57 protein-coding genes (2 of these 57 running past the window's edge) are annotated in these 54,683 nt (G+C 68.0%); 28 read left to right on the plus strand and 29 right to left on the minus strand.

Annotated elements, in window-relative coordinates; genetic code table 11:
• The 3 genes from FKQ52_RS01710 to FKQ52_RS01720 all read left to right on the plus strand — a co-directional run.
• Positions 1-1,108 carry the 3' end of a 2-oxoglutarate dehydrogenase E1 component gene (locus FKQ52_RS01710; RefSeq protein WP_141625579.1) on the plus strand. It extends 1,907 nt beyond the left edge of the window, so the window shows 1,108 of its 3,015 coding nt (coding positions 1,908-3,015); its start codon lies off the left edge, out of view; its stop codon occupies positions 1,106-1,108.
• An 82-nt stretch (positions 1,109-1,190) separates the two neighbouring features.
• Complete coding sequence (gene odhB, locus FKQ52_RS01715) at positions 1,191-2,717, plus strand: 2-oxoglutarate dehydrogenase complex dihydrolipoyllysine-residue succinyltransferase (RefSeq protein WP_141625580.1); 1,527 nt, start codon at positions 1,191-1,193, stop codon at positions 2,715-2,717.
• A gap of 64 nt (positions 2,718-2,781) precedes the next feature.
• The gene (locus FKQ52_RS01720; RefSeq protein ID WP_141625581.1) at positions 2,782-3,207 is read left to right on the plus strand and encodes a hypothetical protein; all 426 of its coding nucleotides are present in this window, start codon (positions 2,782-2,784) and stop codon (positions 3,205-3,207) included.
• A 7-nt stretch (positions 3,208-3,214) separates the two neighbouring features.
• Here FKQ52_RS01720 and FKQ52_RS01725 read toward each other — a convergent pair whose 3' ends face one another.
• The 4 genes from FKQ52_RS01725 to FKQ52_RS01740 all read right to left on the minus strand — a co-directional run bounded on the left by FKQ52_RS01725 (position 3,215) and on the right by FKQ52_RS01740 (position 5,559).
• Complete coding sequence (locus FKQ52_RS01725) at positions 3,215-4,396, minus strand: CaiB/BaiF CoA-transferase family protein (protein ID WP_141625582.1); 1,182 nt, start codon at positions 4,394-4,396, stop codon at positions 3,215-3,217.
• Between the two features lie 81 nt (positions 4,397-4,477).
• Positions 4,478-4,933: a hypothetical protein gene (locus FKQ52_RS01730; protein ID WP_141625583.1), complete on the minus strand. Its 456-nt coding sequence runs from the start codon at positions 4,931-4,933 to the stop codon at positions 4,478-4,480.
• 117 nt (positions 4,934-5,050) lie between these two features.
• Positions 5,051-5,308 carry a hypothetical protein gene (locus FKQ52_RS01735; protein ID WP_141625584.1) on the minus strand — a complete coding sequence of 86 codons (258 nt, stop codon included), beginning with the start codon at positions 5,306-5,308 and terminating at the stop codon, positions 5,051-5,053.
• Positions 5,305-5,559, minus strand: coding sequence for a DUF6356 family protein (locus FKQ52_RS01740; protein ID WP_240811707.1), 255 nt, complete (start codon positions 5,557-5,559; stop codon positions 5,305-5,307). Before FKQ52_RS01740 ends, FKQ52_RS01735 begins: the two co-directional genes overlap by 4 nt.
• Before the next feature lie 149 nt (positions 5,560-5,708).
• Between FKQ52_RS01740 and FKQ52_RS01745 the strand changes: the two genes are divergently transcribed.
• The gene (locus FKQ52_RS01745; RefSeq protein ID WP_141625586.1) at positions 5,709-6,896 is read left to right on the plus strand and encodes an acyl-CoA dehydrogenase; all 1,188 of its coding nucleotides are present in this window, start codon (positions 5,709-5,711) and stop codon (positions 6,894-6,896) included.
• Positions 6,897-6,969: 73 nt separating this feature from the next.
• Here FKQ52_RS01745 and FKQ52_RS01750 read toward each other — a convergent pair whose 3' ends face one another.
• Positions 6,970-7,455 (minus strand): nuclear transport factor 2 family protein, encoded by a 486-nt coding sequence (locus FKQ52_RS01750; RefSeq protein ID WP_141625587.1) that lies wholly within the window; start codon positions 7,453-7,455, stop codon positions 6,970-6,972.
• A 177-nt stretch (positions 7,456-7,632) separates the two neighbouring features.
• Between FKQ52_RS01750 and FKQ52_RS01755 the strand changes: the two genes are divergently transcribed.
• The 4 genes from FKQ52_RS01755 to FKQ52_RS01770 all read left to right on the plus strand — a co-directional run bounded on the left by FKQ52_RS01755 (position 7,633) and on the right by FKQ52_RS01770 (position 11,985).
• Positions 7,633-8,445, plus strand: a complete 813-nt coding sequence (locus FKQ52_RS01755; RefSeq protein ID WP_141625588.1) for a response regulator transcription factor — start codon at positions 7,633-7,635, stop codon at positions 8,443-8,445.
• Between the two features lie 4 nt (positions 8,446-8,449).
• Positions 8,450-9,901 (plus strand): ATP-binding protein, encoded by a 1,452-nt coding sequence (locus tag FKQ52_RS01760; protein WP_141625589.1) that lies wholly within the window; start codon positions 8,450-8,452, stop codon positions 9,899-9,901.
• Positions 9,902-9,932: 31 nt separating this feature from the next.
• Positions 9,933-11,282 carry a trypsin-like peptidase domain-containing protein gene (locus tag FKQ52_RS01765; protein WP_141625590.1) on the plus strand — a complete coding sequence of 450 codons (1,350 nt, stop codon included), beginning with the start codon at positions 9,933-9,935 and terminating at the stop codon, positions 11,280-11,282.
• A gap of 370 nt (positions 11,283-11,652) precedes the next feature.
• Positions 11,653-11,985, plus strand: coding sequence for a DUF2794 domain-containing protein (locus FKQ52_RS01770; RefSeq protein WP_141625591.1), 333 nt, complete (start codon positions 11,653-11,655; stop codon positions 11,983-11,985).
• A 145-nt stretch (positions 11,986-12,130) separates the two neighbouring features.
• Here the strand turns inward: FKQ52_RS01770 and FKQ52_RS01775 are convergent, their stop codons facing one another.
• The gene (locus FKQ52_RS01775) at positions 12,131-12,886 is read right to left on the minus strand and encodes a Bax inhibitor-1/YccA family protein (RefSeq protein ID WP_141625592.1); all 756 of its coding nucleotides are present in this window, start codon (positions 12,884-12,886) and stop codon (positions 12,131-12,133) included.
• Between the two features lie 125 nt (positions 12,887-13,011).
• On the opposite strand from FKQ52_RS01775, the gene thpR reads away from it, so the two are divergent.
• From thpR to FKQ52_RS01795, 4 genes are all read left to right on the plus strand, one after another.
• Positions 13,012-13,551, plus strand: coding sequence for an RNA 2',3'-cyclic phosphodiesterase (thpR, locus tag FKQ52_RS01780; protein WP_141625593.1), 540 nt, complete (start codon positions 13,012-13,014; stop codon positions 13,549-13,551).
• A 47-nt stretch (positions 13,552-13,598) separates the two neighbouring features.
• Positions 13,599-14,087: a GNAT family N-acetyltransferase gene (locus FKQ52_RS01785; protein WP_240811781.1), complete on the plus strand. Its 489-nt coding sequence runs from the start codon at positions 13,599-13,601 to the stop codon at positions 14,085-14,087.
• A 75-nt stretch (positions 14,088-14,162) separates the two neighbouring features.
• A complete protein-coding gene (locus tag FKQ52_RS01790) occupies positions 14,163-15,395 on the plus strand; it encodes an NAD-dependent epimerase/dehydratase family protein (protein WP_141625595.1) in 1,233 nt (410 codons plus the stop codon).
• 6 nt (positions 15,396-15,401) lie between these two features.
• Entirely contained in the window at positions 15,402-16,283 is an 882-nt protein-coding gene (locus FKQ52_RS01795) for an SDR family NAD(P)-dependent oxidoreductase (RefSeq protein ID WP_141625596.1), read from the plus strand.
• Here FKQ52_RS01795 and FKQ52_RS01800 read toward each other — a convergent pair.
• The 11 genes from FKQ52_RS01800 to FKQ52_RS01850 form a co-directional block, all read right to left on the minus strand.
• Positions 16,280-16,705 carry a hypothetical protein gene (locus tag FKQ52_RS01800; RefSeq protein WP_141625597.1) on the minus strand — a complete coding sequence of 142 codons (426 nt, stop codon included), beginning with the start codon at positions 16,703-16,705 and terminating at the stop codon, positions 16,280-16,282. The two genes, FKQ52_RS01795 and FKQ52_RS01800, sit on opposite strands and share 4 nt — an antisense overlap.
• Before the next feature lie 5 nt (positions 16,706-16,710).
• Complete coding sequence (locus FKQ52_RS01805; protein ID WP_141625598.1) at positions 16,711-17,319, minus strand: EipA family protein; 609 nt, start codon at positions 17,317-17,319, stop codon at positions 16,711-16,713.
• Positions 17,320-17,437: 118 nt separating this feature from the next.
• The gene (gene chrA, locus FKQ52_RS01810; RefSeq protein ID WP_141628186.1) at positions 17,438-18,667 is read right to left on the minus strand and encodes a chromate efflux transporter; all 1,230 of its coding nucleotides are present in this window, start codon (positions 18,665-18,667) and stop codon (positions 17,438-17,440) included.
• Positions 18,668-18,681: 14 nt separating this feature from the next.
• Entirely contained in the window at positions 18,682-21,093 is a 2,412-nt protein-coding gene (gene pheT, locus FKQ52_RS01815) for a phenylalanine--tRNA ligase subunit beta (protein ID WP_141625599.1), read from the minus strand.
• A complete protein-coding gene (locus FKQ52_RS01820) occupies positions 21,090-21,491 on the minus strand; it encodes a hypothetical protein (RefSeq protein WP_141625600.1) in 402 nt (133 codons plus the stop codon). Before FKQ52_RS01820 ends, pheT begins: the two co-directional genes overlap by 4 nt.
• A gap of 26 nt (positions 21,492-21,517) precedes the next feature.
• Positions 21,518-22,594 (minus strand): phenylalanine--tRNA ligase subunit alpha, encoded by a 1,077-nt coding sequence (pheS, locus tag FKQ52_RS01825; RefSeq protein WP_141625601.1) that lies wholly within the window; start codon positions 22,592-22,594, stop codon positions 21,518-21,520.
• A gap of 141 nt (positions 22,595-22,735) precedes the next feature.
• Positions 22,736-23,095: a 50S ribosomal protein L20 gene (gene rplT, locus FKQ52_RS01830; RefSeq protein ID WP_141625602.1), complete on the minus strand. Its 360-nt coding sequence runs from the start codon at positions 23,093-23,095 to the stop codon at positions 22,736-22,738.
• A gap of 106 nt (positions 23,096-23,201) precedes the next feature.
• A complete protein-coding gene (rpmI, locus tag FKQ52_RS01835; protein WP_003166435.1) occupies positions 23,202-23,399 on the minus strand; it encodes a 50S ribosomal protein L35 in 198 nt (65 codons plus the stop codon).
• 161 nt (positions 23,400-23,560) lie between these two features.
• Positions 23,561-25,528, minus strand: a complete 1,968-nt coding sequence (locus tag FKQ52_RS01840) for a S9 family peptidase (protein ID WP_240811708.1) — start codon at positions 25,526-25,528, stop codon at positions 23,561-23,563.
• A gap of 140 nt (positions 25,529-25,668) precedes the next feature.
• Complete coding sequence (gene infC, locus FKQ52_RS01845) at positions 25,669-26,190, minus strand: translation initiation factor IF-3 (RefSeq protein ID WP_141625603.1); 522 nt, start codon at positions 26,188-26,190, stop codon at positions 25,669-25,671.
• A 125-nt stretch (positions 26,191-26,315) separates the two neighbouring features.
• Entirely contained in the window at positions 26,316-27,281 is a 966-nt protein-coding gene (locus FKQ52_RS01850) for a glycosyltransferase family 9 protein (RefSeq protein WP_141625604.1), read from the minus strand.
• Positions 27,282-27,352: 71 nt separating this feature from the next.
• On the opposite strand from FKQ52_RS01850, the gene FKQ52_RS01855 reads away from it, so the two are divergent.
• Both FKQ52_RS01855 and FKQ52_RS01860 read left to right on the plus strand, forming a co-directional pair.
• The gene (locus FKQ52_RS01855) at positions 27,353-28,111 is read left to right on the plus strand and encodes a carboxylesterase (RefSeq protein ID WP_141625605.1); all 759 of its coding nucleotides are present in this window, start codon (positions 27,353-27,355) and stop codon (positions 28,109-28,111) included.
• A gap of 15 nt (positions 28,112-28,126) precedes the next feature.
• Entirely contained in the window at positions 28,127-28,357 is a 231-nt protein-coding gene (locus tag FKQ52_RS01860) for a hypothetical protein (RefSeq protein ID WP_141625606.1), read from the plus strand.
• A gap of 18 nt (positions 28,358-28,375) precedes the next feature.
• Here the strand turns inward: FKQ52_RS01860 and galU are convergent, their stop codons facing one another.
• Together galU and glmS are read right to left on the minus strand one after the other, a co-directional pair.
• Positions 28,376-29,254: a UTP--glucose-1-phosphate uridylyltransferase GalU gene (gene galU / locus FKQ52_RS01865; protein ID WP_141625607.1), complete on the minus strand. Its 879-nt coding sequence runs from the start codon at positions 29,252-29,254 to the stop codon at positions 28,376-28,378.
• A gap of 55 nt (positions 29,255-29,309) precedes the next feature.
• Complete coding sequence (gene glmS / locus FKQ52_RS01870; protein WP_141625608.1) at positions 29,310-31,124, minus strand: glutamine--fructose-6-phosphate transaminase (isomerizing); 1,815 nt, start codon at positions 31,122-31,124, stop codon at positions 29,310-29,312.
• A 167-nt stretch (positions 31,125-31,291) separates the two neighbouring features.
• Between glmS and glmM the strand changes: the two genes are divergently transcribed.
• Positions 31,292-32,641 carry a phosphoglucosamine mutase gene (glmM, locus tag FKQ52_RS01875; protein ID WP_141625609.1) on the plus strand — a complete coding sequence of 450 codons (1,350 nt, stop codon included), beginning with the start codon at positions 31,292-31,294 and terminating at the stop codon, positions 32,639-32,641.
• Here glmM and FKQ52_RS01880 read toward each other — a convergent pair.
• Genes FKQ52_RS01880 through FKQ52_RS01890 form a run of 3 tightly spaced genes read right to left on the minus strand, consistent with a single transcriptional unit; the run spans position 32,638 to position 36,230 of the window.
• The gene (locus FKQ52_RS01880) at positions 32,638-33,360 is read right to left on the minus strand and encodes a ribonuclease (protein WP_141625610.1); all 723 of its coding nucleotides are present in this window, start codon (positions 33,358-33,360) and stop codon (positions 32,638-32,640) included. The two genes, glmM and FKQ52_RS01880, sit on opposite strands and share 4 nt — an antisense overlap.
• Positions 33,357-34,673, minus strand: coding sequence for an FAD/NAD(P)-binding protein (locus FKQ52_RS01885; protein WP_141625611.1), 1,317 nt, complete (start codon positions 34,671-34,673; stop codon positions 33,357-33,359). Before FKQ52_RS01885 ends, FKQ52_RS01880 begins: the two co-directional genes overlap by 4 nt.
• A gap of 57 nt (positions 34,674-34,730) precedes the next feature.
• Positions 34,731-36,230, minus strand: a complete 1,500-nt coding sequence (locus FKQ52_RS01890; RefSeq protein WP_141625612.1) for a phosphomannomutase/phosphoglucomutase — start codon at positions 36,228-36,230, stop codon at positions 34,731-34,733.
• A 183-nt stretch (positions 36,231-36,413) separates the two neighbouring features.
• Between FKQ52_RS01890 and gpmA the strand changes: the two genes are divergently transcribed.
• From gpmA to FKQ52_RS01905, 3 genes are read left to right on the plus strand one after another with little or no spacing between them, the layout of a single operon-like run.
• Positions 36,414-37,133: a 2,3-diphosphoglycerate-dependent phosphoglycerate mutase gene (gpmA, locus tag FKQ52_RS01895; protein ID WP_141625613.1), complete on the plus strand. Its 720-nt coding sequence runs from the start codon at positions 36,414-36,416 to the stop codon at positions 37,131-37,133.
• 3 nt (positions 37,134-37,136) lie between these two features.
• Positions 37,137-37,775, plus strand: coding sequence for a bifunctional diaminohydroxyphosphoribosylaminopyrimidine deaminase/5-amino-6-(5-phosphoribosylamino)uracil reductase RibD (ribD, locus tag FKQ52_RS01900; protein WP_141625614.1), 639 nt, complete (start codon positions 37,137-37,139; stop codon positions 37,773-37,775).
• A 59-nt stretch (positions 37,776-37,834) separates the two neighbouring features.
• The gene (locus tag FKQ52_RS01905; protein WP_141625615.1) at positions 37,835-39,109 is read left to right on the plus strand and encodes a pentapeptide repeat-containing protein; all 1,275 of its coding nucleotides are present in this window, start codon (positions 37,835-37,837) and stop codon (positions 39,107-39,109) included.
• A 111-nt stretch (positions 39,110-39,220) separates the two neighbouring features.
• Here the strand turns inward: FKQ52_RS01905 and FKQ52_RS01910 are convergent, their stop codons facing one another.
• The gene (locus FKQ52_RS01910; RefSeq protein ID WP_141625616.1) at positions 39,221-39,688 is read right to left on the minus strand and encodes an Hsp20 family protein; all 468 of its coding nucleotides are present in this window, start codon (positions 39,686-39,688) and stop codon (positions 39,221-39,223) included.
• A 262-nt stretch (positions 39,689-39,950) separates the two neighbouring features.
• Here FKQ52_RS01910 and FKQ52_RS01915 point away from each other — a divergent pair, with 262 nt between their 5' ends.
• The 3 genes from FKQ52_RS01915 (at position 39,951) to FKQ52_RS01925 (ending at position 42,859) form a co-directional block, all read left to right on the plus strand.
• A complete protein-coding gene (locus tag FKQ52_RS01915; RefSeq protein ID WP_141625617.1) occupies positions 39,951-40,778 on the plus strand; it encodes a class I SAM-dependent methyltransferase in 828 nt (275 codons plus the stop codon).
• Positions 40,779-40,874: 96 nt separating this feature from the next.
• Positions 40,875-41,786 carry a class I SAM-dependent methyltransferase gene (locus tag FKQ52_RS01920; protein WP_141625618.1) on the plus strand — a complete coding sequence of 304 codons (912 nt, stop codon included), beginning with the start codon at positions 40,875-40,877 and terminating at the stop codon, positions 41,784-41,786.
• Positions 41,783-42,859, plus strand: a complete 1,077-nt coding sequence (locus tag FKQ52_RS01925; protein ID WP_141625619.1) for an alpha/beta fold hydrolase — start codon at positions 41,783-41,785, stop codon at positions 42,857-42,859. Before FKQ52_RS01920 ends, FKQ52_RS01925 begins: the two co-directional genes overlap by 4 nt.
• Before the next feature lie 146 nt (positions 42,860-43,005).
• Here the strand turns inward: FKQ52_RS01925 and hisN are convergent, their stop codons facing one another.
• A complete protein-coding gene (gene hisN, locus FKQ52_RS01930) occupies positions 43,006-43,791 on the minus strand; it encodes a histidinol-phosphatase (protein ID WP_141628188.1) in 786 nt (261 codons plus the stop codon).
• Between the two features lie 151 nt (positions 43,792-43,942).
• Positions 43,943-44,320 carry a helix-turn-helix domain-containing protein gene (locus tag FKQ52_RS01935; protein WP_141625620.1) on the minus strand — a complete coding sequence of 126 codons (378 nt, stop codon included), beginning with the start codon at positions 44,318-44,320 and terminating at the stop codon, positions 43,943-43,945.
• A gap of 182 nt (positions 44,321-44,502) precedes the next feature.
• Here FKQ52_RS01935 and FKQ52_RS01940 point away from each other — a divergent pair, with 182 nt between their 5' ends.
• Positions 44,503-44,745: a GlsB/YeaQ/YmgE family stress response membrane protein gene (locus FKQ52_RS01940; protein ID WP_141625621.1), complete on the plus strand. Its 243-nt coding sequence runs from the start codon at positions 44,503-44,505 to the stop codon at positions 44,743-44,745.
• Between the two features lie 66 nt (positions 44,746-44,811).
• Here the strand turns inward: FKQ52_RS01940 and FKQ52_RS01945 are convergent, their stop codons facing one another.
• Both FKQ52_RS01945 and FKQ52_RS16330 read right to left on the minus strand, forming a co-directional pair.
• Positions 44,812-45,354, minus strand: a complete 543-nt coding sequence (locus FKQ52_RS01945) for a hypothetical protein (protein WP_240811709.1) — start codon at positions 45,352-45,354, stop codon at positions 44,812-44,814.
• 4 nt (positions 45,355-45,358) lie between these two features.
• Complete coding sequence (locus tag FKQ52_RS16330) at positions 45,359-45,535, minus strand: hypothetical protein (RefSeq protein WP_168196749.1); 177 nt, start codon at positions 45,533-45,535, stop codon at positions 45,359-45,361.
• Between FKQ52_RS16330 and FKQ52_RS01950 the strand changes: the two genes are divergently transcribed.
• Complete coding sequence (locus FKQ52_RS01950; RefSeq protein WP_240811710.1) at positions 45,534-47,198, plus strand: GNAT family N-acetyltransferase; 1,665 nt, start codon at positions 45,534-45,536, stop codon at positions 47,196-47,198. The two genes, FKQ52_RS16330 and FKQ52_RS01950, sit on opposite strands and share 2 nt — an antisense overlap.
• On the opposite strand, the gene typA is transcribed toward FKQ52_RS01950, so the two are convergent.
• Positions 47,195-49,027: a translational GTPase TypA gene (typA, locus tag FKQ52_RS01955; RefSeq protein ID WP_141625623.1), complete on the minus strand. Its 1,833-nt coding sequence runs from the start codon at positions 49,025-49,027 to the stop codon at positions 47,195-47,197. The genes FKQ52_RS01950 and typA overlap by 4 nt on opposite strands.
• 171 nt (positions 49,028-49,198) lie before the next feature.
• On the minus strand, positions 49,199-51,265 hold the full coding sequence (locus tag FKQ52_RS01960) for an OPT family oligopeptide transporter (RefSeq protein ID WP_141625624.1): 2,067 nt from the start codon (positions 51,263-51,265) through the stop codon (positions 49,199-49,201).
• A 118-nt stretch (positions 51,266-51,383) separates the two neighbouring features.
• Between FKQ52_RS01960 and FKQ52_RS01965 the strand changes: the two genes are divergently transcribed.
• The 5 genes from FKQ52_RS01965 to FKQ52_RS01985 form a co-directional block, all read left to right on the plus strand.
• Complete coding sequence (locus FKQ52_RS01965; protein WP_141625625.1) at positions 51,384-51,827, plus strand: cytochrome c; 444 nt, start codon at positions 51,384-51,386, stop codon at positions 51,825-51,827.
• A gap of 128 nt (positions 51,828-51,955) precedes the next feature.
• Positions 51,956-52,819 carry a bifunctional DNA-formamidopyrimidine glycosylase/DNA-(apurinic or apyrimidinic site) lyase gene (mutM, locus tag FKQ52_RS01970; RefSeq protein ID WP_141625626.1) on the plus strand — a complete coding sequence of 288 codons (864 nt, stop codon included), beginning with the start codon at positions 51,956-51,958 and terminating at the stop codon, positions 52,817-52,819.
• 48 nt (positions 52,820-52,867) lie between these two features.
• Positions 52,868-53,746, plus strand: a complete 879-nt coding sequence (locus FKQ52_RS01975; RefSeq protein ID WP_141625627.1) for a TraB/GumN family protein — start codon at positions 52,868-52,870, stop codon at positions 53,744-53,746.
• A gap of 7 nt (positions 53,747-53,753) precedes the next feature.
• Positions 53,754-54,230: a hypothetical protein gene (locus FKQ52_RS01980; protein WP_141625628.1), complete on the plus strand. Its 477-nt coding sequence runs from the start codon at positions 53,754-53,756 to the stop codon at positions 54,228-54,230.
• Between the two features lie 118 nt (positions 54,231-54,348).
• A protein-coding gene (locus FKQ52_RS01985) for an enoyl-CoA hydratase-related protein (RefSeq protein WP_141625629.1) crosses the window boundary here: on the plus strand, positions 54,349-54,683 show its beginning. 451 nt of this gene lie beyond the right edge of the window; the window shows 335 of its 786 coding nt (coding positions 1-335); the start codon lies at positions 54,349-54,351; the stop codon falls past the right edge of the window.

Here is a 54,683-nt window from a genome sequence, read left to right on the forward strand (position 1 = left end):
TGAGATGATCACGACCGGCCAGAACATTGACTGGGCGACAGCGGAAAGCCTGGCCTTCGGCTCGCTGCTGGAAGAAGGTTTCCCGGTCCGCCTGTCCGGTCAGGACTCGGTGCGCGGCACCTTCTCGCAGCGCCACTCGGGCATCGTCGATCAGACGACCGAGAAGCGCTACGTCCCGCTGAACAACCTGTCGGACAAGCAGGCCCACTTCGAGGTGATCGACTCGGCCCTGTCAGAAGAGGCGGTGCTGGGCTTCGAGTACGGCTACTCGCTGGCCGACCCGAACACGCTCGTGATGTGGGAAGGCCAGTTCGGCGATTTCGTGAACGGCGCCCAGGTCGTCATCGACCAGTTTATCACCTCGGGCGAACGCAAGTGGCTGCGCATGAGCGGCCTGACCATGCTGCTGCCGCACGGCTACGAAGGTCAGGGGCCGGAGCACTCGTCGGCCCGTCTGGAGCGCTTCCTGCAGGCCTGCGCCGAGGACAATATCCAGGTCGCCAACTGCACGACGCCGGCCAACTACTTCCACATCCTGCGTCGCCAGATGCACCGGCCGTTCCGCAAGCCGCTGATCATCATGACGCCGAAGTCGCTGCTGCGTCACAAGAAGGCGGTGTCGACCCTGGCCGACATGGCCGAGGGCAGCTCGTTCCACCGCGTGCTGCACGACGACGCCCAGACGCGTCCGGACGTGGCCGGGATCAAGATCAAGGCGGACAAGGATATCCGTCGCGTGATCCTGTGCTCGGGCAAGGTCTATTACGACCTGCTGGAGCGCCGCGAGAAGGACGCCCAGGCCGGCAAGGCCGTGGACGACGTCTACATCCTGCGTCTGGAGCAGTTCTATCCGTGGCCGATGAAGTCGCTGATGACCGAACTGGCCCGCTTCCCGAACGCCGAACTGGTCTGGTGCCAGGAAGAGCCGAAGAACATGGGCGGCTGGACGTTCGTTGATCCGTGGATCGAACTGACGCTCGAGAAGCTGAACGTGAAGTCCAAGCGCGCCCGCTATGTGGGCCGCCCGGCTTCCGCCTCGACGGCGGCGGGTCTGATGAGCCGCCACCTCAAGGAACTCGACGCCTTCCTGACCGACGCCTTCGCCTGACATTAAAGTCCCGGTCGGTGGTTCCCCCGCCGCCGGGATGATGACTAGATAACTGACCGTCAAAAGAGAACCGGACCCGACCATGGCCGACATCCTCACCCCCGCCCTCGGCGAATCCGTCACCGAAGCCACCATCGGCAAGTGGACGAAGAAGGCCGGTGACCCGGTGAAGAAGGACGAGGTCCTGGTCGAGCTGGAAACCGACAAGGTCTCGCTGGAAGTCGTGTCGCCGTCCGACGGCGTTCTGGCCGAGATCAAATTCGCCGAAGGCGACACCGTCACTCCCAACGCCGTGCTGGGCGTGGTGTCGGAAGGCGGAGCCGCCGCTGCTCCCGCCGCCGCCAAGGCTGAAGCCGCTCCGGCCGCCGCGCCTGCTCCGGCGGCTGCCGCCCCCGCCGCCGCTGCCGCCCCGTCGGGCGATGTGGTGGCGATCAACGTTCCGACCATGGGCGAAAGCGTCGCCGAAGGTTCGATGGGAACCTGGCTGAAGAAGTCGGGCGACACCGTCGCCAAGGACGAACTGCTGGTCGAGATCGAGACCGACAAGGTCGCCGTGGAAGTCTCGGCTCCGGCCGCGGGCGTGCTGACCATTCTCGCCGACGCCGGCGCCAGCGTGACCCCGAACCAGCAGATCGGTTCGATCTCGGCTTCGGGCGCCGCCCCGGCCCCGGCCGCCGTTTCGGCCAACGCCGGTTCGGCCCAGATCTCGTCTGACGCGCCGCACCTGTCGCCGGCCGTCCAGCGCGTGGTGACCGAGAACAACCTCGACCCGAAGGCCATCGCGGCCACCGGTCCGAAGGGCAACATCACCAAGGGTGACGCGCTGGCCGCCATCGACGCCTCCGCGCCGGCCCCCGCCGCTGCCCCGGCTCCGGCCGCTGCTGCTCCGACCGCCCCGCGCGCCGACCAGCCGCGTGAGGAACGGGTGAAGATGACGCGCCTGCGTCAGACCATCGCCCGTCGCCTGAAGGAATCGCAGAATACCGCCGCCCAGCTGACCACCTTCAACGAGGTGGACATGACCAACGTCATGGCCCTGCGCGCCCAGTACAAGGACGTGTTCGAGAAGCGCCACGGCGTGAAGCTCGGCTTCATGTCCTTCTTCACCAAGGCGGTCGTCGCGGCCCTGCACGAGATTCCGGCGGTCAACGCCGAGATCGACGGCACCGACATCATCTACAAGAACCACTACGACATCGGCGTCGCCGTCGGCACCGACAAGGGTCTGGTGGTTCCGGTCCTGCGCGATGCGGACACCCTGTCGCTGGCCGGTATCGAAAAGGGCATCGGCGCGCTGGGCAAGGCCGCCCGTGACGGCAGCCTGACCCTGGACCAGCTGCAGGGCGGCACCTTCACCATCACCAACGGCGGCACCTACGGCTCGCTGATGTCGACGCCGATCCTGAACGCGCCGCAGTCGGGCATTCTGGGCATGCACAACATCGTGCAGCGCCCGATGGCCATCAACGGCGAGGTGAAGATCCGCCCGATGATGTACATCGCCCTCAGCTACGATCACCGCATCGTCGACGGCAAGGAAGCCGTGACCTTCCTGGTCCGCGTCAAGGAACTGCTGGAAGACCCGGCGCGCGCCCTGCTGGACCTGTAAAGGCGGTCTCCGGACTGACATTGAAGCGGCGGTCGCCGAAGGGCGACCGCCGTTTTCAATTCCGGTGGCGACTGGTCTGGACGGCGACCATCACTATCTGGAGCTGATGGACCTGACCGAAATCGCCCGTTTCGCGGATGTGTACGAAGCCGAGATCGCCGCCGCGCGTCTTCGCGCGGAGGGCTATGATCCGGTGCTGGGCGGGGCGGAGCACGCCAAGACCAATACGCTGGCGCTGCTCGCGCTGGGCGGGGTGGGGCTGTCCGTGCCGGACAATCAGGCGGCGGCCGCCCGCGCCCTGCTCAGCCGCCTGCGCGCCGGTGACGAGCAGCTCGAGGAGGAGCCGGCGGAGGCCACGGACGGGCGTTCAGGTCGGCCGCGCGGGCTGGGGCCGGTTCTCTTCGCCGCCGCCGTGGGGCTGGGCATCCTGTTGACCTTGACGGGGTGGGAGCGTGCGCCGATGCCTTGGGAAACGTGCCTCTGCATGTAGCCCGGCGTTAGCCCTTCAGCCCGCCCAGCACCTCTTCCGTATCCGCCCCCAGCGCGGGCGGCGCGCGGTCGTAGGCGACGGGGGTCTTCGACATCCGGATCGGCGAGGCGACGGTGCGGACCGGGCCGTCGAGGTCGGCACGGGTTTGATGGACCTCCAGCCCGCGATGCACGGCCTGCGGCTCGTCGAACACCTGATCAATCGTGTTGACCGGACCGCAGGGCACGCCCGCGGCTTCCAGCATGGCCATCAGGGCCTTCATGCTGTGCTTGCAGGTCAGGGCTGACAGGGCGGGCGTCAGCTCCTCACGATGGGCCACCCGCTGGGCGTTGGTGGCGAAGCGGGCGTCGGTCCCGAGGCTTTCCACGCCCAGCGCCAGACACAGGGCGCGATACTGGCCGTCATTGCCGACCGCGATCACCACCATCCCGTCGCTGCATGGGAAGGGCTGGTAGGGGGCCAGATTGGGGTGGGCGTTGCCCATCCGCGTCGGCACGGTCCCTGAGACGAACCAGTTGGCCGCCTGATTGGCCAGCATGGCCGCCTGAACGTCGAACAGGGCGATGTCGATGTGCTGACCTTCACCGCTTACGCGGGCGTGCAGCAGGGCGGCCATGATGGCGTTGGAGGCGTACAGGCCGGTGAACAGGTCCACGACGGCCACGCCCACCTTCATCGGCTCGGCGCCCGGCGCGCCGTCCGGCTGGCCGGTGATGGACATGAGGCCGCCCATGGCCTGGATCATGTAGTCGTAGCCCGCGCGATGGGCGTCCCGCCCGTCCTGACCAAAGCCGGTAATGGAGCAGTAGACCAGCTTCGGATTGACCGCCGACAGCCCGGCGTAGTCGAGCCCGTACTTGCGCAGGCCCCCGGTCTTGAAATTCTCGACCACCACATCGCAGGTCCTGGCCAGTTCGCGCACGGCGGCGGCGCCTTCTGGGCTGGCGATGTCCAGCTCGACCGACTTCTTGCCCCGGTTGGCGCACAGGAAGTAGGCGGCGTCGCCCTTCGATCCGTCAGCCTTCGTCGTGAAGGGCGGGCCCCATTGGCGGGTGTCGTCGCCGACGCCGGGTCGCTCGATCTTGATGACCTCCGCGCCGAGATCTGCCAGCGTCTGCGTCGCCCATGGACCGGCCAGCACGCGGCTGAGATCGAGAACGCGAACGCCGGAGAGAGGGCCTTGGGTCATGCTCCCGGATTAACCCCGGTAAAGGCGTCTGGAAAGGAGCGCACGAGCCTTGCGTCGGACGCCATTCGCCGTTGCTCGCCCTCAGAGTGAGGCCACATGATTCCGCAGCGGGGCAAGGTACGTCTCCCGAATGTGGTCGACCCAGCTCTCGGAGCTCGACTGGAACGCGACCAAGGCATCCAGTTGTTGCTCAAGCTCATTCGAAACGGCTTCGAACAGGGCGCGGGTTTTGAACCGGTCCGCTTTTATCTCGACGCCATTCTGCTGGATTACGACGTTCCCGTTCCGGAGGAGTGCTTTGGCCCCCATGAACCAAATTCCATCGGGGTGCCTCTTCACATTGAGGAGCAGCATCCATTTCTGGAAAAAGAAGCCCAGATCGTCCTGCGCGATGATGGTCTGCCCGTTCTGACTGAATGTGATGTCGCAAGCGGACCTGTACCACTCATCCACGGCGTCTCCCTTCCGGCCCATCTTGACCCGGGGAGAGAGCAGTTCGCCCAAGGCGTCGGCAGTGGGCGAGAGTTCCATCTTCATCAGCCGTCCTCTGAGATCATTAGAAACCCGGCTTACAATGAGCGCATGCCGTCGAGACGGGGCTATGAAGTCACCTCCTCCGAGTACCCCACCCCCGTCCGGTGGAGAAGGCGGGACCTAGCGTGTGGTCAGACGTCCTTGCGCCTGCAGATCGGCGTAGATGCAGTCTTCCTTCGCCTGATGGTCGGGCACGCTGTCATTGACATAGGCGGCCCAGGCGTCGCCGGCCTTGGTCGGTTCGAAGTCGGCGATCCCGCAGCGGGCGGCGGCGGCCCTGATCTGGTCGGGTGTCGACCATCTTCCGGCGTCCTCGTCGAACCAGAAGCATCCGCCCAGACCGACTGTGATGAGCAGGACGGCCGACAGCCGACTCAAAGGCCGACGTCCCAGACACCGGCGTCGCGCATGCGGGTATTGCGGGCTTCCTCGGCGCGTCCGCCCATGTCGCGGGCCATGCGCCTGATCTCGTCGGACACGGTCGTCTTGTGCACACCGGGCACCACGGCATGGGCCAAGGCGCAGCCGGACAGGCGCGCCAGCTTCAGGCAAAAGCCGAGGGCATGGCCCATATGCTCGAAATAGCCCTCGCCCACTTCGCGAGGATGATCGGCGAACAAGCGTTTCATCGCGTGCATCATGGTCCCCACCCTGACATGTCGCGGGCCGTGCCTCTACCCGCGACCGCCATTCTGGCCTAAACCGCGCAAGAGAACAGGGGGCTGATCGTCACGTCATCTCACGATCGCCTGAACCCCGCACAGACAGGAAACACACCATGGCCGACGGCTCGACCGCCCAAAAGACCTTCCGCTGGGAAGACCCGCTGGATCTGGACGGCCGCCTGACCGATGACGAGCGGATGATCCAGGACGCGGCCCGCGCCTATGCGCGTGAGAAGCTGCTGCCGCGCGTGGTCGCCGCCTTCCGGGACGAGACCTTCGATCGCTCGATCATGACCGAGATGGGCGAGATGGGCTTTCTCGGCGCCACCCTGCCGGAGCAGTACGGCGGCGCGGGCGCCAGCCATGTCGCCTACGGCCTGATCGCGCGGGAGATCGAGGCGGTGGATTCGGGCTACCGCTCGGCCATGTCGGTGCAGTCGTCGCTGGCCATGTACCCGATCTACGCCTTCGGCTCGGAAGAGCAGAAGATGAAGTTCCTTCCGCGCATGGCCGCCGGCGAGCTGATCGGTTGCTTCGGCCTGACCGAGGCGGACGGCGGATCGGACCCCGCGTCGATGAAGACCAAGGCGGTCAAGGTCGATGGGGGCTATCGCCTGAACGGCGCCAAATACTGGATCACCAACTCGCCGATCTCCGACCTCGCGGTCGTGTGGGCCAAGCTGGATGACGTGATCCGCGGCTTCATCGTCGAGCGCGGCATGGACGGGTTCACCACCGACAAGATCGGCGACAAGCTTTCGTTGCGCGCCTCCATCACCGGCGACATCGGCCTGAACGACGTCTTCGTGCCGGAAGAGAACCTGCTGCCGAACGTGAAGGGCCTGCGCGGGCCGTTCTCCTGCCTGAACAAGGCGCGCTACGGTATTTCGTGGGGCGCGATGGGCGCCGCCGAGTTCTGCTTCCACGCGACACGAGACTATGTGGCGGAGCGCATGCTGTTCGGCCGCCCGCTGTCCTCGCGCCAGCTGGTGCAGAAGAAGCTGGCCGACATGCAGACCGAGATCTTCCTCGGCTTCGAGGGCGCGCTGGCGCTCGGCCGTCGTCTCGACAACGGCGACTGGTGTCCCGAGGCCATCTCGATGATGAAGCGCAACAACTGCGGCAAGGCCTTGGCCATCGCCCGCGAGGCCCGCGACATGCACGGCGGCGCGGGCATCACCGGCGAGCTGCACGTCATGCGCCACGCCATGAACCTCGAGACGGTCAACACCTACGAGGGCGCCCACGACGTCCACGCCCTGATCCTCGGTCGGGCGATCACGGGCGAAAGCGCATTCTAGGACGGGGCGCTTCGCGCCGCGCTAACGCTCGGCTCGCGGAGCCTCGCTGCTTGAGCGCTTTCTCAGGTGCGCGTCACTGCGCGCGCGCCGCCGCGTCCAGCGCCTCGCAGCCCGTGGTGCGCTGGTTCCAGGTCAGGCTGGCGATCTTCCAGACGCCGGCCGGACGGACCAGATTGAAATGGTCGACGCCGCAGTGGCTCAGGCGACCGTCGATGCGGAACACGTACTCGCCCCAGACCATGGCGACGTCGCCGTTCACCGCGACGGTGGGGTTTATCATCACCTCTTCCAGCCGCTCGGGGCCGGGCTCCAGCCCGCCGGTGAACTGCTGCAGGGTGATGTGGGTGACACGGCTCTCGGCTCCGGCTCGTTCATGCACGACCGTAAGCTGCGCCGCCGGGTCGAAATGGGCGTCCAGCCCTGCGGCGCTGCGGGCGGCGAGGGCGTCGAAGACAGCGTTGACCGGCGCGAGCACCGCCAGATGGTCGGGTGAGGTCGGAGCGACCGAGCCCGACGGCGTGGCCTGAAGCGCGAGGGCGAGAGCGGCGGCGGCGAGCATGGCGGAACCTCCTGTCGGGATCGGGACGGTATCACGGCGACCCGGCTCCGCAATCGGTGTTCGGTCAGGAAGAATCAGGCCCGCCCGCGCCCGCCCGCGAGCAGGGTCGGCGACCGGGACGGTCGAGCATTGCCATCGGGCTTCAACGGCCTATCGTCCGGCGACGGGAGACAGCTGATGGACGGAGAAGCGGTGACTGAGGGAGACGAGTCCTTCGCCCGGTTGCATGAGGTCTTCGCGGGCCGCGCCGCCCTGCTGCTCGAGGATGATCCCGACCTGTCCGAACATGTCGCCGAGCGGCTGCTGCGCGCCGGGTTCGCGACCGTGGACCGGGTCGATCGGGGCGAGGCCGCGCTCGAGGCCACGGCGGGAAAATCCTACGACGTGCTGATCCTTGATCGCATGACCAACGGGCTGGACGGGCTGGAGACCCTGAAGCGCCTTCGGGCCTCCAGCGGTCCGTCGGCGGACGCACCCGCCCTGATGTTGACCGCATTGGGCGGCGAGCGGCAGAAGGTCGAGGGGCTGCTGGAAGGCGCCGACGACTATCTGGCCAAGCCGGTCGGGGACGAGGAGCTTCTGGCCCGCATCGCGGCGCAGCTGCGCCGCGCCGCCCGCCGGGCCAGGCCGGTCAACGCCGATCTGGTCAACGGTCCCTTCCGCCTGTCGTTCGGCGCGCGGACGGTGAAGCTGGAGCTGTCCGATGTCTCGCGCACCATCGACCTGTCGCCGCTGGAGTTCGCCATCGTGTGCGAGTTGATGAGCGCTCGGGGCCAGCCGGTGACCAAGACCATGCTGTGGGACCGGTGCTGGGTGGAGTGGAACTTCCTGCCCGACAATTTCGTCAACATCATCGACGCCCGCATCAGCGCCCTGCGCCGTCGGCTGAAGGAGCAGGCGCCGGAACTGGGCGAAGACCTGCACCCGCTGATCGTCTCCGCGCGTAGCCAGAGTCTGGTATTCCGCGACCTGTCCGACTGGACGGGCTGACACTGTGGCGAGCTGGCCGTTCCGGCGGATTCGAGCCTGGCTGGGACGGCGGACGACCACCCAGCTGGCCGTGGGCATCGCCGTGCTGTCGGCGCTGGCCCTGACCGGTTCCCTGGCTATTACCGGTGCGGCGGTGCGGATCGACCAGCGTGAGAAGGCCGCGCTGGCCGCACTGGACGACTACGGCGCCATGGCCGCCAAGCTGGGGGTCGAAGGCATGACCGGCGACGCCCTGTCGCCCGCCGACGCCGTCTATCTGTCCAACTGGCTGACCGCCTTCCAGAACGGTCCCGCGCGCGAGAATGAGGCCCGGACGCTGGAGGAGACCTGCCAGACCGGACGGGGCGGCGCGGGCGTGCGGTTCATCCGCGCCCCGGTCGGCAAGCCCGCGGGCCTTTCGGAGCTGGAGACCACGCGCGGCGAGCGTTCGTCGCGGTTGGGCGAAGATGTCTATGTGGTCCGGCTGGGCAAGGGGGTGCTGTGTTCGACCCGTCCGGTCGAGGTCGTGGTGGTTCGCCGCTCGCTCGGTGCGCTGGACATCGCTGTGGGCCGGGTGGTGGATGCCTCGGGCGACGCCTGGGGCTGGGCGGTGGCGGCGGTCATCGGCGCGGGCGTGCTGCTGGTGGCCATCGGTCTGGTCGCCGCGACCTTCGCCCGTCGTCGTCTGACGAGCGCCGTCGCCCGCGTCAGCGTGGCCCTGGACCGGGCCGCTGTCGGTGACTTCTCCGAGCGGGCGCCCGAGACAGAGGTGGCGCCCGAACTGACCGAACTGTCCGGTCATGTGAACCGGACACTGGACCGGCTGGAAGAGCTGCTGGCCTGGCTGAGGGATTCGGCGGACCAGCTGGCCCACGATTTCCGCACACCCATCGCCCGCGCGACGGCCCGCCTCGAGAAGCTGGGCGAGACCGCGTCCACGCCCGCGATGAAGCGGCTGGTCGCCGAGGCCCGCGCGGACTTGCAGGAACTGACCCGCGCGATGAATGAGGCCATGGCCCTGCGCGACGGCGAGGCCTGGTCTTTCGAGCCGGTCCGGCTGGACGTTCTGGCCCGACAATGCGCTGAACTCTATGAGCCGCTGGCCGAGGAACGGGGCGTCTCGATCCGGGTGGAGGCCGAACCCGTCGAGGTGCTGGGCGTTCGCACCCTGTTGCAGCGCGCTACGGCCAATCTGGTGGACAATGCGGTCAAATATTCACCGGACGGGGGCGTGGTGACCCTGAGCGTGTCCAGCGTCGAGGGCCGCCCCCGCCTGTCCGTCGCGGACCAGGGGCCGGGCTTCCGGCACGAGGCTGCGGACGCCGCGGCCGTCGTCGCCGCCTCCACGGCCGAGGGTCGCGAGAGCCATGGCATGGGGCTGGCCTTTGTGCGCGCGATCCTGAAACGCCACGGCGCGTCCATGACGATTGATGACGCCCGTCCGGGGGCTGTCGTCACAGCGCAATTCTCGCGCTAGGGTCCGGATCAGGACTGAAGAGGACACGAGCATGCGGCGCACCATCTTCCGGGCAGGCGGAGTTTCCGTTCTGGCCCTCGCGTTCGCCGCCCCCCTGTTGATCGTGACCCCGGCCGTGGCCCAGTCGGTCGATCCGGCCCCCGCCGCCCAGACCCCGACGTCGCCGATCCCCTATGACGCCGAGCGAGGCGTGTTCACCTTCGCCACCGATCTGGAGCGCGCCCTGCCCGCCGTGGTGCAGGTGACGACCCTGGGTCAGTCGCGTGGACCGAGCTCCGGCGACAACGAGCCCCGCCCGACGGCCAGCGGCTCCGGCGCCGTGATCGACGCGGCGCAGGGCATTGTCGTGACCAATAATCACGTGGTCGACGGCGGCCAGAAATTCACTGTCGACCTGACGGACGGCCGCATCTTCGACGCCGTGCTGATCGGCGCCGACAAGGCCACCGACATCGCCGTGCTCCAGATCACGGCGCCGGGCCTGTCGCAGATCGAGGTGGCCAGTTCGGATCGCCTGCGCACCGGCGACCTGGCCTTCGCGGTCGGCTATCCGCTGGGCCTCGACCAGACGCTGACCATGGGTGTGATCTCCGGTCTGGGCCGCTCGGGCATGGGCGACCGGATCGAGGATTACATCCAGACTGACGCCGCCGTGAACTCGGGCAACTCGGGCGGGCCGCTGCTGGACAGCCGGGGTCGCCTGATCGGCATTAACACCTCCATCCTGTCGGGCGGCGGCGGCGGCAACGACGGCATCGCCTTCGCCGTGCCCAGCCGGATCATGATGTATGTGGTCGAGCAGCTGCGCGCCCACGGCGAGGTGCGTCGCGGCGTGACCGGCGCCATTCTCGGCTCGCTGAACGCTGAACGCTCGCGCGAATTCGGTCTGGGCATCGTCCGTGGCGCGGTGGTCGAGGACGTGGCGCCCGGCTCGTCCGCCGAGCGCGCGGGCCTGCGTCGTGGCGACGTGATCACCCGTGTCGGCAACCGCCCGGTCTCCAACGCCGGCACCGTGCAGGCCGCGATCGGCATCGCCGAACCCGGAACCCAGGTGGAGGTGGTCTATCTGCGTGATGGCCACGAGGCCCGCGCGACCCTGACGGTAGAGGCGAACAGCGAACGTCAGGTCACGGTCGGCGCCGAGGTCGTCATCAGCCGAGGCGCCTCGATCCGCGAAAGCGCCGATGGTCTGCAAGTCTTCGCGGTTGAAGGCGGTTCGCCCGCCGCAGCGGCCGGATTGCAGGCCGGAGACATCGTGCGGTCGGTCAATGGCCGGTCGGTGTCGACCCTTTCGGCGTTTGCCCGTGCGCTGGACGGTCAGGGCGAGCGGCGTCTGTCGGTTGAACGGAGCGGCGACACCGAGCGGGTCATCCTGCCCTGATCCTCTCCTGATCCGGAGCTCTGCCCGGGGCTCCGGCCCGGACCGCGGACAGCAAAACGCCCGCTCAGCCGGTTGGGGGAGAGGCGGAGCGGGCGTCTCGCTTTGGAGGAAGCATCGGCCCGCCGAAGCCCTTGAATGGAACAATCCAGGGGGGCTGGGGGGGCTGTTCAGGATCCGGGATCGTTCCGAACTCCGACGAGCCGATGTCTCTCGTTTCACCCTCCAAGGGGGCGGGCGATGGGCGGAACAGAGGCGTTTTCGTGTTCTGTGCGATTTCTTCGCATTGCGGCGTTCCGGACACGTTGTTCGACGGAGCGGCGGGTTCGGCCGGGGGACTGGCGCCGGGCGCGGACCGGCCTAGATTGGAGTGATGAACGACGCCGCCGACGCGCAGCCCCAGGCCGGGCCGGTCTTCTTTGACCGGCGGGAGCTGGACCAGATCCTCAGGGTCTATGGCCGGATGGTCGCCTCGGGCGAGTGGCGCGACTACGCCATGATCGGCCACAAGGACGTCGCCGAGTTCGCTGTCTTCCGCCGCTCGGGCGACGCCCCTGCCTACCGGATCGAGAAGCGGCCCGCCCTGCGTCTGAAACAGGGAGAGTGGGCGGTGATCGGCGAGGGCGGCATGGTCCTGAAACGGGGGCGCGATCTGGCCCAGGTCCTGCGCGTCTTCGACAGCCGCAAGTTCACCGTCATCGAATAAAAAAAAGCCCCGGAATCAAAAGGGCCCCGACGTCGCCGTCTGGGCCCTTCCTCTTTTCCGCCTAACGCTCGCCGCGCGGCGGCTCGCTGCTTGAGGCCATGTCAGGTCGCCTGACGCTCGCTTCGCGAGCGTCAGAGTTCTCCAATCAACGACGGCCGCCGAACAGGGCGAGCAGGAATTGGAACATGTTGATGAAGTTGATGTAGAGGCTCAGCGCGCCGTAGCTGGTGGCCACGCCCATCGCGTTCTCGTTCCCGCCGATGGCGTAGTAGGTCATCTTCAGGCGCTGGGTGTCGTAGGCGGTCAGGCCCGCGAAGATCAGCACGCCGGCGGCGCTGATGATCAGCTGCATCATGCCGTTCTGCAGGAACATGTTCACCACCGAGGCGATGATCAGGCCGATCACGCCCATGATCAGGAACGAACCGATGCCGGTCAGATCCTTCTTGGTCGTGTAGCCGAACAGGCTGAGCGCGCCGAAGGCGGCGGCGGTGATCAGGAAGGTCTGGACCACCGAGGCGCCCGTGTAGAGCAGGACCACGGTGCCCATGGAGGCGCCGATCAGGGCCACGATCAGCCAGTACAGCGCGCTGGCTCCGCCCGAGGTCGGGTTCTTCATCACGAAGTTGGAGCCCAGCAGGATGACCAGCGGCGAGAAGGCCACGATCATGCCGAGCAGGGTGTATCCCGTGATGCGGGTCACGCCGTCAGGGAAGACGGCCGTGTTGAAGAGCAACTGGGTGACCGCCGGCACCGAGCCGGTGATATAGGCCAGTACGGCCGAGACCAGCAGGCCGAGGGCGACCTTGTTGTAGACCCCGAGCATGAATTTGCGCAGGCCCGCGTCCACCGACATGTCGACGGTCTGCGGGATGGAATATCCGTTTCTGAAATCGCTCATCGCGGTTTCGATCCTCCTTTGGGTCGGGCAATCCCGACCATTCACGCAAATATCGGTCGCGGCCGTCCCTTCCGCAAGGAAAAGCGGACTTGGGACTTGGGTTCGGACCCGCTACCAACGGTCGCATGATCCGGCTGTTCACCGCCCTTTCCGTCCCTGACGATGTGGCCGAGACGCTGAAGCGTCGGCAAACGGGCCTGCCCGGCGCGAAATGGCGTGGCGAGGATCACCTTCACATCACCCTGGCCTTCTATGGCGAGATTGACGAGCGCCGGGCGGATGATCTGGCCGCCGAGCTGGAGCGGGCGGCGACCGGCGGGGCGTTCGAGATCGAACTTCAGGGCGTGGGCGCCTTCGGCGACGCGCACCGCAGCCACACCATCTGGGCCGGGGTCGTGCCCAGCAAACGGCTGAACGTGCTGGCGGGGCGCTGCCGGTCGGCCGCCGAGCGCGCGCGGATCGAGATCGAACGGCGCGAGTACCGTCCGCACCTGACCCTCGCCTATCTGAAGCCCCAGACCGATCCGGCCCGGGTCGGCGCCTGGATCACCGGCCACAACCTGCTGCATTCGCCGCCAATCCGGATCGACCGCTTTGGCCTTTATTCCAGCGTCCTGACCTCGGACGGCAGCCAGTACCAGCTTGAACGGGAGTATCTGCTGTGACCGGACCGGTGCTGAACACCGAACGCCTGATCCTGCGCACCATTGCGATGGAGGACTTCCCGCGCTGGGCGGAAATGATGGCCGACCCTGAGGCGTCGCGCTTCCTCGGCGGCGTTCAGCCCGCGGCGACGGCATGGCGGGGCTTCATGACCATGGCCGGGGCGTGGAGCCTGACGGGGATCGCAATGTTCTCGGTCATCGAACGCGACACCGGCCTCTGGCTGGGCCGGATTGGGCCGTGGCGGCCCGAGGGCTGGCCGGGCAATGAGGTCGGCTGGGGCCTGCATCCGGACGCGCAGGGCAAGGGCTATGGCGTGGAGGCGGCCACGGCGACGCTGGACTACGCCTTCGACGTGCTGGGCTGGGAGGATGTGATCCACTGCATCGACCCGGAGAACACCCCGTCCCAACGGCTGGCCGAGCGGGTCGGATCGCGCAATCTGGGACCGACGCGCCTGCCGCCGCCCTTCGCGGACGTGTCCGTCGACGCCTGGGGACAGAGCCGGGCCGACTGGAAGTCCCGCCCGCGCCGTTGAACCTGCGATAAGGCGCCGCTTTTACGGCTGCCCGGCTTCGGCTAGGCAGGTCGCCACCTAATGACGAGGAAGATCATGCGCGTACTGGTTCTGGGCGGCGACGGCTTCTGCGGCTGGCCGACGGCGCTGCATCTTTCGGCGCGCGGCTGGGACGTGTGCATCGTCGACAACCTCAGCCGTCGGAACATCGATAACGAGCTGGAGGTCCAGTCGCTGACCCCCATCCGGACCATGGGCGAGCGCATCGCCGCGTGGAAGGAGGTTTCGGACAAGACCATCGAGTTCGTGAATATGACGGTCGGCAAGGAATTCGACCGGCTCGTCACCCTGATCCGGGACTGGGCGCCTGACAGCGTGGTTCACTTCGCCGAACAGCGCGCCGCGCCTTATTCGATGAAGACCGCGCGGCACAAGCTGTACACGGTCGACAACAATCTGAACGCCACCAACCACCTGCTGGCGGCCATCGTCGAGAGCGGGCGGGACGTCCATCTGGCGCACCTCGGCACCATGGGGGTCTACGGCTATACGACCGCCGGCCTGCGCATCCCCGAGGGCTATCTGAAGGTTACGGTGGACACCGAGTTCGGCCCGACCGAGCAGGAAATCCTGTTCCCGCCGAACCCCGGCTCGATCTATCATATGACCAAGACGCAGGACGCCCTGCTGTTCCAGTTCTACGCTAGGAATGACGGGCTGCGGATCACCGACCTGCATCAGGGCATCGTCTGGGGCGCCCAGACCGAGGAGACCCGCAAGGACGAGCGGCTGATCAACCGCTTCGACTATGACGGCGACTACGGCACCGTTCTGAACCGCTTCCTGATGCAGGGCGCGCTGGGCTATCCGCTGACGGTGCACGGCACGGGCGGGCAGACGCGGGCTTTCATTCACATTCAGGATACCGTCCGCTGCGTCGAACTGGCCCTGAAGAACCCGCCAAAGTCGGGCGAACGGGTGAAGATCCTGAACCAGATGACCGAGAGCCGCCGGGTGCGCGATCTGGCGGCCATGGTGGCCGGCATGACGGGGGCTCCAGTTCACAATGTCCCCAACCCGCGTCAGGAGGCGGACGAGAATGAGCTGGTCGTGGCCAATGACCAGTTCCGGGAACTGGGTCTGAAGCCGATCACCCTGGCCGAGGGCCTGATGCAGGATGTGACCGAAATCGCCCGCCGGTACGCCGACCGCGCCGACCGGACCAAGATTCCCTGCGTCTCCAGCTGGAACGGGAAGCGCGCCGACGCGCTGAAGAGCGAAAGCGTCACTGTTTCCAGCGGCGCCGCCGACCAAATCCGCTCCGCCTGAGGTCTGATGTCCGACGCTGTTTCGCCGCCTCTGTCCCTGCTGGTCTTCGGCGGCGGATGGCTGGGCCGCGCCGCGGCGCTGGAGGCCCTGCGCAGGGGCGGCGAGGCCGTCGCCACCTCGCGCGACCCCGCCACCCGCGCCGTGCTGGAGGCCGAGGGCGTTGCAGCCGTCGATCCGGCGGATGAGGCCGCGCTGGCCGCCGCGGTGGGGCAGGCGACCGCCCTGCTGATCACCACGCCGCCGGACGCCCAGGGCTGTCCGGGGCTGAAGGCGCTGATCCCCGCCATCACCGCCTCGGGCGCCTGGCCCGACTGGATCGGCTATGTCTCGTCCACCGCCGTCTTCGGCGACCGCGCGGGCGGCTGGGCCTTTGAGGACGATGAACTGAACGCCGCCAGCCTTGAGGGCGCGCGCCGCGTCCGGGCCGAGCGGGACTGGCTGGACGCCGGACGGGGCATGGGGCTGACGGTCCAGCTGTTCCGCCTGCCCGCCCTCTACGGCCCCGGCCGCTCGCCGCTGGATCGCCTGCGCGACGGCACGGCGCGGATCGTCCGCAAGCCCGGGCAGATCTTCAACCGGGTGCATGTGGACGACGCGGTCGCGGGCCTGTTCGCCTCCATGGCCCGCCCGCACCCCGGCGCGGCCTACACCCTGTGCGACGACGAGCCGTCGGCGGCGGACGTGGTCATCGAGGGCGCGGCGAAGCGGCTGGGCCTGCCCCTGCCGCCCGAAGTCGATCTGGACGATCCGTCGGTGTCCGACTCCATGCGTCGCTTCTACCGCGACTCCAAACGCCTCTCGAACGCGAAGGCCAAGGCCGAACTGGGCTGGCGACCGAGATATCCGGGTTGGCGCGAGGGGCTTGAGGCGATGATCTCCCGCGCCTAGCGGTTGCGCGTGTAGAACTGGCCGTCGACGAAGATGCTCTGTGGCAGGCCTTCCTGGCCCAGGCCGATGAAACTCGAACCGAATATGATCTGCCGTCGGTCTGGCCGACAGCTGGGCCGCTCATTCGGCAGCGCTCCATAGTGGCCATCGTAGGTTCGGCCGTCATGAAGCTGGATCAGGCGGCCGGCGGCGTGCTGCGCCCCCACCGGGTTCTGCTGGACCCATTCGTGCCAGAAGAAATCGTAGCGGGTCGCGCCGACCTGCATCGAGCAGAGCGGGCTGATCGTGACCGTGGGCTCTATGTCGAGAAAAGCGAACCCCTGATCCCGCAGCAGGCCGGTGATGTCGGACGGCGGAGCGGGGCGCTGGCAACCCGCCAGCGCCAGAAGGGCGACCGTGATGATGGCCCCCGCCCGCAGCATGGGTCCTAGAACGGCAGGATATTGCGCTGGCGGCTGTAGGACATGGTGCCGACGTTGGCGCCGAGGCGCAGGCCGACGCCGGTGCGGATCGGGGCCAGGACGATGCCGTCGGCGCGCTGGTAGTTCACGCCGAGCCCGCCCACGAGGTAGGCCGAGCCTTCCACGCCGGGGTACCGGCGATAGATCATGTCCGGGTAGTAGAGACCGTACACGAGGGTGAAGACCCGGCTGCCGTTGCCGCCGACATCCCAGCCGATCGAGATGCCCTGCCAGAAGATTTCCTGCGAGGCCGAGAGGTCCTTCATGTGCAGGGCGCCTCGGCCGTAGCGCAGGCCGACGCCGGCGGCGCCGGCGCCTTCTTCACCCGCGATATAGGCGGTCGGGGCGCCGCCCTGATCGGCGAAGACCCGCTCGATGGCGCCGCCGATCGCTTCGGCGGCGATGCCCAGTTCGCGCGACCCGGCGGCGATCAGTTCGTCCGAGGTATAGGTCGGCGCGGTCGCGTCCGAGCGGATCGGATAGTTGGGGTCCGCCGGGCCGGTGCTGGCGCAGGCGGACAGGCCGGCGGCGCCGGAGGCGGCGAGACCCGAGAAGATCAACTGGCGGCGGTGCATGGGCTGGGCTCCGGAGTCGGGATGGTCCGCCCGGCTCACGCGGGCGTTCGACCCACCGTCGCCGGGCTTTGCGTCAGCCTTGGGGCCGTAAAGTTAACGGGAGATTGCCGGGTCGATCTCAACCGACGAACAAGGCGTGTCCCATCAGGGCCGAGACGGCGATCACGGCGGGGGCGGCGTAGCGGCTCCGCCAGAACCAGATGATCGCCGTTCCCGCTCCGAAAATCAGGAGCGCGGGCCATAGCGCCGGAACACGCTCCGCGGTCGATCCGGCGAGTTGCAGCAGGGTGGCCGCGATCAGACCGACCACGCCTGCGGCGACACCGGCGAGGGCCCGGTGCAGGCGGTGGTCTCCGACGATCCGTTCCAGTCGTTCGTACAGAAGCATGGAGAAGGCGAAGGCCGGGAGGAAGACCCCGACGGTGATGGCGAGGGCCCCGATCCAACCGCCCGCCATATAGCCCACGAAGGTGCAGAAGATGACCAGGGGCGCGGGCAGGACGCCGGCGACGGCCACGCCGTCGAGGAAGGACGGCTCGCTGATCCAGCCGCGTCCGACCGTATCCGTGCGGACGAAGGGGATGGCGGTGTAGGCTCCGCCGAACGTGAGCAGCCCGGCCTTCAACCCTGACCAGAACAGCCCCGGCGCGTCCGCCTGCACCGCCCCCCCGGACACGGACAGCAAGGGCGTCCCGCTCAGGTCCAGCCCATGAAGCGCCAGCGCCGCGCCGGCGCCCGCCAGCAAAACCACCATCCGCAGAAGCCATCGACCGGGGGCGGATACCGTGTACAGCGCGCCGGTGGTCGCCAGAACCACCCAGAAACTCACTCCCGCAAGGGTCGCCGCAAGCGCCCCGAGCGCCAGCAGCCACAGCAGGGCGTCATCAAGCACATGGCCCCCGATCTGCCGCACGGCCCGGGCGATGAGGGCCAGGACCCCGACCTGAACGCCGAGGAAGGCCGCCTCCACAAGATGGGCGTCGGCAAGAAACGTCTTGTAGGCCCATGCCGCCGCCAGCATCAGGAGCAGACCCGGCAGCATGAAGCCGAGACCCGCCAGCAGACCGCCGATCCGCCCTCTGGCCCGGATGCCCAGATGCACGCAGAGTTCGTGCGCCTCCGGTCCCGGAAGGATCTGCAGCACCGCCAGCAGACGGTTGAAGTCCTTGCCCGAAATCCAGCGCTCGTCCTCGACCAGCGCCTTGCGGATCATCGCGATCTGCGCGACCGGGCCGCCGAAGGCATGAAGGCCGAACCCCAGAAAGCGCAGGAACAGGCGGGCGTAGCCAAGGGGCGGTGGGGCGTGTGACGGCTGTTCAATGCCGCTCCCACCCTCGGACCCCTGCATCCGCTCCACCAGCCTCAGCTCCTGAGTTGGGCCCCGATCTTGGCCGCCGCCGCGACGACCTTGGCCGAGACGGCCTCGATCTCCGCGTCGGTCAGGGTAGCCTCGACCGGCTGAAGTTCGACCTCCAGCGCCACCGACTTGAAGCCGTCGTCTACGCCCTTGCCGCGATAGACGTCGAACACGCGCACATCCGCGATCAGGGCCTTGTCCGCCCCCGCCACCGCGCGGGTCAGATCCCCCACGGGCCTGGCTTCCTCGACCACGAAGGCGAAGTCGCGGGTCAGCGGCATCAGGGTCGACAGACCGGCCTTGCCGCGTGCCTTGGTTTTGGCGCCGCGCGGCTCGGGAACCGCATCCAGCACGATCTCGAAGGCCAGCATCGGGGCGTCTGCGTCCAGCGCCTTCAGCACGCGCGGGTGCAGGGCGCCGAACTCGACCATGACATTCTTCGGGCCCAGTTGCAGGCGCGCGGAGCGACCGGGGTGCCACCAGTCGCGGTTCTGGCCCTGGACCAGTTGCAGCGACGCCGTCGGCGCGCCCAGTTGGTCCAGCAGGGCGATCAGGTCGCCCTTGAGCGCGAACAGCGCGTCTTCCGACGCCCCGCCCCAGTGACGGGTCGAGCGCGGCGCCACCAGACCGGCGATGACGGTCCGCTGACCGTTCGGCTGGTCGTCCAGATAGATCGGACCGATCTCGAACAGGGCTGCGTCGGCGTGGCCGCGCGCGGCGTTGCGCGCCGCCGCCTGGATCAGGTTCGGCAGGGCCGAGGGTCGCATGCAGTCCAGATCGGCCGCGATGGGGTTTTCCAGCACCAGCTTGTCATCGCCACCGCCGAACAGGGTCGCGATGGACTGTTTGGTGAAGGACCAGGTGACGGCTTCGGCATAGCCCATGCCCGCCAGCGCCCTGCGGGCCAGACGCACCCGCGCCTGACGCGGATTCAGGACACCCCTCGAGGGAGCCCCCTGATCGGGCAGCGGGGTGGTCGGCAGCTGGTCGAAGCCCTCGATGCGGGCGACCTCTTCCACCAGATCGGCGGGGCCATGAACGTCGCGGCGCCACGAGGGGGGTTGGTAACCGATCTCGCTATCTTCGAAGGTCTTCGTGAAGCCCAACGCCGTGAGGATTTCCTCGACCCTCGCTTCTGAGATCGTAAGGCCGGTCAGCCGTTCGACATAGCCGGGCTTGATCGAAACCTGCTCGGGGAGGGCCGGGGCCTGACCGGCGACGGTCACTTCCGACGGTTCCCCGCTGCACAGCTCAAGGATCAGCTTCGTCGCCAGTTCAACGCCGGGCACGACCGAAGCCGTGTCCACGCCGCGCGCGAACCGGTACTGGGCGTCCGAGGTCAGGGCCAGCGTCCGGCCGGTCTGGGCGATCAGGATGGGGTCGAACCAGGCGCTCTCGACGAAGACGTCGACCGTCTCGTCCGAGCAGCCGGTGTTCTCGCCGCCCATGACGCCACCGAGGCCGATGGGGCGCTCGCCGCCCGCATCCGAGATGACGCACATCGATGGATCGACGGTGTAGGTCTTGCCGTCCAGCGCGATCAGATGCTCGTGCTCGCCGGTGTCCTTCGACATCTGGCCCGCGCGCACCACGATCTGGTCGCCCGACAGCTTGGCGATGTCATAGACGTGCAGCGGGCGGGCGCGGTCGTAGGAAATCAGGTTGGTGATATCCACCAGCCGGTTGATCGAGCGCAGGCCGATGGCTTCCAGCCGGCGCTTCAACCACTCGGGCGATGGTCCGTTCTTCACGCCCCGGATTGTGCGACCGGCGAACACCGGGCACATCTCCGGCGCGTCCAGGCGCACGGTGATCGGGGAGGCGAAGCTTCCGGCGACCGGCTCGATGGCGGGGGTCGTCAGCGCGCCCAGACCGGCGGCGGCCAGATCCCGGGCGATGCCGGCGACGCCCAGCCAGTCGGGACGGTTGGGGGTCACTTCGAAGTCGATGACCGGCTCGGCGCCGAAGACGCCGGCGGCGGGCGTCCCGACCTGAAGGTCGTCGCTCAGCTCCAGAATGCCGTCGCTCTCGCCCGGCTGTTCCAGCTCGGCGGCCGAGCACAGCATGCCGTTGGACACGACGCCGCGCACCGGCTTCTCGACCAGGGTCACGCCCAGACCGGGCACATAGGCGCCGATGGGGGCGTAGATGGTGGTCAGGCCCGCGCGCGCGTTCGGGGCGCCGCAGACGATCTCCTTCATCCCGTCGACGGTCTCGACCTGACAGACCTGCAGGCGGTCGGCGTTGGGATGGCGCTCGGCCGAGATGATCCTGGCCACGCTGAACGGAGCCAGGGCGGCGATCGGATCGTGGACGTCCTCGACCTCGAGCCCGGCCATGGTCATGGCGTCGGCCACCGCGGAGACGTCAGCCTCTGTGTCGAGGTGGTCTTTCAGCCAGGAGAGGGTGAATTTCACGCTTCGCCGCCGCCGATGATCTGAAGGTTTTCGGCGATCTGCTTCATGAAGTCAGGATGGCCGGTGAAGCCGATGCCGACGAAGCGGCAACGCACGAAGGTGGTGTTGGAGAACGCGATCACGCCGGTGACCTTCTCGCCGACGGTCTGCAGCAGCAGGTTCGCGCCGTTGGCGGTGATGCCCAGGTTGCAGTTGTCGAAATAGACGTTCTCCGTCGCGTACAGAACGGCGGGCCCCTCGATCACGCAGTCGGTGAAGGTCTTGCCGTCGATCACGGTCTTGCCCGCCTGGATATGGCCCATGGCGAAGGCCGGCAGCCAGACGCCCTGCTTTTCGTAGGTGGTGCGGTCGGCCAGTGTCGGATCAATGGTCACGGTGATGGGAGCGGCGTCGGTCATGGCGATCTCGTTCTCTTGAAAGGGGTTCAGCTCAGGCCGCTGGCCGGGTTCGGCGCGGCGAAGGCGGAGAATCCGTAGTGGGCCAGCCACCGGGTATCGGCCTCGAACATCGGGCGCAGGTCCGAGATGCCGTACTTCAGCATCGCCAGACGATCCACGCCCATGCCGAAGGCGAAGCCCTGATACTCATCAGGGTCAATGCCGCAGGCGCGCAGCACGTTCGGGTGCACCATCCCGCAGCCCAGGATTTCCATCCAGCTGTCGCCGGTGTTCAGCTTCAGCTCGCCGCCCGAGCGATCACAGCGGATGTCCATTTCCGCCGACGGCTCGGTGAAGGGGAAGTGGTGCGGGCGGAAACGGGCGTCCACGCCGTCCAGTTCGAAGAAGCGCGCGACGAAGGTCTCCAGCGTCCACTTCAGGTGGCCCATGTGGATCCCCTTGTCGATCACCAGACCCTCGACCTGATGGAACATGGGGGTGTGGGTGGCGTCCGAATCTTTCCGGAAGGTCCGGCCGGGCGCGATGATCCGGATCGGCGGCTTCTGGCTCATCATGGTCCGCACCTGCACCGGGCTGGTGTGGGTGCGCAGGACCTTGCGCTCGCCGGTTTCCGGGTCGGGCTTGAGGAAGAAGGTGTCGTGCATCTCCCGCGCCGGGTGCCTGGGCGGGAAGTTCAGGGCGGTGAAGTTGTGGAAATCGTCCTCCACGTCCGGGCCTTCCGCCACCGCGAAGCCCATGTCGGCGAAGATGGCGACCATCTCGTCCATGACCTGCATGGTCGGATGAACGCTGCCGACGCGACGCGGGCGCGGGGGCAGGGTCAGATCGACGTGCTCGGCCTTCAGCCGGGCGTCCAGCTCGGCGGCCTCGAGGTCGGCCTTGCGGGCCGTCAGGGCGGACTGAACCCGGTCGCGCAGGCCGTTGATCTTCGGACCCTGTTCGCGACGTTCATCGGGGCTCATCGCGCCCATGCCTTTCAGCAGGCCGGAGATGGAGCCGGACTTGCCGAGGGCGGCGACACGGATGTCCTCGACAGCGGCGGCGGTCTCCGCCGAGCCGATGGCGTTGATCAGGTCGAGTTCGAGTTGGGCGAGATCAGTCATTGTGCGCCAGCATCTAGCGGGCGCGGACGCTTTCGTCACGTCCGGCATGCGCGCCAAGGCGGCTATAGACGAAATGCAAACGAAAACGCCCGCCCCGGCGGACCGGAGCGGGCGTATTTTCAGTCAGCCGATCCGAAAGGCTCAGGCGGCCTTGAGGGCGTCACGGACCTTGTCGGCGATCGCCTTGAAGGCGGCTTCGTCGGCGGCCATGGCGGCCAGAACCTTGCGGTCCAGTTCGATGCCGGCTTCGCCGAGACCGTGGATGAACTGCGAGTAGGTGAAGCCTTCGATACGGGCCGCGGCGTTGATGCGCTGGATCCACAGGGCGCGGAAGTTGCGCTTCTTGGTGCGACGGTCGCGGTAGGCGTACTGGCCGGCGCGATCAACGGCGGCCTTGGCGGTGCGGATGGTGTTCTTGCGGCGGCCGTAGAAGCCCTTGGCCTGCTTCAGAACCTTCTTGTGCTTGGCGTGGGACGTAACGCCCCGGGTAACGCGAGCCATGATGTTTTCTCTTTTCGGAAGTCCCTGTCGCGCGGCCCGCGGGGCCTTGCTGCGTCAGGGATCAGTTCAAATTCGTGCGGTGGAAGTTCAGGTCTGCCGGTGCGCCTTAGGCGTACGGCATGTAGGACTTGATCTTCTTGGCGTCGGCGTCGGCCATGACCGAAGTGCCGCGGTTCTGGCGGATGTACTTCGAGTTGTGGCTGATCAGGCGGTGGCGCTTACCGGCGACGCCGGCCTTGACCTTGCCCGTGGCGGTGAATTTGAAGCGCTTCTTGGCGCCCGATTTCGTCTTCAGCTTCGGCATTTTCACTCTCTCTTTTGAGTGGGCTACCGCTCTTCGAGCTACTTGAGCCCGAGGGGTGATCGCCCTGATTAAGAACCGCCCAGGCATGCCTGTTCGCCCGGCGGTTCGGTACGCGAAGGCGCGGCTTCTAGGCGAAGTGAGCCTTCAAGGCAAGCTGAGTCTCAATTCGCCGGATTGTACGCCTGAAGGAAGCGGACCGTTTCGGCCAGCATCCGTTGGCGGGTTTCGGCGCGCGAGAGCCAGTGGTCCTCGCCCTGAAGCTCGATGAACTCATGCGACTTGCCCGCGCGTTGCAGGGCCTCGGCCATCAGCCGGCTCTGTTCGATCGGCACGACCGTGTCGTCCTTGCCGTGGATCAGGAGGATGGGCGCGTCCGCCTGATCGGCCAGTCGGGCCGGGGACAGGGCGTCGATGGCGCGGTCGCCCAGTCGCGAGGCGCCCATGAAGCGGTTCCAGTAACGGACCGTCTCGTTGTTGGGGCGAGCGGCGTCGCGAGCTTCGCTCTCCACCATACGGCGCAGGTCCGAAACACCGGCCACCGAGACGGCGCAGCGATAGACGCCCCGATCCAGGGTCGGCCCGGCCATGGCGGCATAGCCCCCGTAGCTGGCGCCCACGATGCAGACGCGGGCCGGATCGATGATCCCTTGACCGGCCAGATAGCGGACGCCGTCCGACAGGTCGGTCTGCATCTTGCGGCCCCACTCGCCGTAGCCGGCTTCAAGGAAGGCGCGGCCATAGCCGGTCGAACCCCGGAAATTGGCTTGCAGGACCGCATAGCCGCGCGAAGCCATGGCCTGGGCCCACCAGTCGAAGCCCATCACGTCGTGCGACGCCGGGCCGCCGTGCGCCAGAACCACAAGCGGCAGACCTCGCGGGCTGTCCGCGCCGGGCGGCAGTGTCAGGTAGCCATGGATTTTCAGTCCGTCGGCTGCGTCATACGCGATCGGCGTCACCTTGCCGACCAGATCGCCTGTGATCGACGGATAGGCCTGTCCGACGACATTCATCGTCCGGCGCTCCAGATCGAACAGATGATAGGAGCCGGAATCGCCCGGGCCGGAGGTGTAGGCCAGCACCGTCTGCATATCGTCGCTCCAGTCGGACAGATCCGGCGCCCGGCCATCAAGGGCATCGGAAACCGTGGTCCATGTCGCGGTCGCCACCGGGTCCAGGAAACGATACTGCGTTCCGTCGTCCGTCGCGCGGGCGCTGCCGAACAGGGCTTCGGTGACCGGGTGATAGAGCGGATACACGCGACCACCGAGCGGCATCGGGGTCCAGGTTCCGGCGGCGTTGACCTCAAAGACGACCGCACCGTTTTCGTCGGTGGCGTTCTGGCTGTCCTCGCGGCGGGCGGAGACCAGGACCGATTGGCCGTCGCGCCCCAGTCCCATAATGTAGGGCGGGTCCAGCGGGGCGACGGTCGACCAGACCTCATCGAAGCTCCGTCCGTTCCAGAAGCCGAGGCCCCACCGGCCGGAGGCCTGAACATAGGTTGAACTGGCGACGGGCTGGGCTTGCGCGTCCAGAACGAGGCCCCGGATGTCGTCGCTCAGCCGGACCGCCTCGCGACCACGGCCGGTGGCGGGGTCCAGCCGGTACAGGCTGGTGCGATCCGCACCGAAGCTGAAGGCGCGAACGAAGGCGACCTCGCCCTCGGGCAGGCGGCGGACCTCAACCGCTCCGGCCAGCAAGGGGGTGACGCCGGAGGCGTTGTGCAACACCGACGCCAGTCGCCGCCGCTCGATGTCATAGATCTGGCCGAGTCGCAGTTCGCCGCGACGACCGCCCAGCTCGCTCAGGGACTGGGTGCTGGTCGTGGTGATCATCAGATTGTTCTCGCCGATCCACGTCAGGTCGCGAACCTTGGCCAGACCGACCTCGATGCGGCCGAGTATCTGGCCTGCGTGAGGGTCCAGAACGACCAGCACGCGGTCGTCACCGGCGACGGTGACCAGCGCCAGTCGGTCGCCGCTGGGCGAGATGCGCGCATGTTCGACCGCGGGCAGGGCGCCATAGGCGTTCAGGGGTGGGGGTGTCTGCGCCGGCGTCTGGGCGCGGGCGGCTGCGGAGAACGCGAGCATGAGCGCGGCGGCCACCGCCACCGGAAAACGAACTGATGACACCGAAATCCCCCGGAGCGCCTCACGCGCCATGCGGATTGCTAACCGCTGACGCGCGGATCAGGCAAGATGGTCGGGGTCTCGAAAAGCAAACGCCCCGGCGCGAGCCGGGGCGTTTCGTGTTCAGGATCGGATCGACCGACTCAGCGTGGAGCCAGGATCATGATCATCTGGCGGCCTTCCATACGCGGGGCGTATTCGACCTTGGCCACTTCCTCGAAGTCGGCCTGCACCTTGTTGAGCAACTTCATGCCCAGCTCCGGGTGCGCCATTTCACGACCCCGGAAGCGCAGGGTGACTTTCACCTTGTCGCCCTCGTCGAAGAAGCGGTGCATGGCCTTGGCCTTCACCTCATAGTCGTGGGTGTCGATGTTCGGACGGAGTTTGATCTCCTTGAGCTCGACGACCTTCTGGCGCTTGCGCGCCTCCGCCTTCTTCTTCTGCTCCTGGAAGCGATGCTTGCCGTAATCCAGGATCTTGCAGACCGGGGCGTCGGCGTTGGCGACGATCTGGACCAGATCCAGACCCGCCTCCTCGGCGGCCTCCAGCGCGGCCGACAGCGGCATCACGCCCTGCTTTTCGCCGTTCTGGTCAATAAGCAGAACGCGGGTGGCGCGGATTTCCTGGTTGATGGGCGGCCCGTCTTTCACGGGCGGCGTTTGCATCGGACGGCGAATGGGCGTCGTTTCCTTATGTGGTCGAAGAGTTCGATATTCTGACGAGACGAAGCGCGCGACAAATCGCGGCGTTCCCCTCGGGTGGGCCTATATGAGCCCCAAACCCCTTATTTTCAAGGCGTGACGGGTTTCGCCGACGCGATGAAGTCGGCGTGTAGCGCCAGAACCGCAGCGTAGACGTGATCCACCGTCAGGTCTTCGATAGGGGCGAACTGACCTCGGGTCTCGTTCGACGCAACAGTGCGGGTTTTGGGGCCCCACGGACCGTACAGCCACCACTCCGTCGGCCCGAAGAGGCCCAGCGTGGGCCCGCCCAGCGCCGCCGAGACGTGCATCAGCCCGGAATCGTTGCCAACGAACAGGTCGGCGCGGTCGATGGCGGCGGCGGACGCCAGAATGTCGCCCTTGCCGACGAAGTCGATGCCGCGCTCGCCCGCCGCTTCCAGGGCCGGGGTGGCGGGCGGGCGGTCGCCGGGCCCGCCGACCGGCATGAAACGCCAGCCGTCGAACCGCGCATCGGCTTTCAGCTTCTCCACCAGCGCGCCCCAGCGGTCGGCGGGCCAGCTCTTGCCGGGCTGGTGGGCGATCGGCGCCAGGGCGATGATCGGGCCGGAGCCTGCGCCGCCCGCCAGGTGCGGATCGATGACGGCGGCGGCCTCGGCGCGGGCCTTGTCATCCAGCCAGATTTCCGGGTCCAGCGGCGTCTGTGAGCCCATCAGGCGCGACACCATCTCGACCTTGCGCAGGCCGGTCTCCCACGAGCGGTTGTAGATCACGCGCCGCTTCGCCGGGATCAGGTAGGACAGGGCCGAGCCGCGAATGTCGATGACCATGTCCCAGCGGGTTCCGACCACCTGCTTCCACAGATCGATCCAGTGTCCGGCCATCTTTTTCTTGTCGAGGATGATGGTGCGTTCGACGCCGGGCGCCTGGCGGAAGAAGGGCGCCGGCGGACGGCCGCAGGCGACAGTGATCTTCGCGCCCGGCAGTTGGCGTCCGATCTCCCGGATCACGCCCGAGGAAATCACGCAGTCGCCGATCCGGTTGGAGGTGACGAACAGAACCTTGGGGTCTGACACGCTTTTGGGCCTTCGCTTGAGTGGTCGGGGTTCGCTATCAGTCCCGGAACGATTTCGCGAGAGGAACCGCCATGGATGATCTGGAACGCCTGGCCCGCCCCGACGGCGAGACCCTGGCCCTGAAGCGGGTGACCGGGACCGGCCCGACGGTGATCTGGATCGGCGGCTTCCGCTCGGACATGGAGGGAACCAAGGCGCTGGCGCTGGACGCCGCCGCGCGCGAGCGGGGCTGGAACTATGTCCGCTACGACCATTTCGCCCACGGCGTGTCGTCCGGCGATTGGCGCAAGGCCACGATCGGCCGTTGGCGGGAGGACGCCGTCGCCCTGATCGACAACCTTGAGGGGCCGGTCATCCCGGTCGGCTCGTCCATGGGCGGCTGGGTGGCCCTGCTGGCGGCTCTCGCCCGGTCCGAACGGGTGGCGGGGCTGGTGCTGGTCAATCCGGCGCAGGACTTCACCGAGCGGCTGATGTGGCCCGGACTGGCCGACCACATCCGTCAGGCCATTATTCGCGACGGGGAGGCTCTGATCACCGAGGAAGGGCTGGGCGAGTACGTCCTGACCCGCCACATGTTCGAGGAAGCCCGAAGCTGGCTGCTGCTGGACGGCGTCATCGACATCACCGCGCCGGTCCATGTTCTTCAGGGGCGGAAGGACGATGTCGTTCCGTGGCGTCATCAGATCGAGCTCACCGAACGTCTTCAGGGCGGCGATATCACGCTGGACCTGATCGCAGAGGGAGATCATCGTCTGTCCTCGCCCGCCGATCTTGATCGTCTGGTCGAGGCGGTCGAGCGGAACCGGAGTCAGGCCCCGACATTGTCCTGACAGCAGGAGAACACCATGCGTAAGCTGATCGCCTTCACTCCCGTCGTCCTCGGTCTGGCCCTGACGGCCTGCGCGACCGCGCCGGGCGCGGATCGCTACAATACCGAGTTGCAGCAACTCGCGGACAGCTGCCGGGAGCGCGGCGGCATCCTGTCCCCGACCGGCCAGCAGTCCGGGCGCCCGCAGCAGGACAACATCTGCGAAATCCGCGGCGGCACGGTCCGCGCGCCCAGCCCCTCGCACTGAGCCCGGCGCGCCCGTCTCCTAAAGCAGCGCGGCGATAGCCGCGCGCGCCGCCTCGCCGAGGTCGGCGCGCTTCAGCGCCAGCGCCACGTTGGCGCGCAGCAGGCCGATCTTGTCGCCGCAATCGTGGGTGACGCCCGCGTACTCGACCGCCGTGAACGACTGGTCGGTCATCAGCCTCGCCATGCCGTCGGTCAGCTGGATCTCGCCGCCCGCGCCGCGTTCCTGCGTCTCCAGAATGTTGAAAATTTCCGGCTGCAGGATGTAGCGACCTGAGATCGACAGGTTTGACGGAGCCGTTCCCATGGCGGGCTTCTCGACCATGCCGCGCATGTGGATGCGGTTTCCGTCGCGGCCATCCGGATCGACGATGCCGTACTTGTGGGTCTCGCTCTCCGGCACCTGTTCCACGCCAATGACGTTGCCGCCGACCTCGGCATAGACGTCGGCCAGTTGCTTCAGCGCGCCGGGCTGACCGTCGACGATCACGTCCGGCAGGATCACCGCGAACGGCTCGTCGCCGATGATGTCACGGGCGCACCAGACCGCGTGGCCGAGGCCCTTGGGCTGCATCTGGCGGGTGAAGCTCATCTCGCCGGCGCTGGCCAGTTCGGCGTTCATCATCGCCAGAATCTCGGTCTTGCCCTTGGCGGCCAGCTGGGCTTCGAGCTCGATCTGGTGATCGAAATAGTCCTCGATGGCGCCCTTCGAACGCCCGGTGACGAAGACGATGTGCTCGATGCCCGCCTCGCGGGCTTCCTCGACGATATAGCTCAGGATCGGCCGGTCGACGACATTCAGCAGTTCCTTGGGCGTGGTCTTGGTGCCGGGCAGGACGCGGGTGCCGAGGCCCGCGACGGGCAGCACGGCCTTGCGCAGGCGGCGAGAATGGGCGGTCATGAACAGTCCTGAACAGAAGGGTCGGGGACCCTAACGCATTTCATCAAAGAAGCGATCATTCGACCGTGACGGACTTCGCCAGATTGCGCGGCTGGTCCACGTCGGTGCCCTTCTGGACGGCGGTGTAATAGGCCAGCAGCTGCACCGGGATGGCGTAGATCAGCGGCGCGATCAGCGAATGGCACTCCGGCGCGTCCACCCGGCGGATGCCGGCGCCGTGCGGATCGGGGGCCGTCTTCGGCGCGATCATGATGACCGGGCCGCCCCGCGCCGCGACCTCCTGAAGGTTGGAGGCCGTCTTCTCGAACACCTCGTCCAGCGGGGCCAGGGCCACGATAGGGGTCTTCTCGTCCACCAGCGCGATCGGCCCGTGCTTCAGCTCGCCGGCGGCATAGCCCTCGGCGTGGATGTAGCTGATCTCCTTCAGCTTCAGCGCGCCTTCCATGGCCAGCGGGAACATCGAGCCGCGACCGAGGAACAGCACGTCCGTCGCCTTCGACAGGTCCAGCGCGACCTCCTTCAGGGCCGCTTCCATGCCCATGGATTCGGCGATCAGGCGCGGAGCCTCGAACAGGGCCTTGACCAGTTCGGCCTCGGTCGCCGGGTCGATGCGGCCGCGCTGTACGCCCGCCGAGACGGCCAGAGCCAGCAGGGCGGCGACCTGGGCGGTGAAGGCCTTGGTCGAGGCGACGCCGATTTCCGGTCCGGCGTGGGTCGGCCACAGGGTCGCGGCCTCGCGCGCCATCGAGGAGGAGTGGACGTTGACCAGAGCCGCCGTCTTCAGCCCCTGCGCCTTGCACCAGGTCAGGCTTGCCAGAGTGTCGGCGGTCTCGCCCGACTGGCTGACGGCGACCGCCAGCGTGCCCTTGGTCAGGGCCGGGTGACGATAGCGGAACTCCGAGGCGATCTCGACGTCGCAGGGCAGGCCCGCCAGCTTCTCGAACGCGTAGCGGCCGATCTGGCCGGCGTAGAAGGCGGTGCCGCAGGCGACGATCTGGATACGATCCACGGCGGCGAAGTCGATCTCGTCGACCTTGGCCTTGCCGTTCACGAAGTCGAGGTAGTGGCTGAGGGTGTGCTGGACGCTGTCCGGCTGCTCATGGATTTCCTTCTCCATGAAGTGCCGGTATTCGCCCTTCTCGACCAGCGCGGACGAGGCCGAGACCTGCACGATGGCGCGATCCACCGCCTTGCCCGAGGCGTCGAACATGCGTGCGCCGTTCCGGTCGATGGCGACGAAATCGCCTTCCTCCAGATAGCTGATCTTGGTGGTGAAGGGGCCGACCGCCAGCGCGTCCGAGCCGAGATACATCTCGCCCTCGCCCCAGCCGACGACCAGCGGGCTGCCGCGACGGGCGCCCAGGATCAGGCCGTCCTCGCCCTCGATCAGCACCGCCAGCGCATAGGCGCCGGTCAGGCGATCCAGCACGGTCTTGAAGGCGACCAGCGGGTCGTTGGTCTTGGCCAGCTCGCTGTCCAGCAGGTGGGCGACCACCTCGGTGTCGGTCTGGCTTTCGAAGGCGTGCCCTTCGGAGACCAGCTCGGCCTTCAGCTCGGCGAAATTCTCGATGATGCCGTTGTGCACCAGCGTCACCCGGCCCGCCTTGTGCGGGTGGGCGTTGGCCGTCGTCGGCGCGCCGTGGGTCGCCCAGCGGGTGTGGCCGATGCCGATGGTCGCGGTCAGGGGCTCGGCGGCCAGCACGGCCTCCAGCTCCCGGATCTTGCCCTTGGCCCGGCGGCGCTCGATCTTGCCGTCGACCAGCGCGGCCACCCCGGCGGAGTCATAGCCGCGGTATTCCAGCCGCTTCAGGCTGTCGATCAGACGGGGAACCGCCGGACCGGTTCCGGTCACGCCAATGATGCCGCACATGGGAGAAGTCCTCAGCTCAATCAGGAGTCCGCGCTTTGCACCTCGGCGCGGGAGGGTCTAAGCCGACCCTTGTCTGTCAGCGCCGATGTAGGCGACGACAACGTGGATTTGCACCTGAAAAGCGGTTTCGCAAGGTTACGGCGTATCGCAAGCACGGAAGACTGGACTTGGCTGAACGACGCTACTTCGGCACCGACGGCATTCGCGGACGCGCCAACACCCACCCCATGACGCCCGAAGTGGCCCTGCGCGTAGGCCTCGCGGCGGGACGGATGTTCATGTCGTCCGATGACCGGCGCCATCTGGTGGTGATCGGCAAGGACACCCGCCTGTCGGGCTATATGATCGAGCCGGCGCTGGTGGCGGGCTTCTCTGCGGCGGGCATGGACGTGCGCACCTTCGGCCCCCTGCCGACGCCGGGCGTGGCCATGATGACCCGTTCGATGCGCGCCGATATCGGCGTGATGATCTCGGCCTCGCACAACGCCTACCTCGACAACGGCATCAAGCTGTTCGGCCCGGACGGTTACAAGCTGTCGGATCAGGTCGAGCTGAAGATCGAATCGATGATGGACGAGGATCTCGGCGCCGGTCTGGCCGACGCCGACCGGATCGGCCGGGTGAAGCGGATCGACGACAGCCAGGCCCGCTACGTCGAGATCGCCAAGGCCAGCTTCCCCAAGGGGCTCAGCCTGCAAGGGCTGCGTATCGCCGTCGATTGCGCCAACGGCGCCGGATACAAGGTCGCGCCGACCACCCTGTATGAACTGGGCGCCGAGGTCATCGCCGTGGGCGTCGAGCCCAACGGCCTGAACATCAACGAGAACTGCGGCTCCACCTATCCGCAAACCCTTGTCGAGGCGGTCAAGGCGCACGGCGCCGACATCGGCATCGCTCTGGACGGCGACGCCGACCGCGTCATCATCTGCGACGAGAAGGGCCAGATCGTCGACGGCGACCAGATCATGGCGCTGGTCGCGCTGGACTGGGCCCGTCGCGGCCTGCTGACCGGCGGCGGACTGGTCGCCACCGTCATGTCCAATCTCGGGCTCGAGCGCGCGCTGAACGCCGAGGGCCTGACGCTGGAACGCACCAAGGTCGGCGATCGCTACGTCATGGAGCGGATGCGCGAGGGCGGCTTCAACGTGGGCGGTGAACAGTCGGGCCACATCATCCTGCACGACCACGCCACCACCGGCGACGGCCTGATGTCGGCGCTTCAGGTGCTGGCCGTTCTGGTCGAGAGCGGCCGCCCGATGAGCGAACTGGCCCGCCAGTTCGACCCGGTCCCGCAACTGCTGGAGAACGTCCGCTTCACCGGCGGCAAGCCGCTCGAAGACGCCACGGTCAAAGCCGCCATCGCCGACGCAGAGGCCCGCCTGAACGGTCAGGGCCGACTGTTGGTCCGCCCGTCCGGCACCGAAAAACTGATCCGCGTCATGGCCGAGGGCGATGACGAGACGCTGGTGAAGGCGGTGGTCGCTGATGTCTCGGCGGCGGTGAAGGCGGCGGGTTAAGGCCGCACCGGTTCCACCGTCAGCACGGTGGCGTCCGGCGCGCCCACCTCGCCGCCGGGGCAGGAACGCGGGTTGAAGGACAGGTCGTTGCAGATGCGCACCTCACGCAGCCGCACCCGGTCCGTGGTGGCGATGTAGACGCTGTCGCGCGGCAGGCCCGGGTTGGCGGCGGCGAAGGCGTCGCGCAGCTGGCCAGCGGTCATTCCTTCGCGCGGCATGGGGCGCGCCAGGCTGTCATACATCTGCGCCGACTGGGCGAAGTAGGCTTCCGGCGTGTCCCAGCCGCAGGTGCCGTGCGCGGCCCACTCATGCTGGACCAGATCGACCGACGGCGTCCGGCACAGTTCGGCGCGTATGGTGGCGTCGGACACCCGCGTCGCCGCCCGGCAGTAGCGCGGATAGGGCCGCCCATCCGAGTTCGGCCACAGGCCGTGCAGGGTCCAGCCGAACCTATTGGGCCCGGAACAGGCCATATCCCCCTGACCGTCCCCGCCGTTGCGGCAGGTCTCGGGCATCCAGGTCACCGCCAGCATGTGGAACAGGATCGGCCGGTCGGCGACCACATCCTCCGGCTTCACCGCCTCCATGTGCGGCGCGGGCAGGCGGGTCGGCAGGATGCAGCTCTCGACCGCCATGGGCGTCGCCGTCGGCGCGGTCATCACCGGGAGATCGCAACCCGGCAGGGCCAGCAGGGGCAGGAGGGCGATCAGGCGTTTCATACGGGCGTTTCCGTCAGCGTCTTCACCACAGCCTCGATCCGCTTGCGGATGTCGGGCACGGCGATGGTTTCCCAGAAGGCGGCGCGGGCGGGCGGGCCCAGCACCAGCAGGCGTGGGTCCGGCGTGCCGTCGGCGGCCAGCACCCGACCCTCCGCGTCAAGGTCCAGTCCCAGCCGAAGGGCGTCCAGCCGCGCCCGGCCCGAGGCCAGCAGCGGTCCGGTCAGCGCGTCCTTCGCCGGGTCATGCCCCGGTCCGGTGCAGTCGATCAGCCAACGCGCCGTCAGCGGGGGTTGCGCCGGGCCGCTCCGGGGCTTCCAGGTCAGGGTCACGCCCTCGGCGTCCTGCTCGATCTTCGACACGCGCCCGGCCGCGACGGTCAGGCAGCCCGCCGTCTCCAGCGCGGTCAGGGCGGCGGCGATGCTGTCGGCTATGCGATGGCGATGCACGTCCCACCAGGGACGCAGGTGGCGCACCAGTCGCGCGCGGGTCGCGGTGTCGGCGTCACGCCACAGGTCGGCGGTGATCGGGCGCAGGCCTTCCATCACCCCGCGCCAGGTCGTCTCCTTCGCCAGCCGCCGAGCCTCGTGCAGTCGCTTCGACGGCGCCGCACGCAGCAGTTCGTCCGTGGGCGGCACGGGCGTGTCAGGCCGGGCCTCGTGGCCGCGTGGCGTCAGGCCCCGGCGCGACAGGGTCTTCGCCCGGCCGCGCCAGCCGCGGGCCTCCAGCCACAGCACCATGTCCACCATGGTCAGGCCGGTTCCGACCACGATCACATCATCCGTCTCGCCGATCCGGTCCAGCGCGCCGGGCGCCCAGCCGTCGGAGATGACCCGGCTTCCGGCCTCATCGGCCGCCGTCTTCGGCGCCGGGTTACCGGTGGCCAGAACCACGGCGTCGCCCGCGATGACCTGGCCGTCAGCCAGTCTCACGGTGGTCCCTTCGACCGCCGCGGCTTCGCCGGTGATGCGGGTGATCAGGCCCGGATGGGCGGCGTCCACGGCCTTCAGCCGGTCCTGCACATAGAGGCCATACAGCCGCCGGGGCGCGAAGCTTTCGGGATCGGCGCGGTCCGGGTGGTTCGCCGCCAGCCAGTCGACGAAGTCGTCCGGACGCCCCTCCACCGCCGTCATCCGGTTGGCCCGCACGTTCAGCAGGTGGCCGTCGAACGGCGTGGAATAGGCGACGCCCAGCCCGAAGTCTCCGCCCCGGTCGATGACGGTCGAGGCGATCCCGCTCTCGGCCAGTCGCGCGGCCAGCATGGCGCCGGAGTAGCCTCCGCCCACGATCACGACATGCTGGATGTTCCCGGTCACGACGCCCCCTTTTGATCGGGTTCTGGACCGCGCCGGGAGGGGGGTCAAATCAGGAGATCAAATCTCCTGATTGTAGGCGCCGATCTCCTCGTACTTCGCCAGACGAGGCTTCACCTCGTCGCGGAACAGGGCGCGCATGTCGTCTTCCGACCGCATGCTCTCGACCACCACCACCAGTTCCGGCTTGTTGGACGATGCGCGGACCAGAACCCAGCTGCCGTCCTCAAGGTGCACGCGCACGCCGTTGACGGTGATGGCTTCCACGATCTTGCGGCCCAGGATTTCCCCGCCCGCATCGGCCAGCGCCTTGTACTCGGCCACGATCCGCTCGAGCACGCCGTACTTCAGCTCGTCGTCGCAGTGCGGCGACATGGTCAGGCTGGTCCAGGCGTCCGGCAGGGCCTGTTTCAGCTCCGACAGGCTCTTGCCCGGATTGCGGTCCAGCATGGCCAGAACGGCGCCCGCGGCCACGATGCCGTCGTCATAGCCGTGGCCCAGCGGGGCGTTGAAGAAGAAGTGGCCGGACTTCTCGAAGCCCGCCAGCGCGCCCAGCTCGGCCGTCTTGCGCTTGATGTAGCTGTGACCCGTCTTCCAGTAGACGGTCTCGGCCCCGTTGCCCTTCAGCACCTCATCGGTCTTGTAGAGGCCCGTCGACTTCACATCGACCACGAAGGTCGCGTTCGGATGCAGGGCCGACAGGTCGCGGCCCAGCATCAGGCCGATCTTGTCGGCGAAGATCTCCTCGCCGGTGTTGTCCACCACGCCGCAGCGGTCGCCGTCGCCGTCGAAGCCCAGCGCCAGATCGGCGCCGGTTTCCTTCACCCTGGCCGCCATCTGCACCAGCATGGCGTGATCTTCCGGGTTCGGATTGTATTTGGGGAAGGTGTAGTCGAGGTCCGTGTCCATCTCGATCACCTCGGCGCCCATCCGGCGCAGGGCTTCGGGGGCGAAGGCGCCGGCCGTGCCGTTGCCGCAGGCCGCCACCACCTTGATCGGACGGGTCAGCTTCACCTTCGAGACGATGTCGGCGATGTATTTCTCGCGGAAGCCGTCGATGCGGGTCAGGGTCCCGCCGGCGCGCGCCACGCCCTGATTTTCGAGCACGATCTCCTTCAGGCGGCCGATCTCGTCGGGGCCGAAGGTCAGCGGGGGATTGGCGCCCATCTTCACGCCGGTCCAGCCGTTCTCGTTGTGGCTGGCGGTGACCATGGCCACGCAGGGCGCACCCAGTTCGAACTGGGCGAAATAGGCCGTGGGCGACAGGGCCAGGCCGATGTCCAGCACCTCCATCCCGCCTTCCAGCAGGCCCAGGGTCAACGCCTGCTTCACCGACAGGGAATAGCTGCGGAAGTCGTGGCCCACGACGATCTTCGGCGTCTGGCCGATCTCGTGGATATAGGTGGCCAGACCCAGGCCCAGCGCCTGGATGCCCAGCAGGTTGATTTCCTTCTCCAGCACCCAGCGCGCGTCGTACTCGCGGAAGCCGGTCGCCTTCACCAGAGGGGTGATCTCGTACTCGGCGGTGTTGGGACGAAGGTCGGCGCGGGGCTTCAGCATGGAATGTCCTGTTTTGCCGGACCGATGCGGTCCCGGCGAAGGTGCGCCTTGATAGCCCCGGCGGCTCGGGCGCCGCAACAACGCGCGAACGTCGTGATGGGTGCGAACCATCGTGGACGGTCCAGAGCTTGACCCCTTTCAACCCCCGGCCTACCCCCGATGCACAGACTTTCGGAGACCCGCATGCCCCGCCTGATCCTGCTGCGCCATGGCCAGAGCCAGTGGAACCTCGAAAACCGCTTCACCGGCTGGGTCGATGTGGACCTGACCGCCGAGGGCGAGGCGCAGGCGCGTCGCGGCGGCGAACTGATCGCGGAAGCCGGTTTCAAGCCTGCCGTCATGTTCACCTCGGTCCTGCGTCGGGCCAAACGCACCGGCGCCCTGGCGCTGGACTCGGCGGGTCTGAGGGATGTTCCGGTAGTCGAGGACTGGCGTCTGAACGAGCGCCACTACGGCGGCCTGACCGGGCTGGACAAGGCCGAGACCGCCGCCAAACACGGCGAGGATCAGGTGAAGATCTGGCGCCGCAGCTATGACATTCCGCCGCCTCCGCTGGCGCCGGGCGGCGAATGGGACTTCACCACGGACCCGCGCTACGCCGGCAAGGCCATTCCGGACACCGAGAGCCTGAAGACCACGCTGGATCGCGTCCTGCCCTACTGGGACGCCGACATCGCCCCGCGCCTCAGGGCCGGCGAGGACGTGCTGATCGCCGCCCACGGCAATTCGCTGCGGGCTATCGTCAAGCACCTGTTCAACGCGCCCGACGATCAGATCGTCGGCGTCGAGATCCCGACCGGCAACCCGCTGGAGATCGATCTGGACGCGTCGCTGACCCCGACCGCCGCCCGCTATCTGGACGACAGCCGAGCCACCCCGCTGCCGCCGATCGCCGGAGCCTGAGCCATGACCACCGCTCAGCAGGCCTCCGACGACATCCGTTTCATGGGCCGGGCCATCGCGCTCGCCAGGGCGCGGATGGGCCAGACCTGGCCGAACCCGGCGGTCGGCTGCGTGATCGTCAAGGACGGCGAGGTCGTGTCCGAGGCCGCCACGGCCCCCGGCGGCCGCCCCCATGCCGAGGAACAGGCGGTCCCCGCGGCGGGCGAGAAGGCGAAGGGCGCGACCGCCTATGTGACCATGGAGCCCTGCGGAGCCCGCTCATCGGGCCGCACCTCCTGCTCGCACTTCCTGATGGACGCGGGCGTGACCCGCGTGGTCGTGGCCGCTGTCGATCCCTCGCCCTTCGCCTCGGGCCGGGGCGTCGAGCGGCTGACCAAGGCCGGGCTGGAGGTCGAAACCGGCCTGCTCTCGCAGGAGGCCGCCGTCCTGTACGAAGGCTATCTGCACCGGGTCGAGACCGGCCGCCCCATGGTTCGCATCAGCGAGACCGGCGAGGGCTTCGACGCCCGCTTCGCCGCCTCGTCGCGCGCGGACCTGTCGACCGAACTCAAGCGACTGGGCGAGGCCGGTTACACCCGTCTGTGGGTCGGCCCCGGCGAACTGGCCGAAGCCCTGCGCGAACAGGGCCTGCTGACCAGCTAGCTCACGACAGGGCATTAGAAACACACGTTTTTTTAAGTCGCCTGTGCCAATCCGGGGCAATGTCGGGAAGTAATGCCCAAACCCCGGCCGCCAGAAAGCGGCTGACGCAACAGGAACTGGACGCCATCTGCGTCCGGCACGACCGTCTGTGGCAGGCCAAGCCGGGGGGCGCCCGCGCGGTCTTCGCCTGGATGGACCTGACGGGCCTGTCTCTGGCCGGGCGCAATCTGGCCGACGCCGATTTCGCCGCCGCTTGCCTGATCGACTGCGACCTGACCGGCGCGCGGCTCGATAACGCGACCTTCTTCGGGGCCGACATGCAGGACGCCGTCTTCCGGGACGCCAGCATGCGACGGGCCGATCTGCGCGGCGCCTGCCTGCGCGGCGCGGACCTGACCGGCGCGGACCTGTTCGAGGCGGACCTGCGCGAAGGCACCATCGCCGCGGCGGACTCCCGGCTCGGCTTCCGGGTGGTCGAGGCCCGCTCCATTCGCGACACCACGGCCCAGGGGGCCTGTCTGGCGGGCGCAAATCTGGAGCGATCCAAGCTGACCGGCGTCATCGCTGTGGCCGCCGACTTTTCGGACGCGGTGATGAAGGACTGCAAACTGGTCCGCGCCAACCTGAAACAGGCCAGCTTCAAGGGCGCGAACCTCGCCGGCGCCGACCTGTCCGGCGCGGACCTGACGGGCGCCGACCTGCGTGACGCCGTACTGGTCGGGGTGAAATCCGCCATGTGGCGCACCGACGGCGCCGATATGGCCGGCGCCCTGACGGACAACCGGTCCGCCGGTGAGCCGGTGGGCAAGATGCCCGCCGCCGAGATGCTGTCCGAACATGCCCAGTGGTGCGAGACCGGCGGCGCCTCGGGCCAGCCGTCCGTCTTCGACGGCGTCGACCTGCGGGCGCTGAAGTCCATCCGCGGCTACAATCTGACGGCCCTGTCGGCCAAGGGCGCTGTTTTCTACGGCCTCGACATGGGCGGAGTGCAGCTTCAGGGCGCGCATCTGGAAGGCGCCGACCTGCGCTCGGTCAACCTGCGCGGCGCCGATCTGCGCGGCGCCCGTCTGGCCCGGTCCCGTCTCGACGGCTCGGACCTGCGCGAGGCCCAGCTCGGGCCCTTGATGATCGCCGCCGACCGCCTGATGCCCGCCGACCTGACCGGCGCCAGCCTCAAGGGCGCGGACCTCTCGGGCGCGGACATGAAGCGCGCCAACCTGACCGACGCCGCTCTGAATCGGGCGATCCTGCACGGCGCCAGCCTGCGCCAGGCCGAGCTTCGCGGCGCCGCCACCTTCGGCGCCAAGGGCCTGGACGCGGCGCTTCAGGCATAGAAAAGGGGCGACGCATCGCGCCGCCCCTCTCTTCTTTTGGCCTGGCGCCTGTCGGCTGCTTGAGGCCGGGTTCGGCCAACCTTCAGGGTTCGGCTTCTGGTCTGACGACGCTTACGCCGCCTTGGTCTTCTTGTCTTCGATCAGCTTCGAACCGCCGCCGATCTCGATACGGCGGGGCTTCAGCGCTTCCGGCAGTTCACGGGCCAGCTCGATGGACAGCAGGCCGTTCGCCAGGTCGGCGGTCTTCACGACCACATAATCGGCCAACTGGAACCGGCGCTCGAAATCGCGCTCGGCCAGACCGCGGTGCAGGAAGTTGCGCTCGGCGCCCGCATCGTCATTGGCGGTCTTGCGACCGGTCACGGTGAGCAGGTTCTCCTTCACCTCGATGTTCAGCTCGTCAGGCGTGAAGCCAGCGACGGCGATCTCGATGCGATAGGCGTTCTCGCCGGTGGTCTCGATGTTGTAGGGCGGCCAACCGTTCTCCTGGCTGGTGCGCGCGGCGCTTTCCAGCAGACTGGCCAGACGGTCGAAGCCGACGGCCGAACGGTAGAGCGGCGAGAAATCATAGGTACGCATGTGTCATCCTCCTGAGGATCAGCAAGGTTGTCGGTCCTGCGGTTTGTTGCCCGGACCGAGGATGGGAGTTCGGCTCGTGCGGCCCGTGATCGGCCCCGCGCGCTCCGGAGGCCCCGACATCGGCGGCCTCGGAAAGTCAGATGGGAAGCCGCGTTTCGACGTCAAGAGCGCGTGATCGTGTCGCGCAGGACGTGATGCATCTTGCCCCTGCCGCCCTCCGCCGTCAGGGTCGCGCCTCCTTCAAATGAAGCGGGGCTCCCCGATGCGACTTACCCTTCTGGCCGCGACCAGCGCTTTCCTTGTCCCGACCGCCGCCATGGCCCAGGCGCTGCCGACGCTCCCGTCTCTGGATGAAAGCCCGTCCCAACGTTCGGCCCGCCGCGCCGCCATGCTTCCGCCCGAACTTCAGGAAGACGCCGCCCTGCAGGCCGCCGTCGCGTCCCCGACCCGTCCCGAGGCCGATCGCGCCCGTGACGCCGCCCGCCATCCCTTCGAGACCCTGACGTTCTGGGGCCTGCGTCCCGGCCTGACGGTGGTGGAGATCGAGCCGGGCCGCGCCGGATGGTGGCGAAACATCCTCGAGCCCTATGCGGCAGCGACCGGTGGCCGCTATGTCGGGGTCAATCGCCCGCTGGAGGGCATGGGGGTCGAGGACGGATCGGCGGACATGATCGTGGTCGCCCGCGCCCTGCATAACTGGCACCGCGCCGGTCGCACCGCGCCCTATATGGCGGCCTTCTTCAAGGCGCTGAAGCCGGGCGGCGTTCTGGCCATCGAGCAGCATCGCGGCGCCGAAGGCCTGAACGCCGACCAGACCGCCCCGACCGGCTATGTCTCCGAAAGCTATGTGATCCACGCCGCCCAGGCCGCGGGCTTCGTGCTGGAGGGGCGAAGCGAACTGAACGCCAATCCGGCCGATGACCACAATCACCCCTTCGGCGTCTGGACCCTGCCGCCGACGCGGGTGAGCGCGCCGCGTGAGGGCAACGCCAATGATCGCCCCACGCCCCTGACGGAGGAGGAGCGCGCTCGCTTCGACGCGATCGGCGAGAGCGACCGCATGACCCTGCGATTCCGCAAGCCGGAGTAAGCAGGTGCCGCTTCCGATCCCGGTTTTGACCCTGCGCGGGAACAAGGTTAAGCCCTCCGCTCCGGTGGCGGTCCGACCGCTCCGCGGGGGCCGTGCATGACGAAGATCACCGAGGGTTTGCGACCGTTGCTGTCTCGCCGGGGCGTATTGTCCGGCGTTGCGGCCTCGGCCCTCGTCGGTCTGGCCGCCTGCGGGAAGAAGGAACAGACCGCCGAGCCGCCGGAAACCCCCAACGGTCCGCCCAAGGGCTCGCTGGAGTGGGCCGTGGCCGGTCCCTGGCGCGCCCAGGACCGCTGGCGTGACGGCGCCCGCCATCCGATGGAGACCCTGCGTTTCTTCGGCCTTCAGCCGCGCATGACCGTGGTCGATTTCTGGCCCGGCAGTGGCTGGTACACAGAGATTCTGGCCCCCTATCTCGCCGAGGGCGCCGGTCACTATATCGCCGCCGGCTATCAGACCGGACCGGGCGCGGATCCGGCGCAGGTCCAGCTCATGGGCGCCTTCCAGCAGCGGTTCGCCAACGACCGCAAACTGTATGGCGAGATCGAGCTGACCAGCTTCGGCCCGACCTCCGGACCGGTGGCCCCCGCCGGAACCGCCGATCTGGTTCTGTTCATGCGCAGCATCCATGCCTGGATGGCCGCGGGCATCGCCGAAAAGGCCTTCGCCGACGCCTGGGCGGCCCTGCGTCCCGGCGGCATTCTGGGTGTCGAGCAACACCGTCTCGGTCCCGAGGAGGACCAGGACCCGGTCGCCGCGAACGGATACGTGCAGGAAGCGTTCGTCAGACAACTGGCCGCCGAAGCGGGCTTCGCCTTCGTCGCTGCGTCGGAAATCAACGCGAATGAAAGGGATACCAAGGATCATCCCTTTGGAGTGGACACCTTGCCGCCGCTGCGCCTGACCGCGGCGCGTGGTTCTCCGCCGGACCCGAGCTTTGATCGAACGAAGTATGAAGAGATCGGGGAAAGCGACCGCATGACCTTGAAATTCAGGAAGCCTGAGTGAACCGAGCCGCCGCCTATGCCGCCAATGCGCCCCTGATGGGCGTTCCGGGCGCTTCCTCGCCTCCCGGCGGCGAGGGAGAGTGGTTCCGCGGCGCGGGCGGTCTGCGTCTGCGCGCCGCCTTCTGGACGCCCTCGGCTCTGGTGGCCCGCAAGCCGCGCGGCACCGTGGTGCTCAGCCCCGGCCGCACCGAGCCGATCGAGAAGTATTTTGAGGTCATCGGCAACTTCCTGGCGCGGGGTTGGTGCGTTCTGGCCCATGACTGGCGGGGGCAGGGTCTGTCGGCCCGCCTGCTGCCGGACCGGCTGAAAGGGCACGCCCGCGCGGTCGAGGAATTCCTGGACGACTACGCCCGCCTGCTCGACGCTTTCGAGGCCCGCGCGCCCAAGCCGTGGGTCATGGTCGGCCATTCGATGGGCGGCGCCCTGAACCTCATGACGCTCGAGAACGGCGAAAGCCGCTTCTCCGGCGCGATCCTGTCCAGCCCGATGCTGCGCATCCGGACCGGCAAACGGTCGATGTGGTCGGTCAAGCTGGCGGTGCGCTGGAACCTGCGTCACGGCAAGGCGGGCGACTATGTCCTTGACGACGCCGACGATCCCTTCGACCACACCTTCGAGAAGGACGCCCTGACGTCCGACGAGACCCGCTACGAGCAGTGGCGGCAGCAACTGTACGCCTGCCCGCATCTGGCGGTCGGCGGTCCGACCTGGGGCTGGCTCGCTTTCGGGCTGGACGTCGGCGAACGCGCGCTGAAGCCCAAGGCTCTGAAGGCCGTCCGCATCCCTGTCGCCGTGGTCCAGTCGGGCGAGGATGATCGCGTCTGGAAGCAGACCAACAAGTGGGCGGCCCGCCGTCTGGGTCGTGGTCGCTACGTCGAGGTTCCCGGCGCCAAGCATGAAGTCATCATGGAGACCGACGACAAGCGCGCGGTCTTCCTCGAGGAATTCGACGCCATGGCCGCCTATGTCTCGCCGGTCGAGGATCTCAGCCCGACCGCGGCGGCCGAACCCGCCGCCGCTGAACCGGCCGCTGACGTGGGCTTCCCACAGGGCACGGAACCTTCGGCGGCCTGAGCCCGGCTAGTGATTGGTGGTTAGTGATTCGTGGGTGGCCGTTGGTCGGCCTGCGTCAGGGCGACAACCGCCTGTCGCGGCATCGAACCACTAATCACTAACCACCAATCACTAGCCGGGCGCCGCCCCCACCGACGGCCCTCGGCCTAAACCGCTGCCCGCTTCAGAGTCACCAGCGCCTGTTCGATCAGGCGTTCGTCGCCCACGGCCAGCACCTGTCCGGCGTCATCGGGCGCGCCGCCGCGCCAGTTGACCACCTTGCCGCCGGCCGCCTCGATGACGGGCACGAGGGCGGACCAGTCCCAGGGTTTCAGGCTGGTCTCGGCGACCAGATCCATCTTTCCGGCCGCCACCATCGCATAGGCGTAGGCGTCGCAGCCCAGCCGGGCCAGTCGCGCCGCCGCCCGCACCTGCGTCCAGGCGCCCAGTTCGGCGCCGTTGAAGATGTTCGGATCGGTGGTCGAGATCGTCGCCTCGGTCAGCTTTTCGCAGGACCGCGTCTTCAGCGGGGTCTCCTGACCGCCGCGTATCAGGCGCGCGCCGGATGGTCCGCCCAGAAAGATCTCGTCCAGACAGGGCTGGGCGATCACGCCCACGCTCGGTCTCCCCTGCACCCGCAGGGCGATCAGCGTCGTCCACAGGGGCAGGCCCGAGATGAACGCTCTTGTTCCATCAATAGGGTCCAGCACCCAGACGAACTCGGCGTCCGGCCGGTCCTCGCCGTATTCCTCGCCGATCACGCCGTGGTCGGGATAGCGTTCGGCGATCAGCTTGCGGATCGCGGCCTCGGCCTGTTTGTCGGCCTCGGTGACCGGGTCGAAGCCCGCCTTGCCGCCCTTGTCCTCATGCCCGATGTCCGAACGGAAGAAGGGCAGGGTGACGGTCGCCGCCGCGTTCGCCAGCTCAACGATGAAGCGCTCATGTTCGGTCATGACAGGCGGGATACTCACGCCCCGCCGTCATGTCACCCTCCGACGCCGTGCAATGCGCGGATGGGCCGCCGATCAGACACGCGGTGCAACGCGCGTCCGGAAACCCTCGCCCTCACAGCACGCGACCGTGTCGCGTGCGCTAGGGCAAGCATCAGGCGGGCGAGCCGTCCGTGTGCAGCGACTTGGCCAGATCCAGCAGGCGTCGGCGCGGCTTCTCGTCGAGCTGATAGTAGGCCTGGATCAGGTCGAGCGTTTCCTTGCGGGAAAACATCTCGCCGCCCTGGCTGGCGGCCTCGCGGCGCTCGATGGCCTCTTCCAGCCCGTCGTAGAAATAGCTCACCGGCGATTCCAGCGCTTCGGCCAGCTGCCACAGGCGGGCGGCCGAGATGCGGTTGGCGCCGCATTCGTACTTCTGGATCTGCTGGAAGCGGATGCCGACCTGGATGGCCAGCTGCTGCTGGGTCAGGCCCAGCAGGCGACGGCGGCGACGCAGCCGACGTCCGAGGTGAAGATCGATGTCCGAAGCCATGGCCCGGGTCCCTTGATGGATCGCCTGTCCCGAAGCGGGACGGCTCGCCCTTCACGCGGCAAGGGACATGCCGCGCTCGCCTCCCGGGGGATTACGGAAAATCGCGGTTCTGCCCAGTGGAGGCAACCCGACCTCGACCGAGGCGTTTCCGGCCCGAGCGTTGCTTTTTGGAGAAGGCTGAAATGACCATCATCTTCTGGATTATCGTCGGCATCATCGCGGGCTGGCTGGCCGAACAGATCATGGGCCGCAACCACGGCCTGCTCACCAATCTGATCGTGGGTATCCTGGGCGCCATCCTCGGCGGTTTCATCGCCAACGCCCTGGGCTTCTCGTGGGGCGGCTGGATCGGTTCGACCCTCGTCGCCACCCTGGGCGCCATCCTGCTGCTGTTCCTGCTGGGACTGTTCAAGCGAAAGGCCTGATGATCAGTCGGGCCTGAAAAAAGGGCGGCTCCGCGAGGAGCCGCCCTTTCTGTTGCGTCATGTCGATCAGACGCCGGGAGGGCTCTGGCCTTCGCCCGGCGCGGGCTCCGGCGATGGCGTGGGTTCGCCCGCTGTCCGGGGTTCCGGCGCGGTGGTCGGAGGCGAGGCTTCCGGCGGCGAGGTCGGTTCCGAAGGGGCCGGCGTCGGAGCAGGCTCCGGCATGGGCTCTGGCGCCGGGGGCGCGGACGGCTCGGGCGCGGCGGCGATCGCGGGCGCGGCGGAGAACTGACTCGCCGTCCAGCCGACCTTCACGCCGTTGGCCTGCGGCTCAAGACCGCCGGACGTCGGAACGCCGCGAAGCACGCCGTCGGAACCGCGGACAGTAAGCTCCTGTCCGGAAGGCCCGTTGCGGACGCCTTCAAGAACGCCGAGGGGCAAGCCGTCCGAGCCGACCACGGGCGACCCGGGCTGAAGCTCAAGCGAGCGGGGCTGGGCAGAGGCGGGAGGGGCGGACGGGTCTTGTTGCGGCGCCGTGCCGTCCTGGGCGATCGCCGGAGCGGTCATGAGGAACAGGCCGGCGACGCCGGTGAGGAGCGCGGTCTTTCGCATGATGTCAGCTTTCAATCTGGGCGGGCAAGATTGCTCGCCCGGTCCCAACACGGCCTGTTTCTGTTTGTTTCAGCTGCCCGAAAATGACCTTGGGCTTGCCGTGATTGGCCGACTTCGGGTCTATCTGCGCCATGTTCAAGGTAAACGGCGCGCGGGCGAGCAGATTGATCGGCAGGGCCATGGCCCTGCTGTTCGAGGTGTCACCCCAGATCTTCGCCGCGCTGTGCGTCGGCGCGGGCGCCCTGCTGCTGACTTCCGGCGTGACGCCCGCCTATGAGGACCGGCTGGATCATATCCGCGCCGTCCTGCCGCCGATTCTGATTGAACTGTCCCACTTCGGGGCCAGTATCTCCGGATTCCTCCTCCTGCTGCTGTCGGCGGGGCTCTGGCGTCGTCGGCGGGGCGCCTGGCTGGCCGCCATCGTGGTCCTGCTCGTCGCGGCCTTCTTCTCGCTGCTCAAGGGACTGGATTGGGAAGAGGCGGCGCAAGTGCTGTTGCTCGCCGCGCTTCTGGCCCCCTGCCGCGCGGCGTTCGACCGTCGCTCGCGGGTGTTCGAGACCCTGTCGCCTTCCTGGCTGATGCTGGTCCTGACCGTGGTGGCGGGCATGCTCTGGCTCGGCTTCTTCGCCTATCGCGATGTGGCCTATTCCGATGACCTGTGGTGGAGCCTGCTGATCGACCGTGAGGTGTCGGGCTTCCTGCGCGTCGGCGCCGTTCTCGCCCTGCTGGCCGTCATCGTCGCCGGACGGTCCCTGATCTCCGCCCCGGGCGCCCGCAGCCACGGCCCCGCCGACGACGCCGATATCCAGCGCGCCCTGACGGTGCTGCACGCCGGGGAGGGCGTGATGCCGGACGGCTGGCTGGCCATGCTGCGCGACAAGGCCCTGATGTTCAGCCCCTCGGGCCGGACCTTCCTGGCCTATCGCGTCATCGGTCGCCGCTGGATCACCATGGGAGAGCCTGTCGGCCCGCAGGAGGAGCGTCTGCCCCTGCTCTGGGCCTTCGCCGAGCTGGCCGACAGCTACGGCGGCGTTCCGGTCTTCTATGCGGTCGAGGAAAGCGCGCTGGCCGACCTCGCCACCCTTGGCCTCGCGGTCCGCAAGATCGGCGAGGAGGCCCTGGTCGACACCCACGCCTTCACCCTTCAGGGCAAGTCGCGCCAGAACCTGCGCACCGCCGTCAATCGCTGCGAACGCGAGGGGGCGAACTTCGAGATGCTCCCGCCCGGCGGCGCCGCGGACGTCATGGACCAGCTGAAGGCCGTGTCCGATGTCTGGCTGACCCACCACATCGGGGTCGAGAAGGGGTTTTCGCTGGGCCGTTTCGATCCGGCCTATCTGACGCTCACCCCGGTCGCTGTCGTGCGGCAGGAAGGACGGATCATCGCCTTCGCCAATCTGATGCCCGGCGGCGACCGGCTGGCGGTGGACCTGATGCGCTTCACCCCCGATGCGCCCCCCGGCGTCATGGACTATCTGTTCATCCGCGCCATCGAATGGGCGAAGGAGGCCGAGTACCGCTGGCTCGACCTCGGCCGCGCGCCCCTGGCGGGCCTCGAGAACCGTCGTCTGGCCCCCGTCTTCGCCCGCGTCGGCGCCCTTGTGTTCGAGGAGGGCGGCGCCCTGTACGGCTTCGCGGGCCTGCGCGCCTGGAAGGCCAAGTTCGCGCCCGACTGGCGGCCCTGCTTCATCGCCGCCCCGACCTCGACCCCGCTGGCTCTCGCCCTGCTGGACGTCGCCCTGCTGACCAGCGGCGGCTGGACCGGCATGCTGGGCCTGAATGCAAGAAGGGCGAGCCCTGCGGCCCGCCCTTCTGAAGCTCCGGCTATCGCCGACGCAGCCTAGTCTTCCTTCACGCGACGCTTGCGGAAGCTGGGGTTCAGCACCGACTTGCGCAGGCGGATCGACTTCGGCGTCACTTCCACCAGTTCGTCGCTTTCGATGTAGGCGATGGCCTGTTCCAGCGACGGACGACGCGGCGGGGTCAGGCGCACGGCCTCGTCCTTGCCCGAGGCGCGGACGTTGGTCAGTTGTTTGCCCTTGATCGGGTTGACGTCCAGGTCGTCCGACCGCGAGTTCTCGCCGATGATCATGCCCTGATAGGTCTTCTCGCCGGCGCCGACGAACATCACGCCGCGCTCTTCGAGGTTCCACAGGGCGTAGGCCGCCGTTTCACCATCCGAGTTCGACACCAGCACGCCCTTCAGGCGGCCCTCGATCGCGCCCTTGTAGGGCTCGTAGTGGCTGAACACGCGGTTCAGCACGCCCGAGCCGCGGGTGTCGGTCAGGAACTCGCCCTGATAGCCGATCAGCGAACGCGACGGGCAGGCCAGCTGGATACGGGTCTTGCCGGCGCCCGACGGGCCCATGTCCTTCAGTTCGGCCTTGCGGGTCGACAGCTTCTCGATGACCACGCCGGTGAACTCGTCATCCACGTCGATGACCACGTCCTCGATGGGCTCCAGACGCTCGCCGTTCTCGCCGGTCTGATAGACCACGCGCGGACGGCTGATCGACACCTCGAAGCCCTCGCGGCGCATGTTCTCGATCAGCACGCCCAGTTGCAGTTCGCCGCGACCGGCGACTTCATAGGCGTCGGCGCCCGGCGTCTCGGTCACGCGGATGGCGACGTTGGCCTCGGCTTCCTTCAGCAGGCGGTCACGGATGACGCGCGACTGGACCTTGTCGCCTTCGCGACCGGCCAGCGGGCTGTCGTTCACGCCGACGGTCATCGAGATGGTCGGCGGGTCGATCGGCTGGGCGTCCAGCGGCTCGGTGACTTCCAGCGCGCACAGGGTGTCGGCCACGGTGGCCTTGGACATGCCGGCGATGGCGACGATGTCGCCTGCTTCCGACCCTTCGTCCAGCGCCTGACGCTTCAGGCCGCGGAAGGCCAGAACCTTGGTGATACGGCCCTGTTCGATCTGCTTGCCGTCGCGGTCCAGCGCCTTGATCGGCATGCCCGGAATGGCTTTGCCGCTCTCGATGCGGCCGGTCAGGATGCGGCCCAGGAACGGATCGGACTCGATCAGCACGTTCAGGATGCGGAACGGCTGGTCCTTGTTGGCCTGCACGGCGGGCGGCGGCACGTGCTCGACGATCAGGTCGAACAGCGGGGCCAGGGTGTCCGACTTCTCGTTCAGGTCCAGCGTCGCCCAGCCGTTGCGGCCCGAGGCGTAGATGTGCGGGAAGTCCAGTTGCTCTGGCGTGGCGCCGATGGCCTCGAACAGCTCGATGGTTTCCAGGTGAACGCGGTCCGGGTCAGCGTGGGCGCGGTCGACCTTGTTGATGCAGAGGATGGGACGCAGGCCCATCTTCAGCGCCTTGGTCAGCACGAATTTGGTCTGGGGCATGACGCCCTCTTCGGCGTCCACCAGGATGACGCAGCCGTCCACCATGCCCAGGATGCGCTCGACTTCGCCGCCGAAGTCGGCGTGGCCGGGGGTGTCGATGATGTTGATGCGGGTCTCGCCGGCCTTGCCGTTCCACAGCACCGAGGTGGCCTTGGCCAGAATGGTGATGCCGCGCTCTTTTTCCTGGTCATTGGAGTCCATCGCGCGCTCGGTCGTCGCTTCGTTGGCTCGGAACACGCCCGATTGAGCGAGCAGTTGGTCAACCAGGGTCGTCTTGCCGTGGTCAACGTGGGCGATGATGGCGACGTTGCGCAGATTCATTTGAGTATCGCGAATGGGCGGCCGGAACGGTTCGGGCCGCTGGACAGGGCGTAATTGCAGGGAAGGCGCGCGCCTCATACAGGCCCGAACGCCGAAACGCCAGTGCGCGTGAAGCACGCACTGGCGCCGGATGTTCGCTTATCGCCGCCGAAAGCGGCGATCAGAGGGCGGTCAAACCTTGGCCGACTGGCGCTTGATCCAGTTGTACAGCGCTAGGGCGATCAGGCCGAAGACCAGCGCGCCGGTCAGCATGCCGCCGCCTTCCGGCCAGTGCTCGCCGATGCCGAAGACCGCGAACGGCGCCTCGTTTTCGGTGCCGCCGATGACGCCCGCGTTCAGCACGCCGAACAGGCTTTCGCCGACGATCAGGCCGGAGGCCATCAGGATGCCCATGCGCTTGCCGACCTCCTCAAACGACTTGCCCTTCAGCGCCTTCTCGTAAAGCCAGCCGGCGGTCGCGCCGATGACCAGCATCGTCGTGATGGCGGCGGGCAGGTAGAAGCCGATGCCGACGGCCAGCGGCGGCAGCTTGACCTTGCCCTTGGTCGTCGCGCTCAGCACGGCGTCCAGAATGATCACGGCCACGCCGATCACGGCGCCGACGCCGATCAGGTCCCAGCGCAGGTCGCCGCTGATGACGCCCTTGGCCAGAGCCGAGATCAGGGTCGCCTGCGGCGCCGCCAGCGGCTCAGAGGCGATGCCCACCGGTCCACCCTCGAAGCCGAACGCGCGGTTCATGGCGTTCAGCACGAAGGGGATGACGATGGCGCCGGCGACCACGCCGACGATCAGGGCCGTCTGCTGACGCCACGGCGTGGCGGCCACCAGCTGACCGGTCTTCAGGTCCTGCAGGTTGTCGTTGGCGATGACGGCCACGGCGAAGACGATGGCGGTGACGATCAGGGCGTAGGTGATGAAGGCCGGATCGGCCGGTACGCCCGCGATGGCGATGACGGCCAGCATCAGCAGTGAGGCGACCACGATCGCCAGAATGCCGACGCCCGACACCGGGCTGTTCGACGAACCGATCAGACCGGCCATGTAGCCGCAGATCGCGGCCACGGCGAAGCCGATGATGACCACATAGACTACGCCGCCCGCGACCAGCATCGGGGCGGTGGCGGCCAGCGCGGGCTGGGTGTTGGCGACGAAGGCCAGCAGGGCCGCGATGCCGATCACGCAGGCGACGGAGACGCTGCCGACCCAGTTGATCGGAATGTCCTGCTCGGTGCGGTCCAGCACTTCGCCGCCCTTGCGCCTTGCCTGGGTGGCCAGCGCCGAGGTCAGGCCGCCGACCAGCGGGCCGGCCAGCTTGATCAGGGTCCAGATGGCGGCCACGCCGATGACGCCCGCGCCCATGAAGCGGACTTCGTTGCGCCACACGGTATTGGCCAGTTCAGCGGCCGATGCGCCCGGCGCCACGCTGGCGGCCAGCGATTCCAGACCCATCCCGGCGGTCCAGGTGACATAGTCCGGCGAGGTCATGATCGGAACGATGATGAACCAGGCGACCAGCAGGCCGAACAGCTGGGCCAGACCCACGGTCAGGCCGATCAGGTGACCGGCGCCCAGCAGGGCGAACTGCATCCCGGCGCCCAGACCGGTCGCGCCGCCGCCGAGCGCGGCGGGCAGTTTGACGAAGCGGGCGGCTTCACCGGCGAACACGCGCGCCGCCTGCAGGAAGGCGAACAGGGCAGAGGCGACGGCCGACCAGACCACGACCCACAGGCCGGCCTTGTTTTCCCGCACCGCGCTTTCGGTCTGATCCGCGCCGCGCGAACCGACCTTCAGCACCTCGGCCGCGGCCACGCCTTCGGGGTAGGGCAGGCCGCCGTTGACGACCAGCGCCCGGCGCAGCGGGATCGAGAAGGTGACCCCCAGAATGCCGCCCAGCAGACAGATGGTGATCGACTCCCAGATCGGGAACTCGCGCCAGGCGCCGACCATGATCAGGCCGGGCAGGACGAAGATGATGGCGCTCATCGCCCCGCCGACGGAGGCGACGGTCTGCACCGTCATGTTTTCCCAGATGGTCGAGGTGCGGAACGTCCGCATTACCGCCATGGCGATCACCGCCGCCGGAATGGCCGAGGCGAAAGTCAGTCCGACCCGCAGGCCCAGATAGACGTTGGCGGCGGTGAAGATCACCGCCAGAAGACAGCCCAGGATCAGCGCCCGGATCGTCAGTTCAATGCGTTTGCCGCCCGGCGTTGCAGGCGTGTTGGTGGCGTCCGTCATGCGGCCCTCTCCCGATGTTGCGCGGACCTAAACCCGAAACTGTGCAGCCGTCGAGAGGCGGCGCGATTGACAGCGCCGCCGCCGCGCCCGACCGTCGCCGAAACGGGAGGGAGACCCCATGAAGAGAATGCTGATCCTGTCCGCCGTCGGCCTGCTGTGCCTCGGCGGCGCCGCCAACGCCCAGGGCGCGCCCGAGGCGCTGGTGAAGGCCCGTCAGGCGGGGATGATCCTGTCCGGCAATGTCGTCGGCGGCATCAAGGCGGCCATCGACGCCGGTCAGGCGCCCTCGACCCAGCGCGGCGCCGTGCGTGGTCTGGCGCGCTGGGCGCACACCCTGCCGGACCTGTTCCCCGAAGGCACCGATCCGGACACCGTGGACACCGGCGCCAAACCCGCCGTCTGGACGGATCGCGCCGGCTTCAATGCGAAAGCCGCCGAGTTCTCCGCCGCCGTCGACCGCCTGTCCCAGCTCTCACAGGGCGATGACGCCGCCGCCTTCTCGGCCCAGTGGGCCACGGTCCGCGCCGGCTGTCAGAGCTGTCACTCGGTCTACAAGGACTAGGCGTCGCGCCCGGCCGGTGATTAGGGGTTGGTGATTGGTGGTCGCCGGTTCACCACCGGAGCCCCGATGGCGCCGGCCGCTGTGCGCCACCCACCAATCACCGATCACCAACCACCGCGAAGCCGCCCATGCCCGAACTTCCCGAGGTCGAAACCGTCCGACGCGGCCTGCAGCCGGTGATGGAGGGCGCGCGACTGGATCGGACGCGCCAGAACCGTCCCGACCTGCGTTTCCCCTTCCCCGACCGCTTCCCGGAACGGCTGGACGGCGCGGTGGTCGAGCGGATTGACCGGCGGGCCAAATATCTGCTGATGCGGCTTTCGACCGGCGAGACCTGGGTGACCCACCTCGGCATGACCGGCCGCTTCACCCTCGACGGCCGCCAGCTGGGCGAGTTCGAGGAGCCCGCCCCCATCGCGGGCAAGCACGAGCATATGAGCTTCTGCGCCACCCTGAACGGCGTCACCCATCGCGTGGGCTTCGCCGACGCCCGCCGCTTCGGCTTCATGGGCCTGATCCCCACCGATCAGGTGGAAGCCCATCCGTGGTTCGCGGGCATGGGGCCCGAGCCGCTGGGCAACGCCTTCTCCGGCGCCCACCTGTCGGAGGTGTTCGCGGGCCGCAAGCAGAACATCAAGGTCAGCCTGCTGGACCAGCGGCTCGTCGCCGGTCTGGGCAATATCTACGTCTGCGAGGCCCTGTACCGCGCCCGCATCTCGCCGTTGGTCGCCGCAGGCAAGGTTTCCCGCCCCCGCCTCGAAACCCTCGCCGCCGTCATCCGCGATGTCCTGAACGACGCCATCGAGGCGGGCGGTTCGACCCTGCGCGACTTCGCCAACGCCGAGGGCGGGCAGGGCTATTTCCAGCACCGCTTCGACGTCTATGGCCGCGAGGGCGAACCCTGCCGCGCTGAAGGCTGCACCGGCGTGGTCAAACGCATCGTCCAGTCCGGCCGCTCGACCTTCTTCTGTCCGGTCTGCCAGAAGCGCTAGCTCCCGCCCGGGTTTTCCGGCACGACTGACGGGTCGAAGGGAGTGTGCATGCGTCAGTGGTGGATTTCCGGCCTCGCGGCCCTCGCGCTCTGCGTGGTCTCCCCGGCCGTGGCCCGCGCCGATCCGCCGGTCTGGCGGGTCAGCGATGCGGACACCGAGATGGTCCTGTTCGGCTCCATCCACGCCCTGCCGGAGGGCGTCGACTGGCGCAGCGAGGCGCTCGACAAGGCTCTGGCCGGGGCCGATCTCGTCGTCTTCGAAATCCTGACGCCCACCTCCGAAGAGGAGGAGACGGCGGCCTTCATGCCCATGCTGCGCTATCTGGTCAGCCCGCAGCCCCTGCATGCCGTCGTCAGCGCGGAGACCTACGCCCGGGCCCTCGCCCATGCGAAGGCGCAGGGGTTCGAGCCCCCGATGTTCGACATGCTGCGCCCCTGGGCCGCCGCCATGATGCTGGACATGGGGGCGGATGAGGCCCGGGGCCGGTCGGGCGATCTGGGGGTCGACACCACCATCGAGACGGCCCTGCGCCCTGACCAGCGCACCGAGGCCCTCGACACCGACGCCCTGCTCCACGCCACCATGCAGGCGCTCGCCGAAGCCGGCGACGCCGAGGGCGAGCAGTTGCTGATCGAGACCCTGGACGCCCTCGATGAGGAAACCGAACTCGACATGGAGATCGAGAACGCCTGGGTCCGGGGCGACCTCCAGCCGATCCTTGACGACATGGCCGCGATGAAGGCCGAGGCGCCGCGCCTGTATCAGGTCATCCTCGTCGACCGGAACAACGGCTGGATGCCGGCGCTCAAGCGGATGATGGGCACCGAACGCCGCGTCGTCGTCATCGCCGGCGCGGCCCATATGGTCGGCGAGGACGGCCTGCCGACCCTGCTGCGTCAGGCGGGCTACAGGGTCGAGGGGCCGTAGCAGCCCCATGAGCCTGCGCGAGAAACAACTCTGGGCCAGCCTGCTCGCGGGCCTTCTGGTCTGGGGCGCCTATGCGGCCCGGGTCGTGCCGATCCTGCTCGATCCCGCCCACCCACACCCCGCCCGCGCGACCGGTCTGGCCTTCCTGATCGCCCTGATCGTCTTCGTCATCGTCGAGGGCGCGCTGGCCGCCGCCATGGCCTGGTTCCAGCGCCGCCACCGCCCGGCCCGGGATCAGGCCCTGACCGAAGCCGCCCTCGTCGCGGGTCAGGTCGCGCTCGTCGTCCTGATCACCCTCGTGGTCGTGACCCTGCTCGGCCTGTGGGGCTTCGCCGTCTGGATCGAGAGCCAGTACGCCGTCGGCATCGGGACGACGATGTTCAGCCGCGCGCCCATGCTGCTCGCCAATCTCCTGCTGATCGAGATCCTGCTCGCCAAGGGCGTGCGGACGATCCTGACCCTGCTGCTGGTCCGGCGGCGCTGATCAAGGGCAGGTGAAGAGTGAGTGGTGAGTCGTGAATGGCGCGGACATCGACCGTTGCCGCCGCTCCCGCTACTCACTACTCACCCCTCACTCTTCACCCGCCGCCGGAGCGTCTTCCATGGACACCTACGCCAACATCCTGATCGAGCGTCACGACGACGGCTATGCGGTGGTCACCCTGAACCGGCCCGAGGCGCTGAACGCGCTGAACTCGGCCCTGTTCGCCGACATCGCCGCCTTCCTCGACAGCGTCGAACACGACGACAGCGTGCGCTGCCTGATCCTCACCGGTTCGGGCGACAAGGCCTTCGCCGCCGGCGCCGACATCAAGGAGATGGCCGGTCAGTCCTACGCCCAGATGTACACGGGCAACTATTTCGCCCTCGGCCACGACCGCATCACCCGCTTCCGCAAGCCGATCATCGCCGCGGTCAACGGCTTCGCCCTCGGCGG

This window comes from Brevundimonas sp. M20, from assembly GCF_006547065.1.
GTDB lineage: Bacteria > Pseudomonadota > Alphaproteobacteria > Caulobacterales > Caulobacteraceae > Brevundimonas.

Bases quoted from the DNA above. Each gene is read 5' to 3' on its own strand.
- odhB (WP_141625580.1), top strand. From the start codon at position 1,191: ATGGCCGACATCCTCACCCCCGCCCTCGGCGAATCCGTCACCGAAGCC.
- FKQ52_RS01725 (WP_141625582.1), bottom strand. From the start codon at position 4,396: ATGACCCAAGGCCCTCTCTCCGGCGTTCGCGTTCTCGATCTCAGCCGC.
- FKQ52_RS01730 (WP_141625583.1), bottom strand. From the start codon at position 4,933: ATGAAGATGGAACTCTCGCCCACTGCCGACGCCTTGGGCGAACTGCTC.
- FKQ52_RS01740 (WP_240811707.1), bottom strand. From the start codon at position 5,559: ATGAAACGCTTGTTCGCCGATCATCCTCGCGAAGTGGGCGAGGGCTAT.
- FKQ52_RS01745 (WP_141625586.1), top strand. From the start codon at position 5,709: ATGGCCGACGGCTCGACCGCCCAAAAGACCTTCCGCTGGGAAGACCCG.
- FKQ52_RS01750 (WP_141625587.1), bottom strand. From the start codon at position 7,455: ATGCTCGCCGCCGCCGCTCTCGCCCTCGCGCTTCAGGCCACGCCGTCG.
- FKQ52_RS01755 (WP_141625588.1), top strand. From the start codon at position 7,633: ATGGACGGAGAAGCGGTGACTGAGGGAGACGAGTCCTTCGCCCGGTTG.
- FKQ52_RS01765 (WP_141625590.1), top strand. From the start codon at position 9,933: ATGCGGCGCACCATCTTCCGGGCAGGCGGAGTTTCCGTTCTGGCCCTC.
- FKQ52_RS01770 (WP_141625591.1), top strand. From the start codon at position 11,653: ATGAACGACGCCGCCGACGCGCAGCCCCAGGCCGGGCCGGTCTTCTTT.
- FKQ52_RS01775 (WP_141625592.1), bottom strand. From the start codon at position 12,886: ATGAGCGATTTCAGAAACGGATATTCCATCCCGCAGACCGTCGACATG.
- thpR (WP_141625593.1), top strand. From the start codon at position 13,012: ATGATCCGGCTGTTCACCGCCCTTTCCGTCCCTGACGATGTGGCCGAG.
- FKQ52_RS01785 (WP_240811781.1), top strand. From the start codon at position 13,599: ATGGAGGACTTCCCGCGCTGGGCGGAAATGATGGCCGACCCTGAGGCG.
- FKQ52_RS01790 (WP_141625595.1), top strand. From the start codon at position 14,163: ATGCGCGTACTGGTTCTGGGCGGCGACGGCTTCTGCGGCTGGCCGACG.
- FKQ52_RS01795 (WP_141625596.1), top strand. From the start codon at position 15,402: ATGTCCGACGCTGTTTCGCCGCCTCTGTCCCTGCTGGTCTTCGGCGGC.
- FKQ52_RS01800 (WP_141625597.1), bottom strand. From the start codon at position 16,705: ATGCTGCGGGCGGGGGCCATCATCACGGTCGCCCTTCTGGCGCTGGCG.
- FKQ52_RS01805 (WP_141625598.1), bottom strand. From the start codon at position 17,319: ATGCACCGCCGCCAGTTGATCTTCTCGGGTCTCGCCGCCTCCGGCGCC.
- chrA (WP_141628186.1), bottom strand. From the start codon at position 18,667: ATGCAGGGGTCCGAGGGTGGGAGCGGCATTGAACAGCCGTCACACGCC.
- FKQ52_RS01820 (WP_141625600.1), bottom strand. From the start codon at position 21,491: ATGACCGACGCCGCTCCCATCACCGTGACCATTGATCCGACACTGGCC.
- pheS (WP_141625601.1), bottom strand. From the start codon at position 22,594: ATGACTGATCTCGCCCAACTCGAACTCGACCTGATCAACGCCATCGGC.
- rplT (WP_141625602.1), bottom strand. From the start codon at position 23,095: ATGGCTCGCGTTACCCGGGGCGTTACGTCCCACGCCAAGCACAAGAAG.
- rpmI (WP_003166435.1), bottom strand. From the start codon at position 23,399: ATGCCGAAGCTGAAGACGAAATCGGGCGCCAAGAAGCGCTTCAAATTC.
- infC (WP_141625603.1), bottom strand. From the start codon at position 26,190: ATGCAAACGCCGCCCGTGAAAGACGGGCCGCCCATCAACCAGGAAATC.
- FKQ52_RS01855 (WP_141625605.1), top strand. From the start codon at position 27,353: ATGGATGATCTGGAACGCCTGGCCCGCCCCGACGGCGAGACCCTGGCC.
- FKQ52_RS01860 (WP_141625606.1), top strand. From the start codon at position 28,127: ATGCGTAAGCTGATCGCCTTCACTCCCGTCGTCCTCGGTCTGGCCCTG.
- galU (WP_141625607.1), bottom strand. From the start codon at position 29,254: ATGACCGCCCATTCTCGCCGCCTGCGCAAGGCCGTGCTGCCCGTCGCG.
- glmS (WP_141625608.1), bottom strand. From the start codon at position 31,124: ATGTGCGGCATCATTGGCGTGACCGGAACCGGTCCGGCGGTTCCCCGT.
- FKQ52_RS01880 (WP_141625610.1), bottom strand. From the start codon at position 33,360: ATGAAACGCCTGATCGCCCTCCTGCCCCTGCTGGCCCTGCCGGGTTGC.
- FKQ52_RS01890 (WP_141625612.1), bottom strand. From the start codon at position 36,230: ATGCTGAAGCCCCGCGCCGACCTTCGTCCCAACACCGCCGAGTACGAG.
- gpmA (WP_141625613.1), top strand. From the start codon at position 36,414: ATGCCCCGCCTGATCCTGCTGCGCCATGGCCAGAGCCAGTGGAACCTC.
- ribD (WP_141625614.1), top strand. From the start codon at position 37,137: ATGACCACCGCTCAGCAGGCCTCCGACGACATCCGTTTCATGGGCCGG.
- FKQ52_RS01905 (WP_141625615.1), top strand. From the start codon at position 37,835: ATGTCGGGAAGTAATGCCCAAACCCCGGCCGCCAGAAAGCGGCTGACG.
- FKQ52_RS01910 (WP_141625616.1), bottom strand. From the start codon at position 39,688: ATGCGTACCTATGATTTCTCGCCGCTCTACCGTTCGGCCGTCGGCTTC.
- FKQ52_RS01915 (WP_141625617.1), top strand. From the start codon at position 39,951: ATGCGACTTACCCTTCTGGCCGCGACCAGCGCTTTCCTTGTCCCGACC.
- FKQ52_RS01920 (WP_141625618.1), top strand. From the start codon at position 40,875: ATGACGAAGATCACCGAGGGTTTGCGACCGTTGCTGTCTCGCCGGGGC.
- hisN (WP_141628188.1), bottom strand. From the start codon at position 43,791: ATGACCGAACATGAGCGCTTCATCGTTGAGCTGGCGAACGCGGCGGCG.
- FKQ52_RS01935 (WP_141625620.1), bottom strand. From the start codon at position 44,320: ATGGCTTCGGACATCGATCTTCACCTCGGACGTCGGCTGCGTCGCCGC.
- FKQ52_RS01940 (WP_141625621.1), top strand. From the start codon at position 44,503: ATGACCATCATCTTCTGGATTATCGTCGGCATCATCGCGGGCTGGCTG.
- FKQ52_RS01945 (WP_240811709.1), bottom strand. From the start codon at position 45,354: ATGCGAAAGACCGCGCTCCTCACCGGCGTCGCCGGCCTGTTCCTCATG.
- FKQ52_RS01950 (WP_240811710.1), top strand. From the start codon at position 45,534: ATGGCCCTGCTGTTCGAGGTGTCACCCCAGATCTTCGCCGCGCTGTGC.
- FKQ52_RS16330 (WP_168196749.1), bottom strand. From the start codon at position 45,535: ATGGCCCTGCCGATCAATCTGCTCGCCCGCGCGCCGTTTACCTTGAAC.
- typA (WP_141625623.1), bottom strand. From the start codon at position 49,027: ATGAATCTGCGCAACGTCGCCATCATCGCCCACGTTGACCACGGCAAG.
- FKQ52_RS01960 (WP_141625624.1), bottom strand. From the start codon at position 51,265: ATGACGGACGCCACCAACACGCCTGCAACGCCGGGCGGCAAACGCATT.
- FKQ52_RS01965 (WP_141625625.1), top strand. From the start codon at position 51,384: ATGAAGAGAATGCTGATCCTGTCCGCCGTCGGCCTGCTGTGCCTCGGC.
- mutM (WP_141625626.1), top strand. From the start codon at position 51,956: ATGCCCGAACTTCCCGAGGTCGAAACCGTCCGACGCGGCCTGCAGCCG.
- FKQ52_RS01975 (WP_141625627.1), top strand. From the start codon at position 52,868: ATGCGTCAGTGGTGGATTTCCGGCCTCGCGGCCCTCGCGCTCTGCGTG.
- FKQ52_RS01980 (WP_141625628.1), top strand. From the start codon at position 53,754: ATGAGCCTGCGCGAGAAACAACTCTGGGCCAGCCTGCTCGCGGGCCTT.